Below are 53,981 nucleotides of genomic sequence, written 5' to 3'. Positions count from 1 at the left end.
GGGAACAGGGGCGGGCATCCGGACGGTGACCTGGTCCTGGACGGGTACCGCGACCCCGGTGGGCGCGTGGGCCGCGGGTCTGGCACGTCCGGGGACGGTGGGCGTCTGCGTGCCCGTCGTCATGGCGTGACCTCCGGGACCGTGAGCCGGGGCGCGGCGTCGTGGGCGGCGAGGAAGGCGCTCACGGCGGTCGGCCAGCCGTATCGCTCGGCCTGGGCGCGGGCGATGGCCCGGCGCATGGGCTCCGGGCGGGCCAGCAGGTGGCCGACGGCGTCGGCGAAGGCCGGGCCGTCGTCGGTGGCGGCGGCACCGGCCGGGCCGAGGATGTCGGGCAGCGCGGACAGCGCGCTGGCGACGACCGGGGTGCCGCAGGCGAGGGCCTCCAGGGCGGACAGGCCGAACGTCTCCACCGGGCCCGGGGCCATGACCACGTCGGCGGTGGCCTGGAGGGCGGACAGGGCGCGACGGACGGGGACGTGCCCGACGAAGGTGACCGGCAGCCGGGCCTCCCGGGCCCGGGCCTCCAGGCGGGCGCGCATCGGCCCGTCCCCCGCCACGACGAGGACGGCGTCCACGCCCTGGCGACGCATGTGGGCGAGGGCCTCCAGGGCGCGTCCCGGCCGCTTCTCGGGCGACAGGCGGGAGCACATCACCAGCAGCACCTCGGCGTTGCCGGCGTACCGGGCGCGCAACTCCGGGTCGTGGTGCGCCGGGTGGCATGCCTCCAGGTCGACGCCGAGCGGCGCCCGTACGACGTTGCGGGCCCCGATCCGCTCGAACTCCGCGGCCGCCCAGGCCGTCGTGCAGACGATGCGCGAGTACACGTGCGCGCTGCGGCGGTTGAGCCGGTCGGCGGCGCCCTGGGCGAGGCCGCTGGGCACACCCCAGGTGCGCAGCACCCCGTCGACGCTCTCGTGGGACACCATGACGGACGGCACCCGGCGGCGGCGCGCCCACTCCCCGGTCCAGCGCAGCGTCGTGCGGTCGGAGACCTCCAGCCGGTCGGCGCGGAGGCCGTCCAGCACCGCCTCCAGCCGGGCCCGGCCGGTCAGGACGCGGTAGCCGCCGGTACCGGCGACCAGGGGGCCGGGGAGGGTGATGACGCGGCCCTGGGAGGTCATCTCGTCCTTGGCGGCGGGGCCGGGGACGACCAGGACCGGGTCGTGGCCGGCCGCGAGGTAGCCCTCGCCGAGGTGGCGCAGCGCGGTGCGCAGGCCGCCGGAGGTGGGCGTGACGAAGTTCGCCAGCCTGACGATGCGCAGCGGGCCGGTCATGCCGCCACCGCCGTGCGGGCGTCGAGCACCTGCGCGTAGTGCTCCAGGAGCAGGTCGCCGACGGCCTCCCAGGTGCGCGCGGCCACGTCGGCGCGCCCCTCGGCGCCGAATTGGTCGCGCATGGCCGGGGCGCTGGCCAGCAGCCGTACGGCGCCGGTGACGGCGTCCACGTCGCCGGGCGGCACGAGCAGCCCGGTGCGGCCGTGGTCGACGAGGTCGAGCGGACCGCCGGCGGCGGGGGCGACCACGGGCAGCCCGCTGGCCATCGCCTCCTGGACGGTCTGGCAGAACGTCTCGAACGGCCCGGTGTGGACGAAGACGTCGAGGGAGGCGTAGATCCGCGCCAGGTCGTGGCCGGTGCGGCGGCCGAGGAACACCGCGTCCGGCAGCGCCTCGCGCAGCCCGGGGGCGCTCGGGCCGTCCCCGACGACGACCACCTTCACCCCGGACAGCCGGCCCGCGCCGGCCAGCAGCTCCACGTGCTTCTCCGGTGCGAGGCGGCCGATGTAGCCCACCAGGACCTCACCGTTCGGGGCGAGTTCACGGCGCAGCGCCTCGTCGCGGTGGGCCGCGTCGAAGCGCACGGAGTCCACGCCGCGCGGCCACAGGTGCACGCGCGGGACGCCGTGCGCCTCCAGGTCGCGCTGGGAGGCGCTGGACGGGGCGAGCGTGCGGTCGGCGGCCGTGTGCACGGCGCGGATGCGGCGCCACGCGGTGCTCTCACCGCGGCTCAGGTAGGTGCGGGCGTACCCTGCGAGGTCGGTCTGGTACACGGCGACCGCGGGGATGTGCTGCCGGGTGGCCGCGGCCATGCCGCGCACCCCGAGGATGAACGGGCTGGCCAGGTGGACGAGTTCGGCGCGGTGCGCGGCGATCGTCGCCGCGGTCCTGCGGCCGGGGAGCGCCACCCTGACCTGCGGGTAGCCGGGCAGCGGCAGCGACGGCACCCGCACGACGGGGCACGGTTCGTCCCCCGGCACGGACTCCTGCGGGCCGGCCGGCGCGATCACCAGCGGCTCGTGGCCCCTGCGGACCAGATGTTCGGCCGTGCGCAGCGCGCAGTGGGCCACTCCGTTGACGTCGGGTGGGAAGGACTCTGTGACGATGGCTACTCGCATACGGACGTTGTCGGCTCCCCGGGCGTTGTCCGGGTCACGTGGATCTTTCACCTTGGGGAACGTGCCGTGAGCGTTGGGTCCGGATCGGGCCTTCCGGCCGCGCCGGCGCCCCTCGGTGCCCCCCGGACGCCGCGCCGGGCGGCGTCAGGCGCCGCTCGCCGGTCCGGGCAGGAGTTCGGCGACGGGCACGGGGCCGGCGGTCGGGTCGGCGTGCGGGAGGCCGACGCCTGGTCCTTCGGCGAGGCGGTGGCACAGGCCGCGCGGACCCAGCGGGCCGTGGTCCGGGGGTGAACCGCCGGGAATCACCAGCCGCTCGTCCTCGACGCAACTCCGACATCCGCTCCAGGACTTCCCGCGGCGGGATGCCGCGGGCGAAGGCCGGACCCAGCAGCGGCAGGTCACAGCCGTCCATCCGGTCCGGCCCCACCCGCGACCGGGGGGCCGGGGCCTACCGCGCGGGGTCGCCGGAGCTGAGGCGGCCGCGGACCGCGGTCTGGACCTCGGCCTCCTCCGCGGGATCGGCGGCGAGGCTGCGCAGGCGGGCCAGGACCCGGACGTCCGAGGTCGTGGCCGTGCGGGCGGCGAGTTCGCGGGTGGTCTCCTCGCAGTCCCACAGGCACTCGACGGCGAGGCCGGCGCCGAAGCAGGGGTCGGTGCGGGCGAGGGCGTGGGCGGCGACGCCGCGCAGCTGTGAGGAGCTCGTCTCGCGGTAGACGTGGCGCAGGACGGGGGCGGCGCACTCGATGGAGAGCCGGCCGGCCCCTTCCACGAGTACGGCGAGGCCCTCGGCGTCGGCGCCCTCGCGCTGGACGAGTCGGCGCAGGGCGCCGAGGACGCGGTCGGCGTCCTGTTCGCCGCCGCGGCAGGCGAGCATGCGGGCGGCGGTCGCGCCGAGCACGTCCTCACGGCGTGACCAGGCGCGGGCCCGGGTGAGGGCGGCGATGCTGCGCATCCGCTCGAAGGACTCGACGGCGGCGCGGGCGACGAGCTCGGACTCGCTGAGGGCGGCGGCCTCGATGAGGTCGAGGGCCTCGCGGTCCTGGCGGTCGGAGAGGTGGCGGAGTGCGGCCGCGCGGGCCGCCTCGGGACCGCTGCGGGCCGCCCGGACGAGCTCCTCGCGGTCCTCGGGGCCGGCGACGGCGGCGAGGCAGCGGGCGGCGGGGGCGTCGCGGTGCTGCGGTGGGTGGGCGGCCAGGCCTTCCTGGGCCCATTCGAGGACGGCGCCCACGCTCCAGCCCGGGGTCGGCCCGGCGGGCCGCATCTGGCGCTGCCAGCGGTCGAAGGCGGTCTGTTCCGATGCCTTGCGCACCCGTTCGGAGACGGCGGGGTCCGGATCCTCGGCCCACAACCGCCAGGGCCGTGGCTCGTACGCCTCGCGGAGCGCGGCGGCGAGCTGGGCGTCACCCTCCGTGGTGAGCGGGAAGCGGGCGAGCACGGCCGGGCCGAGTGCACGCAGCGCGTCGTCCTCGTCACGTACGGCGAGCTCGTCCAGGGCCCACTCCCAGTTGCCACCGGTGGCGGCGTAGCGGCGCAGCAGCAGGGCGGCGTCCCGGCGGCCGTAACCGGCGAGGTGACCGAGGACGGACAGCGCCAGGCCGCAGCGGTGCTCGTCGGGGCTGATGACGTCGTCGGGGTGGAAGAGGTGCTGTTCGATCCCGTCGAGCGAGCCCTCGAGCTCCGAGTAGAGGCGCGCGTAATAGAGGGAGCGGGACTCCACGCGCCAGTCGTGACGGGGGTCGCGCAGGACGCACTGCTCCAGCGCGGCGAGCGCGTCGGCTCGCTGCGCTGCGAGGGCGTGCAGGGTCCCGTCTCCGCGTCCTCTCTGGAGGAGGCCGAGAAGGGTACCGCTGGGCGCTATGTCGGGGTCGAACATGAGGTCAGCATCCGGTGCGGGGAGTTGGTTGGCAACGGGATTTCCCGTTACCGGCTGCGAGGTATCTTCGCAGATCGTCCCGGGTTCAAACCCTTTGCGCGGCACCCGGGCGGCTCGCGGGCACGCTCGTGGCCGGAGTCCCGCAGCTTACCCGGACCGAGGCATTCCGCCGAGTTCCCCGAGCGTGGCGGCACTCCAGGCTCCTGACATATGCCGGTAGCACCACCGGATCGGGTATTGCAGAAACCCTTACGGGCCATCACTCCTTGTGCAAGAGTCGTGACTGGCCCATCCGTACGGCCCCGTTGAGGCCGGCGCCCGGTTCGGAGACATGTTCGGAGAGCGTCATGCCGCCCCATTTGCATGAGGACCGCGCCACCGCGAAGCCTGAGCCCGGCACCGTGGACGCGCTCATCTCCCAGACCCGCCAGCTGCGCGGCAAGGTCGACGCCGTTCGCCGTGACGCCGCCGCCGAGGACGAGGAGGACCCGCAGCTGCGCTGGCAGCGCGCGCTGTGCGACCTCGCCGTCCACCAGCTCGACGACCTGGGTGCGCACCTCGGGCAACTGCGGGACGGCATCCCCGCCCTCGGCGACCGGGAGACGGGCACCGAGCCCGGCGGCGCCGCCTACGCGGGCCGGTCCGCCCGGGAGGTCCCCGTCCCCGCGCCGGTCGCCGGCGCCGTGCAGGCCCTGGGGCGGGCCGGCAGCGCGGAGTGGGACCTGGTCACGGACGGTGTCCAGTGGTCGGAGGAGCTCTACCGCATCTTCGGGCGCACCCGCGAGGACGGGCCGCTCACCCTGGACGAGCTGCCCTCCTGGCTGTTCGCCGAGGACCAGCAGACCCTGACCGCGGCCGTGACCGGCTGCCTGGTGGACGCCCGGCCGATCGACTGCGAGTTCCGCATCGTCCGCCCGGACGGTGCCGTGCGTACGGTGCACATGGTGGGCGAGCCGGTGCTCGACGCCGCCGGCGCCACCGCCTCCATGTGGGCGGTGCTCCGCGACGTCAGCGAACTGCGCCGCAGCCAGCGGACGCTGCGCGAGACCCGTGACTCGTTGCACCGCGAGCGGCAGATCGCGCAGACCGAGCGCCGGCTGGCGGTCGAGCTGCAGGAGGCCGTACTGCCGCCGTGGCGCGGCTCCCTGCGGTTCCCGCAGGACGGCGGCCCCACCACGGTCGACCTCGCCGCCCACTACCTCCCGTCCTCCTCCGGCGCGCTCGTCGGCGGCGACTGGTACGACGCGCTGCACCTGCCCGACGGCTCCGCGCTGCTCACCGTGGGCGACCTCACCGGGCACGGGGTCTCCGCCACCTCCGGCATGGCCATGCTGCTCGGCGCGCTGCGCGGCATGGCGATGACGGGGCTGGACCCGGCCCCGCTGCTGGGCGGGCTCAACCAGTTGCTGGACAGCTCCGCGCAGCCCGCCCTGGGCAGCGCCCTGTGCTGCCGCTACCGCCCCGAGGACCGCTCTTTGGTGTGGGCGCAGGCCGGACACCCCGCCCCGCTGCTGTTCCGCGACGGGACGGGGCGACCGCTCGACGCACCCGAGGGCGTGCTGCTGGGCGCCACCTCGGGCGCCCAGTACGGCCAGGCCACCGAGCGGTTGCTCCCCGGCGACCTGCTGGTGCTGCACACCGACGGCCTGCTGCCGCGCCGCTCCGGTTCCCTGGCGGCCTCGGACTCGGCCGCCGCCGTGCGACGCCTGCTGGAACTCGGCCCGAGGTTCGCCCAGGCCCGTACCCCGCAGGAGTGCGTGCGCATCGTGGTGGAGGAACTCGGCGCCCCCGAGCGCGAGGACGACGCCTGCGTGCTCATCGCCAAGTTCCACTGAGGTCCACGGGCACACTGGTCCACGGGCGCACCGGTCCGCGGGCCCGCCGGTCCACATTCGACGTGTTCCCATGTCGACGTGTCGACATGAGGACGACATCCGGGAGAGCCGGCTCATTCGGCGTCGAGTCGGCTGGTCCCGCCCATCGATGTCCACGTCCTCCGCGTGGGTCTCCGTTCAGATCGCGGGGCCCCTGCGCTTGGGGCCGCTCGGCAGCGCGATCTCGATCTCCTCACGCAGGTCCTGGATCCTGGTGAAGTCGGAGTAGCGGGCCGTCAGCCGGTACATCTCCCGCAGCCGGTCCCAGGTCCGCAGCGACGAGTTCTGCCTTATGGTCAGCAGCGCCAGTCGTGCGTAGCGGTCCGCCTGCTCGGGGTCGTCGGCGATGAAGCAGGCCGAGGCCAGCGAGATGTAGTCGAAGATGTTGGACCGGTCGCGGCCCTTGCCGCGCAGCTCCAGCGCGTGCTTGGCGTGCTGCTGCGCCGTCCGCGCCGCCAGCGGCTCGTACTCGGCGAGGGTGCGGTACGCCAGCGCCTGCATGCCGTGCAGATCGGCCTCGTCGAACATCTGCATCCAGCTCGGCGGCGGGACGTCGCCGCGGTCGGTGGCGAAGAGGTCCTCGGCCTTGCCCAGGGTGCGGCGCATCGCCTGGCCGTGGCCCATGGAGGCCTGTGCCCAGGCCTCGATGGTGCAGAGCATGGCGCGGGTGCGCGGCAGGGTCTCCTGCCCGGAGCCGGACTGCGCCAGCTTCATCAGGTCCAGCGCGTCGTCCGGCCGTCCCAGGTGGACCATCTGCCGGGCGGCGCGGGAGAGCGCCTCTCCGGCCCTGGGCCGGTCCCCGCCCTCACGCGCGGCGTGCGCCGCGATGACGAAGTACTTCTGGGCGGTGGGCTCCAGGCCCACGTCGTGGGACATCCAGCCCGCCAGGACGGCGAGGTTGGCGGCCACGCCCCAGAGCCTGCGCTTGAGGTGGTCGGGGTGGTGGTAGGCGAGCATGCCGCCCACCTCGTTGAGCTGTCCGACGACCGCCTTGCGCTGCAGTCCGCCGCCGCGGGAGGCGTCCCAGGCGCGGAACACCTCGACCGAGCGCTCCAGCGCCTCGATCTCATGGGAGCCGACCGGGGCCGCCTCGTAGCGGTCGTAGGAGACGGCGTCGGCGTCGAAGGGGTCGTTGGTGGTGGGGGCGTCGGCCGCGAGCGCCGGATCGGTGCGCAGCCAGTCGTACATGGCGCTGCTGAGTGCGGAACCCGCGGCAAGCGCGGCTCCCGCGCCCACCAGACCGCGTCGGTTGAGCATGAGGTCCATTCCCGTGAATTCGGTGAGGACCGCGGCTGTTCGCTCCGGTGGCCAGGGCAGTCCGTCGGCGCTGACGGACTGCTTCCTTCCCGTACGCCGATGCCGGCCGAACCCGAGATCCTCGATGGTTACGACACGGCCGAGACGCTCGGTGAACAGGGCGGCCAGCACGGTGGGGACGGGTTCGCGGGGGGATTCCCCGGTCTCGACCCAGCGGCGCACGCGCGAGGTGTCCGTCGCCAGCTGCGGGTGGCCCATGGCCGCCGCCTGCCGGTTGACGAGTCTCGCGAGTTCTCCCTTGGACCATCCGGTGAGTGCGAACAGGTCCGCTAGCCGTGTGTTGGCTTCCTTGTCCATCCAAGCCCCCAGGTTCCTCGGCACTGTTGACACTAACGGCCGGTCAGCGCCGCCGCGAGCATTCGCCATGGTTCGCCAGGGTGCGCCAGATGGTCTGCCACCCGCATGCGGTGGTCAGGTAGGAACGCGCCACCCGGCCCGGCAACCGCCGGCTCGCGAACGGTCGCATATGAACAACTTTCGAAAAACGCCGATCAGCGTTGAACAACTCGAGAGGCATGTGCGTACTGGTACGCGAGGGGCGTACGGCGCGTGGACAGTTCGGACCGCCGGCCCGGACCCGCATTCCCCAGGGTGCGGGACCGGACGCCGACTCCGGCTCCGGATCCGTCCACGCGCCGGCCCCGCCACCTCGTCAAGAGCTCGTTGGCACACGAAGGGATCTGTCTCCCCATATGTATTCAGCATCGTCCTCCGTGTCCGCACCGCCCCGGCCGACCCAGCTCCCGGGGTTCACCGGGACAGGGACCGCCATACGTCCTCGTCCGGTGCTGCCCGCTCCGCGCAGGGGCGCGCCGGGGACCTCCCACCCGCTCGGCGGGAGGCTCGACTTGACCGGTCCCCAAGGCGCGCAGTTGCGCTCGGCCATCGCCTCGGTGCAGCGCATCTGTCCCGAGTTCACGCCCGTCCAGATGCTGCGGCGCAGCGGCCGCTCGGTGCTGCTGGTCGGCACCTCCGGCCGTGCCCCCGCGGTCGCCAAGTGCCTGCTGGACCACTCCCCCGCCTGGGTGGAGCGGTACCGGCACGAGATCGGCGCGTACCGGGCCTTCGTACGGCACCGGCCTCCGGTCAGGGCGCCGCGGCTGATCGCCGCCGACCCCGAGAGCTGCACGCTCGTGCTGGAGCGCATGCCCGGACGGGTCGCGGCCCTGCAGCGGCACCCCTCGGAGGCCCCGCCGCGGGCCGACGTGCGGATGGCGCTCAGCGCGATCTCCCGGGTCAACATGTGGCGTCCGCCGGCCGGGATCTTCGACGCCCCCGTCGACTACGCGGCGCGGCTGTCCCGTTACCACGAGCTGGGACTGCTCACCGACCGGGACATGGGCGACCTGCAGAAACTGCTGCACGGACTGGCGCACGCACAGGGCCAGTTCAACCACGGCGACGCCCTGCTCTCCAACATCCTGCTCTCCCCGGCCGGCCCGGTGCTGGTCGACTGGGAGCACGCCGGCTGGTACCTGCCCGGCTACGACCTGGCGGTGCTCTGGATGATCCTGGGCGACGACCCGGTCGCCCGGCGGCAGATCAGCCAGATGGCGCAGGCCGCGGGACCGATCGCGCGTGACGCCTTCCTGGTCAACCTGATGCTGGTGGTCACCCGCGAGATCCGCACCTACGAGACGGCCGTCCAGCGCACGATGCGCAGCACCGTCCCGGTGGGTCCGGGCGCCGCCGAGGCCGGCGAGGAGCAGCGCCTGCTGCTGCGCCGTCTGCACGACGACGCGGGCCTCGCCCGGCGGGCCGTCAGGGCCGCCGTCGGCACGAGGTGACCTTCCGGCCGGTTCCCGGACGGAAGAGGAGGAACCGGTCCGTGGTGGACGGCGGAGCACCGCGGTCGCGGACCCGGGGACCAGGGGAGGGTCCTCCGGTGCCGTCGCGGTGCCGTCCGGGCGGCCTCAGGGCCGGGACGGCACCGCCGGTGGTCCAGTCCACTGACGCACCGCAGGCCATGGCGCCCGTGCGGGGAAAGCTCCCGGCACGGGCGCTGACATGCGTAAACCGCTTTCACAGTGCCTAGTTGACGGATCGTCGACCAATGGATACCTCTGTGGTGCCGAACGGCCCCGTGCGTCACCACAGGAGGCTGCAGTGCGAGGAACCCCCCACAACGCGAGACGCCCGCGCAAGGTCGTCACCGCCGCAACGGTCACCGTGGCCGTCGGCGCCCTGCTCTCCGCCCTGTCGCCGCTGCCCGCGGCCGGCGTGACCCCGCAGGAGCGGGACGCACCGCTCCGGCAGGCCTTCCGGGACGCCGCGGAACGTCATCACGTCCCGGAGAGCGTGCTGATGGGCGTGGCCTACCTGGAGTCGCGCTGGGACACCCACCGCGGACTGCCCAGCGTCACCGCCGGATACGGCCCCATGCACCTCACGGACGCCCGGACGGCGCTCACCGGCTTCCCCCGAAGGGGCGATGGCGGTGACGACCCGCGCGGCGACGTGGGCCGTCCCCTCGCCGACGTGGGGCTGCCCGCCACGGACACCCGCGCGCTGCCCTCCGCGCTCACCACGCTGGACCGCGCCGCCGGGCTGACCGGGCTGAGCGCCGAGGAGCTGCGCGAGGACCCGTCGGCCAACGTCGAGGGCGGCGCGGCGCTGCTGGCCCGGGCCCAGAAGTCGCTGGGCGCACCACTGAGTTCGGACCCGGCCCGCTGGTACGGCGCGGTGGCGCGGTACTCGGGCGCCGACGACACCGCCACGGCGTCGGTCTTCGCCGACGACGTCTTCCAGGTCATCCGCGAGGGAGTCACGCGCACCACGGACGACGGGGAGAGCCTCACCCTCGCCGCGCACCCCGGGCTCGCGCCGCAGACCGCCCAGCTCCGCTCCCTGGGTCTGCGCACGGTCGCCGCGGACGGGACGGAGTGCCCGCGCACGATAGCGTGCGAATGGCTCCCGGCCCCGTACGAGGAGTACGGCACGGGCGACTACGGCAACCACGACCTCGCGGACCGCCCGCACGACCAGAAGATCGACTACATCGTCGTCCACGACACCGAGGCCACCTGGGACACCACCCTCCAGCTGGTGCAGAAGCCGGACTACCTGGCGTGGCACTACTCGATCCGCTCCGCGGACGGCCACGTCGACCAGCACGTGCGGACCAAGGACGTCGGCTGGCACGCCGGCAACTGGTACGTCAACGCCAAGTCCGTCGGCATCGAGCACGAGGGCTTCCTCACCGATCCCGGCGCCTGGTACACCGAGGCCATGTACCGGGCGTCGGCCCGGCTGGTCCGCTACCTGGCCGGGCGTTACGGCATCCCGCTGGACCGGCAGCACATCCTGGGCCACGACAACGTCCCGGGACCGACCCCCGCGAACATCCCGGGGATGCACACCGACCCCGGCCCGTACTGGGACTGGGCGCACTACTTCCAGCTCCTGGGAGCGCCCTTCCGGCAGACCGCCGGGCCGGGCAGCGCCCTGGTGACGATCGACCCGGACTACGGCTCCAACCGGCCCGTCTACACGGGGTGCGCGAGCGCCGGTGACACCTGCCCGTCCCGCGGTTCCACGGCCGTCCGGCTGTACACCGAGCCACGCGAGGACGCCCCGCTCGTCAAGGACGCCGGTCTGCACGGGGAGGCCCCCTCCACGACCGGGGTGAACGACACCGGCGCCCGTGCCTCGACCGGCCAGCAGTTCGCGGTGGCCGGACGGCGCGGGGACTGGACGGCGATCTGGTACCTCGGCCAGAAGGCCTGGTTCCACGACCCCAGGGGGCACCGGACCGCCCTGCCGGCCACGGGCCGGCTGGTCACGCCCAAGGAGGGCCGCGACGAGGTCCCGGTGTACGGGCGCGCCTACCCGGAGGCGTCCGCCTACCCCGCGGGCGTCCCGGTGCAGCCGGACTCCCCGCTGCCGTACAAGCTGCTCGCGGGCCAGAGCTACGCGGTGGGCCGGGCGACGCACGGCGAGTACTACCGGGCGGTCACCTTCGACGCCTCCCAGCACGTGGTGGTGCGGGGGGAGCAGCTCTACTACGAGATCCAGTTCGGCCACCGGGTGGCCTGGGTCAAGGCCGAGGACGTCACCCTGCGGCCCTCCTGGGTCCCGCTCAGCCCTGCTGGAACATCTCCGCGGGGAGGGGCTTGAGCAACTGGTAGAGGTCGTCGGTGATCGGGCGGTCCCAGGTCGCGATGGTGACCAGGACGCCGTCGCTGCGGTCGAACTGCGTGCAGGCGATGCGCCCCTCGGAGAGCTTCACCTTGCGCACGATCAGCAGGTTGTCACCGTGCATGACCGGGGTGTCCTCGGTGCCGACGACCTCGACCGGCTCGTCGTTGCCGAGGGCCAGCAGCAGCTGGGCGACCTCGAAGGGGATCTGGCCCTCTTCGAGGTCGCGGGCGGGCGAGCCCTCGGGGAGGTTGCCGATCAGCATGGCGGGACCGCGCCCGCCGAAGAGGTCGTAGCGCAGGAAGATGCCCTGGCAACTGCCGTCCTCCCCGGGCAGCAGCCCGGCGCCGAGTTCGCCCGGCCAGTCGCCCGGGTCCATGGCCAGGACGTCGAATTCCGGCCCTGTGGGCGTTGCGGCGCTGCGGCGGCGGAGGAACGACATGCGCCCATCGTACGGTCCCCGGGCCGCCCGTGTGCCCGGGGTCGCGTCGCTACGGGGCGAGCGCCCGGGACAGGCCCGCCCGGTCGGTGCCGATCTTGCGGTAGACGGCGGAGAGCAGACGGGTGACGCCCTCCACGTCGGTGTCCAGACCTGCGGCGATCTGCTCGTCGTCCTCACCCCGGGCGGCCCGCGAGGCGGCCGCCCGTTCCTGTGCGGTGAGGGCGTCGGTCTCCGTCGTACGGAGCCTGCGTGGGCGCAGTCCGGCGGCGGCGAGTTCGTCGCGGGCGCGCTCGGCCAGTTGGTCGGCACCGCAGTGGACGGCGGTCTCCAGGCCCCGGTAGAGCTGCTCGGCCGCCTCGTGGAGCCGGGCCTCGCGGCGCAGCGCGGCACCGTGGTCGACCAGGGCCCGGGCCAGCTCGTAGCCGGCCGGTGAGCGCTCCAGGTGCGTGACCGCCTCCTGCAGCAGCTTGAGCCGGTCGGATTCCGCGGCCACCTCGGCGCAGACCCGCAGCGCCTGGCCGATCGAGGACGCGGTGCCGTACTGGCGGGCGCGCTCGACGGCGTCGGCGGCGGTGGCACGGGCCCGCTCCGGGGTGTCCCGGGCCTCGGCGAGCGCGAGGTGGAGCTTCCAGGGGGACCAGGCGGGATTGCGCATGCCCCGGGGGTCGAGCCGGCGGCCGCACGCCTCGAGCTGGGCGATGGCCTCGTTGACCATGCCCCTGGCGAGCAGCAGTTCGCCGTAGACGGTCTGGGCGTCGGGGAAGGTGACGGCCGCAGGGAAGGGCTCGCAGAAGTCGTACTCCTCGGCGAGGGCAGCGGCCTCGCGGAGCCGGCCCCGGGCGAGCAGGATCTCGACGAGGATCGCCACGGTGTACCAGACGACGGGGGTGCCGCGGCCGACGCGGTCGGCGAGCCGCAGGCCGTCGCGGGCGAAGTCCTCGGCCTCGGCGAGGCGCCCGCGGCGGTAACGCACGTACCCGAGCAGGGAGTAGCCGAAGGCGAGGTGGGCGCCGCGCCATCCCTGGCGCTCGTAGTCGCCGATGCCGGCGGCGAAGAGCTCCTCGGCGCGGCCGGGCCGGTCGGCGTACATGTACGTCATCGCGACGAGGACCGGGACCTCGAAGCCGAAGTCCTCGCTGGCCCAGGGCAGTCCGCCGTCCAGGGCACGGTCGGAGTGCCGCAGCGCGGTCTCGGCGGGCTCGCCGCGCAGGGTGGCGTCCCAGGCGCGCAGGCCGATGATGTAGCGCTCGGTCAGGTCGCGTCCGGTCAGCCGGTCGGCCAGGCGGGCCAGCCGGCGGGAACGGGCCGGGGAGTCGGGTTCGTCGGAGCGGAAGGCGTCCCACATGAACTGCTCTTCCTGCATCCGCAGCCGGGCCCGCGCATTGGTGGCGGTCCGTGCGGCCTGTCCGACGGTGTCCGCGGCCTCGCCGAGCCGGTCGGAGTGGGCCAGCGCCTGGGAGAGCCGGTAGGTGATCGCGTCGCGCAGCGCCGGGTCGACGACGGGCTCCTCGAGCGCGGCGCGCAGGTGGTTGACGGTGGTCGCCGGCTCGGTGAGCAGGGAGGAGCAGCCGAGCTCGAACAGCACGGCCGCCCGGTCCTCGAACGGGGGCGGCTCGCGCAGGGCCCGCGCCAGGTAGCGGCGGGCCGCGTCGGGGGCGCCGGCCCGGGCGGTGTCCCGGGCGGCCTGGCGCAGCTGGCCGACGACCCAAGGGTCGCCCTCGGGGTGGGTCTCCAGCAGGTGACGGGCGGCGGCGGAGGGGCCGAGCCCGGCGTCCACGACGGACCAGGCGGCCTGGCCGTGCAGGGCGACCCGGACGGCGTCGGGGATGGCCCGGTACACGGCGGTGGCGATGAGGGGGTGGACGAACTCCAGGACGTCGCTGCCGGTGAGGATGCGGGCCTTGCGGAGCCGGTCCGCGGCGTCGGCGGCCTCCTCGCCGCCCAGGCCCGCCACGCTCGCGGCGATCGCCGGCGAGATGGACGTGCCGAGGACGGCCGCGGCCCACGCCATGCGGACGGTGGAGGTGCCCAGGCGTTCCAGGCGGGCGATGAGTCCGCTGCCCTTGGCGGCGGCGGCGAGGTCGCGCAGGAGGTGCGCGCTGGACTCGTCGGGGCGCAGCGCCCGGTCGAGGACCTTGGCGGTGAGCTCCACGGCCTCGAAGGGGTTGCCGGCGGTGACGGCCCAGGCCTCGCGGCAGAACGCGTCGTCGGCGTGGTCGCCCACGGCGTCGCGGATGAGCCGGCCGATGGCGGCGGCGCTGAGCGGTTCCAGGCCGAGCGGGCGGGTGCCGGAGCGGTCGGGGAGGCCGCGGAACGCCTCGGCGTGGGCGGGGAGTTCGTCGGGGCGGTAGGCCACGACGACGAGCATGGGGAGTTCCTCGGCGCGCGGTGCGAAGGCGGCCAGCCAGCCCAGGGACTCGGGGTCGGCCCAGTGGGCGTCGTCGAGCACGAGGACCACGGGGCCACGCCGGACGGCGATGTGGGTGAGCACCCAGTCGAGTCCGTCCGCGAGGCCCTGCGGGTCCGGGGGCGCGCCCTCGCCGTCGGTGCACAGCCCCAGGGCGGGGCCGACGATGCCGTACCAGCTGCCGAGGGTGGTGCGGAGCACCCCGTCACCGGCTCCGGCGAGCTGGGGCTGCAGCAGCTGGCGTGCGACGTGGAAGGCGACGCCCTGTTCCTGGTCGCCGCCGCGGGCGTACAGGACGGTGCAGCCGAGGGCGGAGGCCCGGCGCCGGGTCTCCGCAAGCAGGGTCGTCTTGCCGAGGCCCGCGGGGGCCGCGAAGGCGAGCACGCCGCCGCGCCGTGTGCCGGCGCGGGGGTGGTCCCCCTCGGCCCGTATGCCCGTGAGTTCGGCCAGCGCCTCGTCGACGGCCACGAGCTCGGCCTCGCGTTCGAGGAGCGGTCGCCGGGACTTCGGTGTGCGCCGCGCCATAGTGCACCCCCTGCCCCTGATCCGGCGCGCGCCGGGGCGCGCCGGTGATGCTCGGACGCCTGTCCGGTGGCACCTCAGCGTACGCCACCAGGGACCCTGCGTGAGTACATAAATGCGAAGTGGTGACGGCTGTTCACAATCGTCCGCGGAGTGATCGACCGTGCTCGATCAGGTGCGCCCACGTGCGGGAACGCGTCACCGTGATGCCCCCGGCACATGCCGGACCGGTAGCGGTACGACGGCCTGTCAGGTGCATTCCCCGGGGACGTACCGCGGGCGCGGGAACCGGGGGCACGAGGCCTCCGGGGCGCGCCCGGCCGGGTGCGCCGGCAGCCCGTCGCCGTGGACGGGGCGGGCTGCCCGGCGCGCGCCTGTGGGCTTCCGTCAGGTGAGGTCGAACTCGCCGTCGCGGGCCCCGAGGACGAAGGCCCGCCATTCCGCCGGGGTGAAGATCAGCGAGGGCCCCTCGGGGCTCCGGCCGTCCCTCATGGCGATGTAGCCCTCGACGAAGGCGATCTGGACGTCTCCTGTGCCCTGGCTGCTCGACTGCCATGTTGCATTGGCCAGATCAAGCTGCGGCTTCTTCCCGTTGGCCAACGGCGATCCGATCGTGCTCTCGGCCACGTCCGCTCTCCTCCCGACTCCGTCGTCCGGGCCAGCCTAGCGACCGTGCCGGGGCCCGGACAGGTCATGGAAGAACCTGCCCGGACCCGGTACCGGTTCATGCCCGCTTCACTCTCCGGGGTGCCCGGATCCGACCACCCACATGGCGAAGAACTGCGAACCCCCGCCGTACGCGTGACCCAGCGCCAGGCGTGCGCCGTCCACCTGGTGGCCGCCCGCCGTGCCGCGCACCTGGAGGGCGGCCTCGGCGAAGCGGATCATCCCCGAGGCGCCGATCGGGTTGGTGGACAGCACACCACCCGAAGGGTTGACGGGCAGGTCGCCGTCGAGCTCCGTCACCCCCGACTCGGTGAGCTTCCAGCCCTCGCCCTCCTGGGCGAAGCCGAGGTTCTCCAGCCACATCGGCTCGTACCAGGAGAAGGGCACGTACATCTCCACGGCGTCGATCTGCCGCCGCGGATCGGTGATGCCCGCCTGCCGGTAGACGTCGGCCGCGCAGTCGCGTCCGGCCCGGGGGCTGACGAAGTCCTTGCCCGCGAACATCGTGGGCTCGCTGCGCATCGCCCCGCCGTGCACCCAGGCCACCGGTCCGGGGGCGCGGCGCCCGCCGGCGCCGTCGGTGAGCACCATCGCGCAGGCGCCGTCGGAGGACGGGCACGTCTCGGAGTAGCGGATCGGGTCCCAGAGCATGGGCGAGGAACGCACCTTCTCCAGGGTGATGTCCTTCTCGTGCAGATGGGCGTACGGGTTCCTCAGCGCGTTGCGCCGGTCCTTGTACGCGACGAGGACGCCGACGGTGTCGGGCGCGCCGGTGCGCCGCATGTAGGCGCGCACGTGCGGCGCGAAGAACCCGCCCGCCCCGGCCAGCAGGGGCTGCTGGAAGGGGACGGGCAGCGACAGCCCCCACATCGCGTTGGACTCGGACTGTTTCTCGAAGGCGAGCGTCAGGACGGTGCGGTGCACCCGCGCGGCGACCAGGCTGGTCGCGACGAGCGCGGTGGAGCCGCCCACGGAGCCCGCGGTGTGCACCCGCATCATGGGCTTGCCGACCGCGCCGAGGGCGTCGGCGAGGTACAGCTCGGGCATCATCACGCCCTCGAAGAAGTCCGGGGCCTTGCCGATGACGACCGCGTCGACGTCCGCCCAGGTCATCGAGGCGTCCACCAGGGCACGCTGCGCCGCCTCGCGGACGAGTCCCGCGATGGACACGTCGTGCCGCGCCGAGGTGTGGTGGGTCTGGCCGACGCCGACGACCGCGACGGGCTCCTTGCCGGTCACCGCGCTCATCGGTCCTCTCCTTCCAGGACGGCGACCAGGTTCTGCTGCAGGCAGGGCCCGGACGTGGCGTGGGCGAGCGCGCGGCGGGACTCGCCGCGGTGGATGCGGGCGGCGGCCTCGCCGAGCCGGATCAGGCCGGCGGCCATCACGGGGTTCGCGGCGAGCGGGCCGCCCGAGGGGTTGACCGTGACGTCGTCCCCCAGGGCGAGTGCCTTGCGGAGCACGACCTCCTGGGAGGTGAAGGGGGCGTGCAGCTCCGCGGTGTCGACGGGTGCGTCGAAGGCCCCGGCGCGCTGCGCGGCCAGCCGGGCGGAGGGTGAGTCGGTGAGGTCGCGGACGCCGAGCGCGTGCGCCTCGATGCGGTGGTCCATGCCGCGGATCCAGGCGGGGCGTTCGCACAGCCGCCGGGCGGTGTCCCCGGCGGCCAGCACGACAGCGGCCGCGCCGTCGCCGACCGGCGGACAGTCGCCGCGGCGCAGCGGCCGCACCACGTACCCGCCCTGCGGCCGGTCGCCGGACTCCTGGGCGTACGGATTGCTCCCGGCGGCGGTCCGGCTGCGGCCGGCGACGGCGGCGAGCGCGCTTTCGTCCGTGTCGCCCGCGTCGATCAGGGCCTGGGCCTGGAGCGCGGCCAGCGCGACGGAGTCGGGCCACAGCGGTGCCAGGTAGTAGGGGTCGAGCTGGCGGGTCAGCACGTCCCGCAGCCGCCCCGGCGAGGACTTGCCGTAGGAGTAGACCAGGGCGGTGTCGGCCTCGCCGGTGAGGAGCTTGACCCAGGCCTCGTACAGCGCCCAGGCCCCGTCGGTCTCCACGTGCGACTCGGAGATCGGCGGCCACGCCCCGACCCCGTCGAGCGCCATGGTGAAGGAGAAGGCCCGCCCCGCCAGGTAGTCGCAGGAGCCCGAGCAGGTGAAGCCGATCTCCCCCGCGGTGAGGCCGACCTGGCCCAGCACCTCGTGCAGCACCGGCATCAGCATCTCGACCTCGGAGAGGGTCGCGCTGTCGCGCACGTGCCGGGTCTGGGCGAAGGCCACGATGGCCACGTCCCGGCGCGCCTGCCCAGTGGTCGCCGTGGTCACAGCAGCTCCTTGTAGGTGTCGTAGTCGGCGTCGGGCTCGCCGGTGGGCCGGTAGTGGTCGGGGTAGCTGCCGTCGCCGGTCCAGACGGGTTCCACGCGAAGGCCCATGCGCACCTGGTCGTACGGGATGCCGCCGATGCGTCCGTGCAGGGCGAGGCCGGCGCCGTCGAGGGCGATGTGGGCGTAGACGTAGGGGACCTCGATGTCGACGCCCTTGGCCTTGATGTTGACGATGCAGAAGGTGGTGACCGTGCCGCGCGGGCCGACCTCGACCTGTTCGTCGGTGGCGACGCCGCAGGTGGGGCACGCGCCCCGGGGCGGGACGTAGACCTTGCGGCAGGAGGGGCACCGCTCGCCGACGGTGCGGTGCCCGGCGAGGGCGGCGAGGTAGCGGCTCTGGGCCCGGCCCGGGGCGTAGGTGTACTCCAGCCGGGCGGGCACGGTGATGCCGGTGACGGGTTCGGCGAACGCGCCGGTGTGCGCGGTCGCCACGGTCGCCCCGGCGGTGTCGTCGTCCGCGGCGGGTTCGAAGCACGCGATGTCGGTGACGGCGCCGGTGCGCCGTCCGGCCCAGCGGACGCGGACGCGCATGCCGGTGCGCACCGCCTCCGGGCCGGGTGCGTCCAGGACGTGCAGCAGAGCGGTGTCGGCGCCGTCGAGGCGGACCAGGACCCAGGCGAAGGGCGTGGCCAGCGGCTGCTGCGACCGCGGCGACGGGTTCCAGGCCCAGGTCGTGACGGTGCCGGTGGTGCCGACCTCGACGAGCTCGCGCAGTTCCTCGGCGGTGACCGGGTCGTACTCGACGGGCGGCACGAGCACCCGCCCGTCCCCGGTGCGCACGCCGAGGACGGTCCGCTCGCGCAACCCGGTGAGGAAGGCGCTCTGCACCGGGCCGAGGGAGCGGGTGAAGGGGAACTCGACGACGAGGGGCGCGGTGAGCGGTTCGGGCATGGCGGTGATGACCTCCCGTGTCAGGCGCGGCGGTAGACGGGCGGGCGCTTCTCGCCGAAGGCCCTGGCGCCCTCCTTGGCGTCGGCGGTGGCGAAGACGGGCCCGCCGCGCTCCAGTTCGGACCTCAGTCCCTCGGCCTCGGTCATCTCCGCGGTCTCGTAGACCGAGGCCTTGACGGCCTCGACGGCCAGCGGACCGTTGGCGTTGACCAGTGCGGCGATCTCCAGCGCCCTGTCCAGCGCGGTGCCGTCGGGGACCACGTGGCCGATCAGCCCGATCCGCTCGGCCTCGGCGGCGGTGTAGGGACGGCCGGTGAGCAGCATCTCCAGGGCGTGCGTACGCGGTATCTGGCGGGCGAGGCGGACGGTGGAGCCGCCGATGGGGAAGAGGCCGCGGCGCACCTCGAACAGGCCGAAGACCGCGCTCTCGCCCGCGACGCGGATGTCGGTGCCCTGGAGGATCTCGGTGCCGCCGGCCACGCAGGGGCCCTCGACGGCGGCGATCACGGGCTTTCGGGGGCGGTGGTGGCGCAGCATCGCCTTCCAGTGCAGGTCGGGGTCGGCGGTGAGCCGCTCGCGGTACTGCTGCCCCGCCATGCCGCCGTTCGCGGCGAGCGCCTTGAGGTCCATGCCGGAGCAGAAGGCTCCGCCGGCGCCGGTGAGGACCACCGAGCGGATCGCGTCGTCCTGGTCGGCCTCCAGCCAGCCGTCGTGGAGGCCCACGAGCATCGGCAGGGAGAGCGCGTTGCGCGCCTCCGGCCGGTTGAGGGTGAGTACGAGTGTCGCGCCGACGCGCTCCACCGTGAGGTGTTCGGTGCCGCCCATCGCCGTCCTCCCGCGTCGCGTACCGGACCTAGAACAGGTTGCAGTAGGCGCAGGTCGAGTTCAATACTTTTCTGACTGTCAGTCAGATTCTTGCCGCGGGACCCCTTCACAGCCCCCCTGCGGGGTGCTCTGATGACCGGCTGGGAGCCGGACGCGCACCCGGTCCCCCGGCCCCGGTGAGGAGGAGCCGTGGAGTACAACCTTGCCGACCTCTTCGAGTCGGTCGCCGACACCGTGCCCGGCCGCGAGGCGCTGGTGCATCTCGACCACCCCGGCACGGGGGCCGAGCGCCGGCTCACGTACGCGCAACTCGACGCGGCGGCCAACCGCCTGGCGCACCACCTGGCGGACCACGGCGTCGCCCCCGGCGAACACGTGGGCCTGCACCTCCTCAACGGCGTCGAGTACCTGCAGACGGCGCTGGCCTGCATGAAGATCCGCGCCGTCCCGGTCAACGTCAACTACCGCTACGTGGCGGACGAGCTCGTCTACCTCTACCGCGACGCCGACCTCACGGCGCTCGTCTTCGACGCCGGGTTCACCGGGCGCGTCGCGGCGGCCCTGCCCCGTACCGAACGGCTGCGCCACCTGGTACGGGTCGGCGACGCACCACCGGACGCGCCCGGACCCGCCGTCGCAGCGGTCGGCTTCGCCGACGCCGAGGCCTCCGGATCGCCCGCCCGCGACTTCCCCGCCCGCTCCGCCGACGACCGCTTCATCATCTACACCGGCGGCACGACCGGCATGCCCAAGGGCGTCATGTGGCGCCACGAGGACCTCTTCTTCTCCGGCATGGGCGGCGGCGCCCCCACCGGCGTCCCCGTCTCCCGCCCCGAGGAACTCGCCGAACGGGTCGCGGCCGGCGGCGAGGGCCTGGTCTTCTTCCCCACCGCGCCGCTGATGCACGGCACCTCCACGCTGACCGCCTTCATCGGCTTCCACTACGGCCAGAAGGTCGTCGTCCACAGCAAGTACGCGCCCGTGGAGGTGCTGCGCACGATCGAGCGCGAGAAGGTCACCAGCGTCTCGCTGGTCGGCGACGCCATGCTGCGCCCCCTCGCCGACGCCCTGGCCGGACCGCTCAAGGACACCGACGTCTCCTCGCTGTTCAGCCTTTCCAGCTCCGGCGCGATCCTCTCCGAGACCGTGCGCGCGCAGTTCCAGGCGCTCGCCCCGAACTGCATGATCCTCAACAACTTCGGCTCGTCCGAGTCCGGCTTCAACGGCACCGCCACGGACGACTCCGGTCCGCGCAGGGGCTTCCGGCTGCGCGTCAGCGCGCACATCGCCGTCGTCGACCCCGCCTCCCTGGGGCCCGTGGCCCCCGGTGAACCGGGGCGCATCGCGCTGCGCGGCCACGTGCCGCTCGGCTACTACAACGACCCCGGCAAGACCGCCCAGACCTTCTTCGAGCGCGACGGCGAGCGCTGGGTGCTGCTCGGCGACATGGCCACCGTCGACGACGAGGGCATCGTCACCGTGCTCGGACGCGGCTCGCAGTGCATCAACACCGGCGGCGAGAAGGTCTACCCGGAGGAGGTCGAGGAGGCGCTGAAGGCCCACCCCGACGTGTACGACGCCCTGGTCGCCGGCGTCCCCGACCCGAAGTGGGGCCACCACGTCTCGGCCGTCGTCCAGCTGCGCGAAGGCGCCCCGGCGCCCTCCCTGGCGCAGATCCAGACGCACTGCCGGGCCCGTCTCGCCGGCTACAAGGTGCCGCGCAGCCTCGTCATCACCCCCCTCATCCAGCGCTCCCCCAGCGGCAAGGCCGACTACCGCTGGGCCCGCGAGACGGCCGCCCAGGGAGCGGCCGGCGGCCGAACACCGAGGTGAGCCGGGCGCGGGGGCACCAGATGGCCGCGAGCCCCTGCGCACGCGCGGCGGGGGTACTTAAGGTGTGCCCATGACGCGTCTCGAGCCCCAACGCACCGCACTTGTCGTGATCGACCTGATGGAACGCATCGTGGAGCTGCCGTTGGCTCCGCGGTCCGGCGAGGAGGTCGTGCTGGCGTCGCTGGGACTCGCGACGGCCTTCCGGGAGGCGGGGGCGCCGGTCGTGCTGGTGCGCGTGGAGCGCCCCGGGGTCGACGAGCAGCCGCCGGGGAGCGAGCTCGTCGAAGGGCTGGAGCGGGAGGGCGACCTGGTGGTCGTCAAGCGGACCGTGGGCGCCTTCCACGGCACCGGCCTGGACGGGGAGTTGCGGGAGCGCGGCGTCGGCACCCTCGTGATCGCCGGCATCGCGACGAACATGGGCGTCGAGTCCACGGCCCGCGCGGCCGCCGACCACGGGTACGCACTCCACTTCGCCGAGGACGCGATGACCGCACTGAGCGCGGCGGAGCACGAGGCCGCCGTGACGCTCGCCCTCCCGCGCTTCGGGACCGTGGCCCCGGCCGCGGAGCTGGCGAAGGCCCTGTGGAGCTGATCGGCGCGGGCCGCGACGCCGACGTCTACGCCCTGGACGGCACGCGGGTCCTGCGCCGCTACCGGCACGGCGGTTCGGCCCACGAGGAGGCCCGCCTCATGGCCCACCTCGCCGGCGAGGGGTTCGCGGTGCCCCGGGTGCACGACGCGGACGGCACCGACCTCGTCATGGACCGCCTGACGGGGCCCACCATGGCGCAGGACCTGGCCCGCAGGCCCTGGCGGGCGTACGCCCACGGACGGTTGCTGGCCGGGCTGCAGGCGTCCCTCCACGCCGTCCCGGCGCCCGGCTGGCTCGACCGCCGCTTCACCACCGGGGATCCCGCCCGGGACCGCGTCCTCCACCTGGACCTGCACCCGGAGAACGTCATCCTCACCCCGGAGGGACCGGTGCTGATCGACTGGAGCAACGCCGCGGCGGGCGACCCCGCCGCCGACACCGCGCTGACCGTCGCCATCCTGCGCGGCGTCGGCCTGGGCCCCGTCCGGAACGTCGGCCTGCGCGTCTTCGTCGCCGGGTTCCTCCACGCCGCCCCCGCCGACCCGGCGCCGAGAATGGCCGAGGCGATCGCCGCGCGCCTCGCCAACCCCAATCTGCTGCCCGCCGAGGAACACCGACTCCGGCGCTTCGCCCGCCGCGCGCCACACGGCAATTGACTCGCGGACCCTCCGGCACCGCCCCTAGCCTGGGCCGATGGCCCACCAGGTGATCGTGCTCAACGGCGGCTCCAGCTCCGGCAAGACGGGCATCGCGCGCTGCCTGCAGGCGGTGCTCCTGCCGGACCCGTGGCTGACCTTCGGCACCGACACGCTCGTCGACGGCCTGCCCGCCGGGCTGCGGGGCTCCGGGGCCGGCGCGGGCATCGGCTTCGGTGCCGACGGGAGCGTGTCGGTCGGCGACGTCTTCCGGGCCCTGGACGAGGCCTGGACGGCCGGCGTCGCGGCCATGGCGCGGGCCGGTGCCCGGATCGTCGTCGACGAGGTGTTCCTCGGCGGCCCCGTCTCGCAGGACCGCTGGCGGCGGGCCCTGGACGGCCTGGAAGTGCTGTGGGTCGGCGTCCGCTGCGCCCCCGAGGTGGCGGCGGGCCGGGAGATCGCCCGGGGCGACCGGGTGCCGGGCATGGCGGCGGCGCAGGCGGAGGCGGTCCACCGGGGAGTCGTCTACGACATCGAAGTGGACACGACACGCATGGAGTCCATGGAGTGCGCGCGGGCCGTCGCGGCCCATGTGTCACCTGTGTGACGTACCCGACTCCGGAGGGGACAGACCGCTGGTCCGTGTGCTTGCATGGGTCCATGCGCACGAACATCTGGAACCTGGGCCCCCTGTGGCCGGGACGCCGTGCGCACCACTTCGACCAGAGCTGTCGCCGGGGCTGACCTCCGTAGCCCCGACCACCCCATGACCTGCCCCCGCCCAGGCGGGGCACGTCGTGTTCCCGCTCTGGAGCCCTTCCCATGGCCCTGCACCACCGGGCGAGCGGTCCCACCCCGCTCGTCCTCCCCCAACTGCGCGCGCTCGTCCGCGGCTACGCCGCCGCCGTCGAGGCCGGTGTGCACCTGCCCGTCCACCTGCCCGACCGCCGCTGGTACACCCGGCTGCACCAGGACCCCTACGTGGACGTCTGGCTGATCACCTGGCCGTGCGACACCTCCACCGAACTACACGACCACGCGGGCTCCCTCGGTGCCCTGACCGTCGTCGGCGGCACGCTCACCGAGCACCGCTGGCTCCACGACGAGCGGGGCCACGGCAGCATCGCGACCCGCGAACTCGCCGCGGGCGGCGGCGCGGCCTTCCCGCTCGGGCACGTCCACGACGTCGTCAACATCTCCGCCGCGCCCGCGGTGAGCGTGCACGCCTACTCGCCGCCCCTGACGGCGATGTCGTACTACGCGGTCGACGCCGCGCGCTCGCTGCGGCGCACGCGTACCGTGCTGACGGACGAGCCGGAGCCCTCCGCGGTGCCCCGCGCCGTCCCCCTGTCACGCGCCCTGGCCGTGACCTCGTCCGCGTCCACGACCGCTCCGGAGGCCGTCCGATGAACCCGTCCGCCACCGTCAGGTCCGGCATCGACCGGATGCTCGACCGCGCCCGGGCCCGGCTGGACCGGGTCGGGCCCGACGACGCGGCGGCCGAGATCGCCGCGGGCCAGGCACTGCTGGTCGACATCCGCCCGGCCGCGCAGCGGGCCCTGGAGGGCGAGTTCCCGGACGCATTGGTGATCGAGCGCAACGTCCTCGAATGGCGGCTTGACCCGCTGAGCGACGCCCGCGTCCCCGAGGCCACCGGCCACGACGTGCGCTGGATCGTGGCCTGCTCCGAGGGCTACACCTCCAGCCTGGCGGCGGCCTCGCTGCAGGACGTCGGCCTGACCCGGGCCACCGACCTGGAGGGCGGTTTCCAGGCGTGGCTGCGGGCCGGGCTGCCGGTCAAGGGCGGGGCGCCGGAAGGAACCCCCTGACCTCGGCGAGGAAGTCCGCCGGGCGCTCCTGGTGGACCAGGTGCCCCGCCTCCACCGTCACCAGCCGCGCCCCCGGCACCCGGGCCGCGACGGCAGCGATGCCGTCCTGGGGGACGTGGCTGGCCGCCCCGCCGGCGAGGACCAGGGTGGGGCAGTCGATCGCCGCCAGCAGGTCCCACCAGCCCGGGTCGGGGGCGTTGCGCCAGCGGTTGACGGCCGCGATGACCCGCCAGTCGCACGTCTCGTCCCCCTCGGGGCCGGACGGCACGGCCCGCGGCGGCACCTCCGGGTCCGGCGGCACGGGCTCCTCCAGGACGAGGGCCGTCAGCCGGGGCGACGACTTCGCCGCCACCAGGTAGGCGACGACCGCGCCCATCGAGTGCCCGGCCAGCACCACCCGCTCCGGGCCGAGGGTGTCCAGGAAGGCCACGACGTCGTCGCGCATGGCCTCGAAGGCGTAGTCGCCCGGCCAGTCGCTGGCGCCGTGGCCGCGCAGGTCGGGTGCGTACACCCGGTGGGCCGAGGCCAGCGCGGGCGCGACCGGCTGCCAGTCGGCGCCGTCCGAGCCGCGTCCGTGGAGCAGGACGAGCGGCGGCGCGTCCGCCTCGCCCCAGGCGCGGTAGGCCATCCGGATGCCGTTCACCTGCACGGTGTGGAGATCGCTCACCCGGGCGACGCTACCCGCCGCCGGGAGACCTCACCCGTCCGGGCGTCACCCGTTCCGGTCCGCCCGCAGCGAACGGCCCCGAACGGTCCGCTCCCGCGGGCGTCAGTGCGGGACGACGGCCACCGGGCAGGCCGCATGGTGCAGCACCGCGGCCGCCACGGGGCCCAGGTGCGGGCCCGCGCCTCCGTGCCGGTTCCGGCACCGTCCGACGACCAGCAGCGAGGCACCGGCCGCCGCGTCCACCAGGGGCTGCGCGGCGTTGCCCGCGGCGACCTCCTGCGTGATCTCCACACCGGGCGCCTTCTCCTGCCACGGCGCGAGGGCGGCCTGCACCGCGTGCCGCTCCGCCGCCGAGATCTCCGCGCCGCACGTGGGGTCCATGGCCGCGGGGACGTACCCGTACGTCGGCGGGTACGACCACGCGTGGACCACCCGCAGCTGCACCCCGCGCCGCCGCGCGTCCTCCACCGCGAAGGCGATCACGTCGTCGGCGCCCTTCCGCAGGCTGAAGCCCAGCACCACCGGCCGCCGGTCGTCCCCGTCCCCCTCGTCCTGGCCGGTGCGGACGACCACGACGGGACCTTCAGCGCGGGCCAGCGTCGCCTGCCCCACGGACCCGAGGAGGAAGCCGCTGAGCCCGCTCAGCCCCTGCGAGCCGAGCGCGAGCAACTCGCTGCGGCCCGCCTCCGCGACCAGCAGCTCCGCCGGCGGGCCGTCGGCCACGTCGGTCGTCACGGGCAGGTCCGGATACCGCTCGGCGAGGTCCTGTGCGGCGTCGCGCACCACCGCGTCGCCGTACGGGTGTCCCCCGGCGTGCACCAGGCGCAGCGGCACCGATCTCCGCAGCGCCTCCCCCGCCGCCCAGTGCATGGCGGCGTGGCTTTCCGGCGAGCCGTCCAGGCCCACGGTGACGGGTCGGGTCATCGGATGTGCCTCCCTCGCCTCCACAGTAGGCGCCGCCGCCCCGCCCGGCGCCCCGGCGGACACGGCCGCCCGGGCCGTACGGGGCCGGGCGGCCCCGCGGTCACAGCGGCCGCGCGCGGCCCTCCCAGTACGGGTCGCGGAGCCGGCGCTTGTAGAGCTTGCCGTTGGGGTCACGCGGCATCTCGGCGACGAAGTCCACCGAACGGGGGCGCTTGTAGCCCGCCAGACGCTCCTCGCAGTGGGCCAGGACGGAGGCGGCCAGCTCCGGCCCGGGCGCGTGGCCGGGGGCGGGTTCGACGACGGCCTTGACCTGCTCGCCCCAGTCGTCGTGGGGGATGCCGAAGGCGGCCGCGTCGGCGACCGCGGGGTGGCTGAGGAGCGCGGCCTCGATCTCGGCGGGGTAGACGTTGACGCCACCGGAGATGATCATGTCGATCTTGCGGTCGCGGAGGTAGAGGTAGCCGTCCTCGTCCAGGTAGCCCAGGTCGCCGACGGTGAAGAAGTCGCCGATGCGGCTCGCCCGGGTCTTGGCCTCGTCCTTGTGGTAGCGGAAGCCGGGGGTGTTCATCTTGATGTAGACGGTGCCGAGTTCACCGGGCGGCAGCCGGTTGCCGTCGTCGTCGTGGACGGCGATCTCGCTGATCGGCCACGCCTTGCCGACCGTGCCGGGCTTCTTCAGCCACTCGGCGGCGGAGGCGAAGGTGCCGCCGCCCTCGCTGGCCGCGTAGTACTCCTCGACGCACGGCCCCCACCACTCCAGCATGGCCCGCTTGATGTGCTCGGGGCAGGGCGCGGCGCCGTGGACGGCGTGCCGCATCGAGGAGACGTCGTGGCGGCTCCTGACCTCCTCCGGGAGGGCCAGCAGCCGGTGGAACTGCGTCGGCACCATGTGGGTGTGCGTGCAGCGGTGGACGTCGATCAGCCGCAGCATCTCCTCGGGCGTCCACTTGTCCATCAGGACGACCGGGTGGCCGATGTGCAGCGCGGCGCCCGCGAACTGCAGCACCGCCGTGTGGTACAGCGGCGAACAGACGAGGTGGACGTTCCCGTCGAAGGGGCGGATGCCGAAGATGCCGAGGAAGCCGCCGAGGTGGGTCTCCTCGGGGGGCCTGCCGGACAGGGCGCGCCGGATGCCGCGGGGGCGGCCGGTGGTGCCGGAGGTGTAGTTCATGACCCAGCCTGTGGTGCGCTCCCCGGGCGGGGTGCCGGGCATGCCGGCCTGCAGGTCCGCGTACGGGCGGAAGCCGTCGATGCCCGTGGCGCCGACGGCGTACCGGCGTGGCCCGGGCAGTCCCGCCTCGTCGGCGGCGGCGCGTGCCTGGTCGCCGAAGCGCTCGTGGGCGACGAGCACCTTCGCGCCGGAGTCGGCGACGATCCAGGCGATCTCGGACCCCACCAGGTGGTGGTTGACCGGGACGAGGTAGAACCCGGCCTGGAAGGCGGCGAGGTACGCCGTGAAGAACTCGGCGCCGTTCGGCAGCACGACCGCGAAGGCGTCGCCGGTCCGCAAGCCTGCGGCGCGCAGCCCGTGGACGAGGCGGTTGGACTCCTCGTGCAGCCGCCGGGCGCTCCACCGGTCGCCGTCGGGAGAGGTGAGCACGACCCGTTCCGGGTCGGCGGCGGCCTGGGCCCAGAACCCGTTGGGGGCGTTCGCCGTGGTCGGTGTCATGGGTGCCGCCTCCTCAGGTGCGTCCGGCGATGCGGTTGATGCGGTCGACGGCCCGCTCGAAACCGCGGGTCAGATCGTCGAAGACCGCCTGGACGCTGCGCACTTCGCGCATCTGGCCCACGATCTGGCCGACCGGCGTGCCCAGCAGCGGCTCCACCTCGTACTTCTGGATCCGGGTGATCGCATCGGCGACCAGCAGGCCCTGCAGGGGCATCGGCAGCGCTCCGGGCCCGGCCGGGCCGTCCCAGGCGTCGGTCCACTCGGTGCGCAACTGGCGGGCCGGTTTGCCGGTCAGGGCGCGCGAGCGGACGGTGTCCCCCGAGCCGGCCGCGAGGAGCTTGCGGACCAGGGCGGAGGAGGGGAGTTCGGCCTCCGTGGTGGTCAGCCACACCGAGCCCAGCCACACGCCCTGGGCGCCCAGCGCCAGTCCCGCGGCGACCTGCTCACCGGTGCCGATGCCCCCGGCGGCGAGCACGGGCAGCGGGTCCACGGCACGGACGACCTCGGGCACCAGCACCATGCCGGCGATCTCACCGGTGTGGCCGCCGGCCTCGTAGCCCTGCGCGACGACGATGTCGATGCCCGCCTCCTGGTGGTGGCGGGCGTGCCGGGCGCTGCCGGCGAGGGCGGCGACGGGGACGCCCCGGTCGTGGGCGCGCCGTACGACGTCCGCGGGCGGGGAGCCCAGCGCGTTGGCGAGCAGGCCGATCGGGAAGTCGAAGGCGACGTCGAGCTGCGAGCGGGCCACCTGTTCCATCCAGCCCGTGATGCGCCAGCCGGTGGGGTCGCCCGGCTCCAGCTCGGGCACGCCGTGCTTGGCCAGCACCTCGCGTACGTACTGGCGGTGCCCCTGCGGGATCATCGCCTCGACGTCCGCCTCGGTGACGCCCTCGACCTTCTTGGCCGGCATGACGACGTCCAGCCCGTACGGCCGGCCGTCGGTGTGCGCCTCCATCCACTCCAGGCCGCGGGCCAGTTCGTCGGGCGCGGTGTAGCGCACCGCCCCGAGGACTCCCATGCCCCCGGCCCTGCTGATCGCGGCCGCGACGGCGGGGAACGGCGTGAAGCCGAAGATGGCGTGCTCGATGCCCAGCCTCTTGCTCAGCTCCGTCTCCATGGGGGCAGGATGCCCGAGCGGACCGGCCGGGGGAAGAGATTTTCTGATGCAGCGTCAGATTTTAGGGAAGCACGCCTCTCCCCATCCGCCGTCGCGGAGGTCCCGGACGACCACCCTGCCGGGCCCCGCGGGCCCCGCACAGGCGGGCTCGCACGGATCGAGCCGTCCGGGCTCCCGGGTGAGGGCGGCGCCCGGCCCGAAGTACCCCTCGTCCAGGGCGAATTCCCACCGGCTCCCGCACCCGGTGGGCACCGCCTGCTCCAGCGGCGCCGAAACGGGCCGCAGCCCTGCCAGCTCCTGGCGGAAGCCTCGGCCGCCGCACCACGTCTCCACCACCGTGCGCGTGGTCAGCGCCGCGGCGGCGGCCGGCAGGAGCCACTCGGGGCCGAGCAGCGAGCCGAAGTACCCGGGGGCGGGCCCCTCCTGCCCTTCCCAGGAGTGCGGCTCGTCGAGGGTCACGGTGAAGGAGAGGTCACCGGTGATCTCGACGAGGCCGTTCAGGGAATGCGACGGGGCGACCGCCGTCGCCGGGTGCAGGACGTGCCCGGCGACGGCGGACAGCACGGCGGTCGCCAGTCGCGGATCGCCCTGCCCGTACCGGAAGTACATCCCCGGCCGGGCCCGCGCCCCCGCGTCGAAGTCCGGGACGGTGATGCGCGAAGCGTCGTACGACTTCCCGGTCATGGCCGCAGGCTACCTGCCGCCCGCCGCTGCGGGTCAGGCGTCGGACCGGCCGAAGTAGTGGCCCTCCGCCAGGTCCTGGAGCAGCGCGGGGTGCTCCGGGCGCCAGCCCAGGAGCTCCCTGGTGCGCGCGTTCGACGTCGGGTTGTCGAGCGTCGCGAAGCCGGACAGGAAGCCGAGGTGCTCCTGCGCCGCCTCGCGCGGCACGCTCTTCACCGGGACGTCCAAGCCGCGGCCGATCGCCTCGGCGATCTCCCGGAACGGGATGCCCTCGTCGCCGACCCCGTGCAGCCGCGAGCCCGCCGGCGCCGCTTCCAGTGCGAGGCGGAACAGGCGCGCCGCGTCCAGGGTGTGGACGGCGGGCCAGCGGGTGGCGCCGTCCTCCACGTACGCCGAGACGCCCTTGTCGCGCGCCATGCCGATCAGCCGCGGGACGAAGCCGTGCCGGTCGGACGGGCCGTGCACGGACGGGGCGAGGCGCACGACCGACGACCGGACCCCGCGCGTGGCGAGCGCGACCGCCGCGTTCTCCGCCTCGCCACGGGGAGATGCCGGGGCCGCCGCCTCGTCCTCCGTCCCGGGGCTGCCCGCGACGGCGGAGGCGAGCATCAGCGTGCCGGAGGTGATCACGAAGGGGCGTCCGGAGCCCCCGAGCGCGTCCCCCATCGCCTCGACGGCCCGCAGGTCGGTGGCGACCGCGCCCGCGTAGTCGGAGAAGTCGTGGTCGAAGGCCAGGTGGATGACGCCGTCGGCCTCCGCGGCGCCGCGGCGCAGGCCGTCGAGCTCCTCCAGGCTGCCGCGGTGGACCCCGGCCCCCGCGGCCGTCAGGGCGGCGGCGGAACGGTCCGAGCGGGCGAGGCCGACGACCTCGTGCCCGGCCGCGAGGAGTTCGGCGACGACGGCGGTCCCGATGTGTCCGGTGGCGCCGGTGACGAATACACGCATGCTGCGATCCTTCGATGAGGTGGTGTGGTGCCGCCCCCTCGCGCGGTGCCGGCGGCGCGGTCGGGGGCGGTCTCCATCGTGCGGGCCGGGAACACCCGCGGTCCAAGGCCCGTTCTGCACGGCGCAATGCGTTCCGGGCATCACCCCAGGTGGAAAGGGTCGGGGCGGACTAGGCTGGGCGTCATGTCCGAGTCCTCCTCCGCGCCGCCGGACCTCGACCTGCGGCTCGTGCGCTACTTCACGGCCGTCGCCGAGCACCGGCACTTCGGCCGGGCCGCCGAGGCGCTCCACGTCACCCAGCCGTCCCTGAGCCGGCAGGTCCGCCGCCTCGAGCAGCAACTGGGCGCGCGCCTGCTGGACCGCACCCCGCGGGGCACCGTCCTCACCGAGGCCGGGGAGATTTTCCTGCCCCGCGCCAGGGCGCTGCTGCGCTCCGCCGCGAGTGCCGCGGCCGAGACCCGCGCCGCCGCCCGGCCCAGCCGGATCACCGTGGGCTACACCGCGGGCCTCATCGTCACCCCCGCGGTGCGGGAGCTGCGCCACCGGCATCCCGACGCCGACGTACGCACCCAGCACGTGCCCTGGAACGAGGCGAGCGCGGCACTGCTGGACCACCGGGTGGACGCGCTGGTCACCCGGCTGCCGTTCCCCACCGGCGGGCTGCACGTGACGGTGCTGTACGACGAACCCCGGGTGCTGGTGGTGCCGCTGGACCACCGCCTGGCGGGCAAGGAGTCCGTCACGCTCGACGACATCGCCGGCGAACCCCTGCCCCGGGTACGGCAGTCCGACCCGTCGTGGAGCGCGTTCTGGCGCATCGACCCCCGGCCCGACGGCAGCCCCGCGCCGGACGGTCCCCTCATCGACGCCGTCGAGGACAAGTTCGAGGTGGTCGCCGCCGGGCAGGCCGTGACCATCTCGGCGGGCGTCCGCGGCGGACTGCGCCCCGACCTCACCGCGATCCCCCTCGAAGGCGTCGAGCCGAGCCACGTCGTCCTGGCGACCCGTGCCGGCGACGGCAACCGCCTCGTGGCGGCCTTCCGCAAGGCGGCGCAGTCCCGCCTGACCGGCCGCCCCTGAACCCGGAACCCCGCGCGCGGACACCCGGGCACGCCAAGAGCGCAGCCCCCTGCGGTCCCGCGGGCACTTCCGCCGAAGTGGTGCGGCGGCCACCGCCGAAGCCGCGGCGCCCGGGACGAACTCCGCCGCGGTGCTCACCGCCGCAGCCTCGTCCCAAGCGCGCTCGCAACCCCGACCAGCGCGGACGAACCGGCGGCCCACCGCTCGGGAAACCCGATGCCACACAGCCGCCTCCACGGCGGCGGTGCGGCCGCCACCGCGGACTCCGCCACGGCGTCCGCCGCGCCGACTTCCCACGGGCCGCCCCTGAACCCGGAACCCGCGGCCGACCGCCGCAACCGGGTACTCGGCGCGCCAAGGCCACGGCGCCGCGAACGCCGCCGACGCAGGCTCGCCGGAGGCAGGCCCGGCCGGCCCCTCCTCCGCGACTCCGGACCCGCAGCCGGACGCCGCGACCGACTGCTCGACACGCCGCTTCCACAGAGGCGGAACAGCAACCACCGCCGAAGCCGCCCTCGACAAGCCCGGCGAGCTCCGCCACGGCGGCTTCCCATCGGCTGCCTCCGAACCCGGAGCGCCCGCCCGGACAGCCGCGACCCGGTACCCGGCGCGCCGGAAGGTCGGCCGGCGGGCCCTGCGTCCCCGGAGTCGCACGGGTCAACCGGTCGTACGGTCAGCCGGGTAGCCCCAGCTGTTCGCGGCAGCGGGCCCGGTCCTCGTGGCTGGCCACCGTGTCGGGGTGCTCCGGGCCGAGGGTCCGTTCGCGGGCCTCCGCCACGGCCTCGTGGAGGGCCAGGGCCTCGCGCCAGTCCCCCAGCCAGCCCAGGGCGACGGCGATCTCGCGGCGGCTGACGAGCGTGTCGGGGTGGTCCGCGCCGAGCATGCGGGTGCGGACCGCCGCGACGTCGCGGGCCTCGGCGAGGGCGTCGCTCCAGCGGCCGAGGCGGCCGAGGTTGACCCCGAGGCCGTGCCGGGCGCGGAGGGTGTCGGGGTGGGCGGGGCCCGACACGCGGGTGCGGAGGGCGACGAGGTCGGTGTAGACCTCGTGGGCCTCGGCGCCCAAGCCCATCCGCCCCAGGCATATGCCCAGTTCGTGGCGGGTGGCCAGGGTGTCGGGGTGGTCGGCCCCCAGCAGTCCCGCCCGGATCGCGGCGACGTGGGCGTAGGTGGCGCGGGCCTCCGGCCAGCGGTCGAGGAGCCCGAGCAGATGGCCGACCTCGCAGCGGGTGGTGAGCGTGTCGGCGTGGGCGGGGCCCAGCACGCGGGTGCGGGTGTCCGCGACCTGCGCCGCCAACGCATACGCCTCCTGCGTGCGGCCGAGCAGCCCGAGCGTGACGGCGAGGTTGTGCCGGCAGTGCAGGGTGTCGGGATGGTCGGTGCCCTGCCGCCGTTCGCGGGCGGCGAGCACCGCGGTGTACCCCTGGCGGGCCTCCTCGTGGCGGCCGAGCCGTCCGAGGGCGTAGGCGGCCTCCTGGCGGGCGGCGAGCGCGGCGGGGTGATCCGCGCCCAGGGCCTGCGCCCGGGCAGCGGCCACCTCCTGGTACGCGCGCAGCGCCTCGGCGTGGCGGCCGCCGCGGCTGAGGCACAGGGCGAGTTCGTAGCGGCTGGTGAGCGTGTCGGGATGGGTGGCGCCGAGCAGCCGCTCGCGCTCCTCGGCGACGGCGCGGTGCGACCGTTCGGCCTCGGACCAGCGGCCCAGCCGGGCGAGTCCGACGGCCGCGGTGTGCCGGCTCGCCAGGGCCGCGGTGCCGTGCATGCCGGGCGCCCCCGACCGCAGTTCCAGACGGCGCGCCCAGGAGGGCAGCCCTGGCTCGGCGCGGGGGTGGCCGTGCCCGCCATGCCCGCCATGCCCGCCATGCCCGCCGTCCCGGAGCGTCTTGAGCCGGCCGGCCACGTCGGCGGCGCTCTGCGGGCGGTCCTCCGGGTTCTTGGCGAGCAGGTCGAGGACGAGCTGCTCCAGTTCCCCGGGCAGGTCGGGCCGGTGCTCGCGCGGCGGCCGGGGCGGGGTGTCGCGGTGGCCGACGAGGACGGCCCAGGTGTCGTCGAGGTCGAAGGGCGGGGCGCCGGTGGCGATCTCGTAGAGGACGCAGCCGAGCGAGTAGAGGTCGCTGCGGTGGTCGATCCCGTCCTCGCCGCCGATCTGCTCCGGCGACATGTAGTGCGGGGTGCCCATGGCGACCCCGGTGCCGGTCAGCCGCGAGGTGAAGCCGATGTCGTGGCCGAGGCGGGCGATGCCGAAGTCGCAGATCTTCACGTCGCCGTCGGCGAGCCGCATGACGTTCGCCGGCTTCAGGTCGCGGTGCACGATGCCCCGGGCGTGGGTGTACGCCAGGGCCGCCGCGATCTGCGCGGCGATGTCGGTGACGTCGGGGAGGGGGAGCGGACGGCCCTCGTTGTCACCGAGCAACTGCCGCAGGTTGCGGCCCTCGAGCAGCTCCATGACGAGGAAGAGCACGCCCTCGCTCTCGCCGAAGTCGTGGACGACGGTGACGCCGCGGTGCTGGAGCGCCGCCGCGACCCGTGCCTCGCGGCGGAAGCGCTCCCGCAGCACCCGGTGCACGGAGGGGTCCAGTGAAGGGCTCGTCGGTTTGAGGCACTTGACCGCGACCTCCCGGCCCAGCGACTCGTCCAGCGCCTTCCAGACCTCGCCCATGCCGCCGCGCCCGATCCGCTCCCGCAGCCGGTAGCGGTCGCGCAGCAGTGTTCCCCCGTCGTACCGACCTGCCGTCATGGTGTGCGCCGCCCCCGGTCGTCCGCCTCTCCCCGCACCCAGTATGGCCGCGGGGGGCACGCTTGGGGACCCGCCGTTACCCCAGGGAACGCGCCTGTTCGCGCAGCCGGTGGGTGGACGGGTGCGTGCCGGGGCCGAGGCGCCCGACCGCCTTGAGGATGTGCCCGGGGGGCAGTTGCCAGCGCACGTAGGAGGGGACCGTGCGCAGCAGCAGGCCCGTGCCGCGCAGCCGCCGCCCGGTGACCGGGACGGCCGGGGCGGGCCGCCCGTACAGCTCGTGGGCGAAGGGCGGCAGCGCGGCGTAGGCCAGTGCGGCGGCCCGGCCCCACACGGCGAACCGCAGGGGCAGCAGCGCCCAGGGCACGGGCGGCCCCTGCAAGAAGGCGAAGACCTCCAGGGCCTCGGGGGTCGCGGCGAGCTCCGGCCGCACCTTCTCGAAGTAGGCGGCGAGCGACTCGGTGTCGCCGGGGACCTCCGCCGGGTCCAGGCCCACCAGCCGGGCGGCCTCGCGCTGTTCGGCGACGTAGGCGTCGGCCTGCGCGTCGGACAGGGGGAAGCCGGAGCGCCGCGCGACCTCCAGGTAGGAGTCGATCTCGGCGCAGTGCACCCACAGCAGCAGTCCTGGATCGTCGACGGGGAAGCGCTCGCCACTGTCCGGGTCCGTCGCGGACAGCCGGCGGTGGATGCCGCGCACCTTGGCCCCGGCCCGCTCGGCCTGCAGCGTGGTCCCGTAGGTGATCGTGCCGACGAAGTCCGCGGTGCGCAGCAGACGGCCCCACGCGTCCCGGCGGAAGTCCGAGTTCTGCGTGACGCCGCGCACCGCGCGCGGGTGCAGCGCCTGCAGGTACAGCGCCCGTACGCCGGCGATCCACATCATGGGGTCGCCGTGCATCTGCCAGGTGACCGATGCGGGCCCGAAGAGCCCGGGGTCGGCATCGCGCATCGCAGCCTCCTGTCGCCGTGCGACCACGGCCGGCCCCACCCGCGACCGGGGCGGCGGCCTCCGGCCTGGTGCCCGCAGCGCCGAGCATAGGGCCGCGCGGGGCGCCGGGTCTGCCCCGCGCGGCCCTCCCTCGGTGGCGTGTCAGCGGGCGGGCGCGGCGTCACCCGGCGGGTGGGAGCGCCGTCGCTCGATCAGGGCCAGGCTCACCGCGCCCAGGACGATCAGGCCCACGCCCGTGACGATCTGGTTGAGGGGCGCGAGACCGGCCCCCGGGTCGTCGAAGTAGCCGAAGACGAAGGGCGAGACGACCAGGCAGGCACCGCACACGATGGTGATGACGTCACTGCCGGGCCCCCGGGTCCGGGCCGCGCGTGCGATCGCGTTGAGCAGGATGATGGTCGAGAAGACCAGGTCGACGATCCGCACGTTGTTGCCGATGGGCGTGTCGGGATACGCCAGCGCCCATCCGGCGGCGAACAGCCACCCGCCGATCAGCAGCAGGGGTGCGGTGAACAGCGAGTCGCGTATGTCGGCCGGTGGGGTCTGGGCGTGGCCCGAAGTCTGGATCCGGGTGGCGGAACGCTGAGCCAGGGACATGGTGCCCTCCCGCGGTGGGAGCAACGTCGCCCGGCACTTGGCGCACGCCTCCCGGCGCCTGTCGGCGGGGAACACACCCGCGTCCGCTCCGGGCGACGGGCCGGAGTGTGGACTCCTCTCATTTTAGGTGGGTCGCCGGGAACGTCCTGTTCTGCGGCCTCGCGGTGCCGGGCGCGGTTCAGGCCCAGATCGCCTGGGCCACGGCAGCCCCGGTGAAGGCCGCGCCGATCCCGGCGACCACGCTGGCGACGACGTTCGCGACGGCGAAGAACCGCGCCCCGGTCTCCGCCAGCCGCAGGGTCTCGTACGAGAAGGTCGAGTAGGTGGTCAGCGCCCCGCAGAAACCCGTGCCGATCAGGAGCTGGACCGAATGGGAGGCCGCCCCGTAGGTGACCGCGCCGGCCACCAGCCCCAGGACGAGGCAGCCGACGACGTTGACCGTGAACGTGCCCCACGGGAACACGGTGTCGTGCCGGGCCTGGACGGCGCGGTCCGTGAGGTACCGCAGCGGTGCCCCGACCACGGCCCCGGCGATGACGAGCACCCAGTTCACCCGTGGTTCCCCCGTCCCACGTAGCGGATGACCTCGACCTCGTCGAGGGTGACCAGCCCTTCGGTGACCAGCTCGTCGAGCTGCGGCAGGAACGCGCGGACGCGCTCCTCGTGGTCGACGATGACGACGGCCACCGGCAGGTTGTCGCTCAGCGAGAGCAGCCTGCTGGTGTGGATCAGCGAGGAGGCGCCGAAGCCCTCCACCCCGTGGAAGACGCTGGCGCCGGCCAGGCCGGCGTCGTGGGCGCGGCGGGTGATCTCGGAGCACAGCGGCTTGTGGTGCCAGGTGTCGTTGTCGCCGATCAGGATCGTCAACCGCATCGCGGTGCCGTGCAGCCGTGTCATGTCTGCCTCCGAACGATCAGGCGACGGGCCGTGTGCGCGGCGCCCCACACCGCGGCCAGGGCGACCAGCGGCGTGGCGGCGAGGTAGGCCAGCCCGGCGCCGGCGTGACCGCCCTCCACCAGGCCGTGGATGTCGACGGCGTACGTGGAGAAGGTGGTGAAGCCCCCGAGCACGCCGGTGCCGAGGAACGGGCGCACGAGCCGGTGCACGGACCACTTCTCGGTGATGACCACCATGAACACGCCGATCACGGCGCAGCCGAGCGCGTTGACACCGAAGGTGGTCCACGGGAAGGCGCCCGGCGCACCGGGCCACAGCAGGCCCGCGCCGTAGCGCGCGCACGCTCCCAGTGCTCCGCCGACCGCGACCACGCCGACGACCGGCGCCTGTTCCCGTATCCGCGCGGATCGCGGCAGGGGCGGCTGCGGCTCGACGTCGGGGGACACGGGCTCGGTCATCGGGGAGAAGGGGGCTGGTGAGGTCATGCGTCTCCTACTCGTGAGGCGCCCTGCTGCGGGCGCGTTCCGTCACAAGTAGGGACCGTTGGCGGCATCCTCACCGCGGTTCGGGTACGGCGGGCCCCACCGCCGCGCGGCGGTCACCAGGGACCACCGCCGCCTCCAGCATACTCCGCAGTGCCCGGCCCCGTGATCCGTTCCGGGGTGGCACCCTGGGGCTTCGAACCGGGCGAGGGGGGATGCGGCGATGATGACCGGGCCGGACGTGGTGGAGATCCTGCACCTGCTGCGGAGGGCCGGCGCGGAGGTCTGGTGGGCGGCGGCTGGGGCGTCGACGCCCTGCTGCGCAGGCAGACCCGCGACCACCGGGACATGGACCTCATGCACCGTCACGAGCAGGAGGACACCGTCGTCGCGGCGCTGGCCGCGGCCGGCTTCACCCAGACCCTCGACCGGCGGCCGGTGCGCTTCGTCGTCACCGACGGCAGGGGTCGTGAGATCGACCTGCACCCCCTGTCCTTCGCCGCCGACGGGAGCGCGCGGCAGGCGTCGCCGGAGCCGGGGCGGCCCTTCGTCTACCCGGCCGCGTGCTTCGTCACCGGCGAGGTCGACCGGACCGTCGTCCCGTGCCTGTCGGCCGAGCAGCAGGTGTACTTCCACCAGGGGTACGAGCCGACCGACCGTGACCGCCACGACATGCTGCGGCTCCGCGAGGCCTTCGGCATCGCCACCCACTTCTGAGGGCATCAGGACAGCGGCGTCAGGAGGATCCAGACGTGGCCGAAGGGGTCCCGGAGCATCGACTGGCGTGCGCCGTAGGGCATGTCGGCCGGGGCCGCGAGCAGTTCGGCTCCGGCGGCCACGGCCCGGTCGGTGAGGGCGTCCACGTCCGGCACGTAGACGTGCAGGACGACGGACGGCCCGGCCGCGGCGGACGGGGGCGACGCCGGGGCCTCGGCGTCGCCGAGCATGAGGGTGGAGCGGTGGATCCTGATCTCGGCGTGCACGATCCGCCCGTCGTCGCCTTCGAGCCGGAAGGACTCCGTCGCTCCGAACGCGGCGGCGTAGAACGTGATCGCCTCGGCGGCCCCGTCGACCAACGCGTGCGGGATGACGGCGTACTTGTACTGCTCGGGGATCTCCATGCACCGCACGTTAGGGCCGCGCAGGGCGGCCGGGCATCGAGCGGAGGTCCCGTCGTGCCTGTGCCGGTGGACGTAGGACCGGCGGCGGCCGGGCCGCGGCCGGGCCGCCTCACCTCCGTACGCGCGGCATGCCCAGCCCGATCCAGGAGATGATCTCGCGCTGGATCTCGTTGTTGCCGCCGCCGAAGGTGAAGATGACGGCGCTGCGGTAGCCGCGTTCCAGCTCGCCGTGGAGGAGGGCGCCCGCGGAGCCCTCCTTCATGGGGCCGAGGGCGGCGGTGACCTCCATCAGCCAGGCGTACGCGTCGCGGCGGGCCTCGGAGCCGTAGACCTTGACGGCGGAGGCGTCGTGCGGGGTGAGGGTGCCGCGCTGGAGGGCGTCGACCATCTGCCAGTTGAGCAGCTTCATGGCGTCCAGGCGGGCGTGGGTGCGGGCGAGGCGGCCGCGGACCCAGGCGAGGTCGATGACGCGGCGGCCGTCGGCCAGTTTGGTGTCGGCGGCCCAGCGGCGTACGTCGTGGAAGGCGCGGATCGCCATCGTGCCGTGGGCGGCGAGGGTGACGCGCTCGTGGTTGAGCTGGGTGGTGATCAGCCGCCAGCCCTGGTTCTCCTCGCCGACGCGGCGGGCCACGGGGACGCGGACGTCCTCGTAGTAGCTGGCGGTGGTGTCGTGGGAGGCGAGGGTGTTGATGATCGTGCAGGAGTAGCCGGGATCCGTGGTCGGCACCAGGAGGATCGAGATGCCCTTGTGGGGCGGGGCGCCGGGGTCGGTGCGCACGGCGAGCCAGACCCAGTCGGCGGTGTCGCCGTTGGTGGTCCAGATCTTCTGGCCGTTGACCGTGTAGTGGCCGGTGGCCCCGTCGCCGTCCCGCACGGCGCGGGTGCGCAGCGCGGCCAGGTCGGTGCCGGCGTCCGGTTCGGAGTAGCCGATGGCGAAGTCGATCTCGCCGGCGAGGATGCGCGGCAGGAAATGGGCCTTCTGCTCCTCGGTGCCGAACTGCATGATCGTGGGGCCGACGGTGTTGAGCGCCATCAGCGGCAGCGGGACGCCCGCCTGGGCCGCCTCGTCGAAGAAGATGAACTGCTCCATGGGGGTCATGCCGCGGCCGCCGTACTCCTCGGGCCAGCCGACGCCGAGCCAGCCGTCGCCGCCGAGCCGGCGGATGGTGTCGCGGTAGAAGCGCTTGGCCGCGGCCCGGTCGAAGTGACGGGCGTAGGCGTTGTCGGGCACCAGTCCGGCGAAGTACGACCTGAGTTCGGCGCGCAGCCGCTGCTGCTCCGGGGTGTGGTCCAGGTGCACGGCCCCTCCAGAGGTCCGGTCGCGTCCCTGAGCGACGACGGCGCAAGAGTAGAACGCGTTGCAGAAATCCGGAAGGGCCGTGACCGGCCTCAGCGTCGGGGCACGAAGCGCACCGGCAGCCCCGCGACGGCCTGCGCGGCCGCGGCCAGGCCGTGCTCGGGGACGACGCCGACGACCGGGTAGCCGCCGGTGGTGGGCGAGTCGGCGAGGAAGACCACCGGCCTGCCGTCGGGCGGCACTTGGACGGCGCCGACGACCATGCCCTCGCTGGGCAGCTCCCGGTGGACGGCGCGCTCCAGCACCGGCCCCGTGGTGCGCAGCCCGATGCGGTTGCTGCGGTCCGACACCCGGAAGCGGCCGGCCGCGAGGGTCCGCACGGCCGCGGCCGTGAACCAGTCGTCGCGCGGCCCGAGCCGCAGCGGCAGCACAAGCTCCCGCGGCGGACCGGCGTGCGGGGCCAGGTCGGCGTGGACGGGCAGCCCGGACCCCGGGCCCAGCGGCAGGACGTCACCGTCCCCGAGCGGAGCGGGGCCGAGCCCGGACAGCAGGTCGGTGGAGCGGCTGCCGAGCACCGCGGGCACGGCCACACCGCCCCCGACCGCGAGGTAGCTGCGCACGCCCCGCGTGGCGGGCCCGACCTCGAGCACCGCCCCGGCCGGCAGCCGCACGGGGGTGCCCCAGGGGGCGGGACGGCCGTCGAGCAGGACCGGGGCCGGGGCTCCGGTGACCGCGACGACGGCAGGGCGGGTGACTCGCACGGTCACCCCGGTCAGCGTGGTCTCCAGGGTCGCGGCGCCGTCGGCGTTGCCCACCAGGCGGTTGGCCAGCCGGTGCGCCGGCCGGTCCAGGGCCCCGGAGCGGGCGACGCCGAGGGCCGCGTGGCCGTACCGTCCGAGGTCCTGGACGGTGGTCAGCGCGCCGGCCCTGACGACCCGCAGCTCGCCCCCGCTCATGCGCCGGCCCCGGCGGGCACGGGGACGAAGCGCACCCGGGTGCCGGGCGCGAGCAGCGCGGCCGGTTCGCGTTCCAGGTCCCACAGGCGCACGGAGGTGGTGCCGATCAGCTGCCAGCCGCCCGGCGAACTCCTCGGGTAGATACCGGTGTAGGGGCCCGCGACGGCCACCGAGCCGGCGGGCACGGAGGTGCGCGGCTCGGCCCGGCGCGGTACGCCGTACCGTGCGCCGAGGCCGGTCATGTAGGCGAAGCCCGGGGCGAACCCGCAGAAGGCGACGCGGTGTTCGGCACCGCTGTGCAGGTCGGCCACGTCCTCCTCCGCGACACCCCACCGCTCGGCCACGACCGACAGGTCGGGCCCGTCGTAGCGCACGGGGATCTCCACGAGCGGTCCGCTCCCGGCGGCCCGGGCCGTGACGGACCAGCCGCGCAGCTCGGCGCGGAGCGCGGCGGTGTCCGGCACCCCGTACAGCAGCACGGTCCGCTCGCCGGGGACGATCTCGCGCACCGGCCCGAGGCTGCCCTCGCCGCGGCGGCGCAGGAGCTCGGCGTGCCAGGACTGCGCCTCCTCGGCGGTGGCGAGGTCGATCAGGAGCGCGTCCTCCCCGACGTCAAGGACCCTCACGCGAACGCCTCCAGCCGCACGCCCGCGTCCTCGAGCGCGGCCCGCACCCGCAGGGCCGTGGCCACCGCGTCCGGGGAGTCGCCGTGCAGGCACAGCGACCGCGCCCGTACGGTCACCCGCTCGCCGGTCAGGGCGGTGGTGACGCCGTCGCGGGCGAGGGCGACCGCCTGCCGGGTGACCTCGTGGGGGTCGGCGAGGAGCGCGCCCGAGGTGCCGCGCGGGACGAGTGTGCCGGCGGCGGTGTAGGCGCGGTCGGCGAAGGCCTCCCCCACCACGTCCAGCCCGGCCTGCCGGGCCGCGCGCTCCATGGCCGAGCCGGGCAGGCAGAGCACCGGCAGGGCCGGGTCGGCACGCCGGGTGCCCGCGGCGACGGCGGCGGCCTGCTCGTCGTCGACGACGACCTTGTTGTAGAGGGCCCCGTGCGGTTTCACGTACGCCACCTGGGCCCCGGCGGCGCGGGCGAAGACCTCCAGCGCGCCGATCTGGTAGGTGATCTCGTCGGCCAGTTCGTCGGCGGGCACCTCCATCGCCCGCCGGCCGAACCCCGCCAGGTCGCGGTAGGAGACCTGGGCGCCGATGCGCACCCCGCGCACGGCCGCGGTGTCGCACACCCGGCGCATGATGCCGGGGTCCCCGGCGTGGAAGCCGCAGGCGACGTTGGCGCTGGTCACGACGGAGAGCAGGGCGTCGTCGTCGGTGAGGACCCACCGCCCGTAACCCTCCCCCAGGTCCGCGTTGAGGTCGATCACGAGGTCTGTCATCGGTACGGCGCGCTCCTCGGGAAGGGTCGCGTCCGGTCGGGCGACGCGAGCTGCGGTGTCCGGCGGCCCGGTGGCGAACGGGTACCCGGCGCTCGATCACCGTAGATTCTTGTTGAACAATCCCACAAGAGTCCTGTTGTCTTGTCCCCCGCTCTCGGATTGACTGGGCCCGCGCCGTGGGCCCGCGGCGGAGCGGAGAGGGGCGGGGACGATGGCAGCCGAGGTGGATCCGGCGGTCCTCGTGGGCGACCGCGCGCTGCTGGCGCGCTCCAGCACCGCCGACCGCGTCGCCGCCGTGCTGCGCACCCGGATCTCCGAGGGCCACCTGCCACCGGGCGCCAAGCTCGCCGAGGACGTCGTCGCCGGGGCGCTGGGCGTCTCCCGCAACACCCTCCGCGAGGCCTTCCGGCTGCTGACGCACGAGAGACTGCTGGTGCACGAGCTCAACCGCGGGGTCTTCGTCCGGGTGCTGACCGTGCGGGACGTCGTCGACATCTACCGGGTGCGGCGCCTGGTCGAGTGCTCCGTGATCCGCGGCCTCGTGGCCCCGCCGTACGACCTGACCGGGGCGGCGGACGCCGTGGCGGAGGGCGAGCGGGCCGCGGACGGGGAGCGGTGGGGCCTGCTCGGCACGGCCGACATCCACTTCCACCAGGCGCTGGTCGACCTCGCGGGCAGCGCCCGGCTGACCGGGCTCATGACGGGCGTGCTCGCCGAACTGCGCCTGGCCTTCCACGCGATGGACGACCCGCGCGAGTTCCACGCGCCCTACCTGGGCGGCAACCGGGAGATCCTCTCCGCCCTGGAGGCGGCCGACCCCGCGAAGGCGGAACTGCTGCTGGCGTCCTACCTCGACGACGCCGAGGCGCAGCTCGTCCGCCGGTACTCCGGACCCGCCGGGGGCGGGGACGGGCGCGGCTAGGCCGTGCCGTCACATGAGCCCCCAGCTACCGCTGGGAGGTGCCCCCAGATGCGGTGCGTCGCAAGGCGGAGAGTCGTCCTCGTAGTGGGCTACTCGGACGATTGGACAACTCCCCCGGGCCGAAGGCCGGGGGAGGGCATGTGACGACGCGGCCCAAGGCCTCGTGCACGGTGCACACGAGACTCGTGCGTCATCAGGACTGCCCACGGCGCGCAGCTGATCCGTAGGCTGATGTCACAGCGCAGCACCGCCAGACCCAGCCTTTGGACGGAGCCGTTCGATGAAGATGCTGATCAATGTCCCGGAGACCGTCGTGGCCGACGCGCTGCGGGGGTTCGCGGCCGCGCATCCCGAGCTGATCGTGGACGTGGAGAACCGGTTGGTCGTGCGCCGGGACGCGCCGGTCGCGGGCAAGGTCGGGCTGGTCTCCGGTGGCGGGTCGGGGCACGAACCGCTGCACGGCGGGTTCGTGGGACTCGGGATGCTCGACGCGGCCTGCCCGGGCGAGGTGTTCACCTCCCCCGTCCCGGACCAGATGGTGCGGGCCGCCGCGGCGGTGGACAGCGGGGCCGGGGTGCTGTTCATCGTGAAGAACTACACCGGTGACGTGCTGAACTTCGACATGGCCGCCGAGCTGGCCGAGGACGAGGGGATCGTGGTCGCCAAGGTCCTGGTCAACGACGACGTCGCGGTGACCGACAGCCTCTACACGGCGGGACGGCGCGGCACCGGCGCCACGCTCTTCGTGGAGAAGATCGCGGGCGCGCTGGCCGAGGAGGGGGCGCCGCTGGAGCGCGTCGAGGCGGTCGCGCGGCGCGTCAACGAGCTCTCGCGGAGCTTCGGCGTGGCGCTGACCGCGGTCAGCACGCCCGCCAAGGGCGCGCCCACCTTCGACCTCCCGGCGGGCGAACTGGAGCTGGGCATCGGCATCCACGGCGAGCCGGGCCGGGAGCGGCGGGCGATGATGACCTCGGGCGAGATCGCCGAGTTCGCCGTCGACGCCGTCCTGGACGACTTCCGCCCGACCGGTCCGGTGCTGCTGCTGGTGAACGGCATGGGCGGGACGCCGCTGCTGGAGCTGTACGGGTTCAACGCCGAGGTGCACCGTGTGCTCGGGGCGCGCGGCGTGACGGTGGCCCGCACACTGGTCGGCAACTACGTGACGTCGCTGGACATGGCGGGCGCGTCGGTGTCGCTGTGCCAGGTGGACGAGGAGCTGCTGCGCCTGTGGGACGCGCCGGTGAGCACGCCGGGTCTGCGCTGGGGCGCCTGAGCGAGCAGAAGGAGAGCGGGAGAGATGAGCGAGGCATCGTCCACCGGAGCGGGCCAGGTGATCGACACGGCTTTCCTCCGCCGTTGGCTCACCGCCGCGGCCTCGGTGATCGAGCGCGAGGCGGACCGGCTGACGGAGCTGGACTCCCCCATCGGCGACGCCGACCACGGCGCGAACATGCGGCGCGGTTTCATCGCGGCGCGCACCGCGGTGGAGAAGGAGCCGCCGGACACCCCGGGCGGCGTGCTGGTGCTGGTCGGGCGGCAGCTGATCAGTACGGTCGGCGGCGCCTCGGGGCCGTTGTACGGGACGCTGCTGCGCAAGGCGGGCAAGGCCCTGGGCGACGCCCACCAGGTGGCGCCGGAGGAGTTCGCACAGGCGCTGCGGGAAGGGGTCGACGGCGTGGCGCAACTGGGCGGCGCGGCGCAGGGGGACAAGACGATGCTGGACGCGCTGGCGCCGGCCGTGGAGGCGCTGTCGTTCGCCCTCGACAAGGGTGCGGGGCTCACGGAGGCGCTGTCGGCGGCCGCGATCGCCGCGGACGAGGGCGCGCTGGCGACCGTGCCGCTGCAGGCCCGCAAGGGGCGGGCGAGCTACCTCGGGGAGCGCAGCATCGGGCACCAGGATCCCGGGGCGACCTCCTCGGCCCTCTTGCTGGGCGCCCTGGCCGGCACCGCGCGGGGCGGTGCGTCATGACGGTCGCAGTGGTGCTGGTGTCGCACAGCGCCGAGGTCGCCGAGTCGGTCGCCCGCATGGCGACGGGCCTCAGCGGCGGCGGGGCCCGGGTGCCGGTGGCCGCCGCCGGCGGCGCGCCGGACGGCGGACTCGGCACGGACGCCGCGAAGATCGCCGCCGCAGCGCACGCGGTCGACCAGGGCGACGGCGTCGCCGTCCTCGCCGACCTGGGGAGCGCGGTCCTGACGGTGAAGACGCTGCTCGCCGACGAGGACGAGCTGCCGCCCGGCACCCGGCTGGTCGACGCGCCGTTCGCCGAGGGCGCGGTGGCCGCGGTGGTCACCGCGTCGGCGGGCGCCGACCTGGACGCCGTGGCAGCGGCGGCCCAGGACGCCTACACGTTCCGCAAGACCTGAGCGGCGCCGCGGCCGTCGGCCGTCGTCAGCTCCGGCGGGCGCCGGCCCCGTACCGGCGCTCGAACCGCTCGACGCGTCCGGCGGTGTCCAGGACGCGGGCGTTGCCGGTGTAGAACGGGTGGCTCGCGGAGGAGATCTCCACGTCGACCACCGGGTAGGTGTTCCCGTCCTCCCAGACGACGGTCTTCTCGCTGGTCATCGTGGAGCGGGTGAGGAAGGCGTGGTCCGCGGCGCGGTCGCGGAAGACGACCGGACGGTAGACGGGGTGGATCGTGTGCTGCACGGTGTGCTCCAGTCTGGGGAAGGGACGGGGGACGGCCGGCCTCGCCGGTGTCAGCGCTCCTCGCGGAACGGCACGTGACGGCCGACGGCCGGGTCGTACTTGCTCAGGACCATGCGGTCCGGGTCGTTGCGCCGGTTCTTGCGGGTCACGTAGGTCGTGCCGGTGCCGGCGGTCGACCGGAGCGTGACCACCGGGCGCTGCTCGCTGCGTGCCATGCGGTGCCCTCTTCTTCCATAATGGTTTTCATTTTCTTCGGACGTTCCCCTCAACACGGGGGCCGTCGCGTCCATTCCCGCCGTTCGCCGCCCGGTGCGGCGAAGATGGAGACAGGGGGTCCCGCACGGCGACAGGAGGGCCGGCACCGATGGCCCGAGGCCCGCACCAGCACACCGCGGCAGCCCCGCTCGCACTGTCCCGCGGGGCGCTCTGCTTCCTGGCCACGGCCTACCTGCTGATCGCCGCGTGCGTGGTCCTGGACCTGACCAGCGGCCCGCAGACCACCCTGGCCCCGGTACTGGCGGCCCTTCCGGTGCTCGCCGGTGCGCACTCCCGCCGCGCCCGTGGGCCGCTGGCGGCCGGGGCGCTCGCGATCGGCCTGGTCTTCGTGCTCGCGGCGGCGAACCACGGGGTCCCGGCGCTGGTCCACGTGGCCTCCGCGATCACCGTGCTCGCGGTGACCTTCACCAGCACCGGCGCCGTCGTCCTGATCACCGGGCGGGAACGGGAGCTGGCCCGGGTCCGCGGGGTCGCCGAGGCGGCACAGAGCGCCCTGCTGCGTCCCGCGCCACCCCGGATCGGCCGGCTGCGCGTCGCGGTGCGGTACGTGGCGGCGGAGGCCGAGGCCCGTATCGGCGGGGACCTGTACGAGGTGGTGCCGACCGACCACGGGGTGCGGGTGCTGCTCGGCGACGTGCGCGGCAAGGGACTGACCGCCGTGGAGACCGCCGCCGACGTCCTCGGCGTCTTCCGTGAGGCCGCCCGCTCCGAACCGGGTCTGGACACGGTGGCCGCCCGGCTGGACGGCGCGCTCTCCCGCAGCGGCGGCAGCGAGGACTTCGTCACCGCCGTGCTGCTGACCGTCCCGGAGGACGGCGACGCCGCCGTGCTCGTCAACTGCGGCCATCCCGCGCCGCTGCTGCGGCGCGCCGGCACGGTGACCGAGCTGACGCCGGAGCCCCCGGCGCCGCCGCTCGGGCTCCTCGCCCTGACCGGCGACCGCTACCAGCCGCAGACGGTCCCCTTCCACCGCGGCGACCTGCTGCTGTTCTTCACCGATGGCGTGGTCGAGGCCCGCGACCCGCAGGGCCGCTTCTACCCGCTCGCCGATCGCGTGCGGAAGATGCCCGAGCAGGACCCGGACGACCTGCTCGACCGGGTGCTGGCCGATCTGCGCTCCTGGAGCGGTGGCGGCCTCGGCGACGACGCGGCACTGCTGGCCGTGCGCCGCACACGGTGACGGACGCGGTGGCGAACACGGTGACGGACGCGTGCGTCTTGACTTCCCCGGGCACCGGCCGCACATTTCTGACGCAATGTCAGATACCAGTGCCGGAGGCCCGCCATGCCCGAGTCCGCCTTGGCCGACGACCGTACGGAGCGGCCCTCCCGCCGCCAGGTGCTGCGCGGCGCGGCCACGGGCACCGGCGCGGGGCTGCTGTTCGCCGCCGGGCTCACCGCGGCGGCACCCGCGCGGGGTGCCGGCCTTCCGGTGGCCGGCGAGTACGACGTCGTGGTCGTGGGATCGGGCGCCGCCGGGATGACGGCGGCGCTGACGGCCGCGGCGCGCGGGCTGAGCTGCGTCGTGGTGGAGAAGGCCGCCACCTTCGGCGGTTCCGCGGCCCGCTCGGGGGCCGGGATCTGGATCCCGTGCAACCCGGTGCTCCTGGCCGCCGGGGTGCCGGACACCCCGGAGAAGGCGGCGGCCTACCTCGCGGCGGTCGTCGGCGGCGACGTACCGGTGGAGCGGCAGCGGGCGTTCCTGACCCACGGGCCGGCCATGATCGCCTTCGTCATGGCCCACAGCCCCCTGCGTTTCCGCTGGATGGAGGGGTACAGCGACTACTACCCGCAGCTGCCGGGCGGGATGCCGAACGGCCGCTCCATCGAACCCGACCAGCTGGACGGGAACGTGCTCGGCCCGGAACTGGACCGCCTCAACCCCCCGTACGTACCGGTCCCCGACGGACTGGTCGTCTTCAGTTCCGACTACAAGTGGCTCAACCTGGCCGCGGTCAGCGCCAAGGGCCTGGCCGTCTCCGTCGCGTGCCTGGCGCGGGGCACCGAGGCCGCCCTCAAGGGGCAGAAGCCGCTCACCATGGGCCAGGCACTGGCCGCCGGGCTCCGCGCCGGACTGCTGCGGGCGGGAGTGCCCGTACGGCTGAACACCCCGCTGGTCGACCTGGACGTCGTGGGCGGCGCGGTCACCGGGGTGGTCGTGGCCCCCGACGGCGGCGCCCCCGCCCTGATCAGGGCGCGGCGCGGTGTGGTGGTCGGCTCCGGCGGCTTCGAGCACGACGCGGCCATGCGCGCGCGGTACCAGCGGCAGCCCATCGGCACCGGGTGGACGGTCGGCGCGAAGGAGAACACCGGCGACGGCATCCGCGCCGGGGAGCGCGCCGGGGCCGCCCTGGACCTGATGGAGGACGCGTGGTGGGGCCCGGCCGTCCCGCTGCCCGGCCAGCCCTACTTCTGCCTCGCCGAACGCACGCTCCCCGGCGGGCTGATCGTCAACCAGGCGGGCGAGCGCTTCGTGAACGAGGCCGCGCCCTACAGCGACGTGGTCCACGTGATGTACGACCGGAACGCCGCCGCCCCCGACATACCGGCATGGCTGATCACCGACCAGAACCACCGCAACCGCTACCTCTTCAAGGACGTCGCCCCGGCACTGCCCTTCCCCGACGACTGGTACGCCTCCGGCGCCGTCCGCAAGGCCTGGACCCTGAGCGCGCTCGCCGGGGAGATCGGGGTGCCGCCGGCGGCCCTGCGCGCCACCGTAGGACGCTTCAACGGGCAGGCGCTCACCGGCCGCGACCCCGACTTCCACCGGGGGGACAGCGCCTATGACCACTACTACACCGACCCCGCGGTGCTGCCGAACTCCTGCCTGGCCCCGCTCTGGCTGCCGCCCTACCACGCCTTCAAGATCGTCCCCGGGGACCTCGGCACCAAGGGCGGCATGCGCACCGACGCCCGCGCCCGTGTGCTGCGCCCCGACGGAACGGCGATCGCGGGCCTGTACGCCGCGGGCAACGCCAGCGCGGCCGTCATGGGGCACAGTTACGCCGGGGCGGGCTCGACCATCGGCCCCGCGATGACCTTCGGCTACGTCGCGGCCAACGACATCGCCGACCACTGAACGCGGCGGCGGATCAGGGCCGCCCCATCCGCTCGACCTCGGCGACCGCCTCGCCGAGCCACCGCGACCAGAAGGTCTCCAGGTCGATGCCCGCACGCAGCACCAGGTGCCGCAGCCGGTCCTCGTCGGCGCCGCGCCCCGGCGGGAAGTCGCGCCGCTCGATCTCGGCGTACTCCGCCAACTGCCGCTCGTGCAGTTCGAGATGGCGCCGCAACTCGGCCGCGAGCCCGTCGGTCCCGACCACCGCCGCGGCGCGCAGCCGCAGCAGCAGCGGGTCGCGGATGGGCTTGGGGTCCTCGGTGGCCGCCACCCAGGCGGTGAGTTCGGCGCGGCCCGCGGGCAGCACCTCGTACTCCTTGCGCTGGCCGCGGGCGGGCTGCGCCGCGGGCAGGGCCCGGATCAGGCCCGCCTCCTCCAGCCGGCCCAGTTCGCGGTAGATCTGCTGGTGCGTCGCGGACCAGAAGTAGCGGATCGAGCGGTCGAAGCGGCGTGCCAGCTCAAGGCCCGAGGACGGCTTCTCCAGCAGGGCGGTGAGGATGGCGTGCGGCAGCGACATGCCCGCATCCTACGGACGGGCCGGGGTCACAGCGCCGCGGCCACTTCGGTGCCCTGGCGGATGGCGCGCTTGGCGTCCAGCTCGGCCGCGACGTCGGCGCCGCCGATGAGGTGCACGGAGTGCCCGGCCGCGCGCAGCGCCTCGTACAGGTCGCGGCGCGGCTCCTGACCGGCGCACAGGACGACGGTGTCGACCGGCACGGTCCGCCGCTCGCCGTCCACGGTGATGTGCAGGCCCTCGTCGTCGATGCGCTCGTAGACGGCGCCCGCGACCATGGTGACGCCGCGGTGCTTGAGCTCGGTGCGGTGGATCCAGCCGGTGGTCTTGCCCAGCCCCGCGCCGACCTTGGTGGTCTTGCGCTGCAGCAGGTGCACGGTGCGCGGTGGCCGCGGCCGCTCGGGCGCCCGCAGCCCGCCGGGCGCGCGGTAGTCGGTGTCGACCCCCCACTGGCGGAAGTACGTCTCCGGGTCCCGGCTCGCGCCCTCGCCGCCGTCGGTGAGAAACTCGGCGACGTCGAAGCCGATGCCGCCCGCGCCGACGACGGCGACCCGCTCGCCGACCGGGGCGCCGTCGCGCAGCACGTCGAGGTAGCTCAGCACGCTCGGGTGGTCGACGCCGGGGATCTGCGGGGTGTGCGGGGTGACGCCGGTGGCCAGGACGATCTCGTCGAAGCCCTGGTCCGCCAGGGACTCCGCCGCGACGTGGGTGCCCAGGCGCAGCTGCACGTCCTCCTCGGCGAGCCGGGTGCGGAAGTACCGCAGCGTCTCGTCGAACTCCTCCTTGCCCGGCACCTTGCGGGCGATGTTCAGCTGTCCGCCGATCCGGTCGGCGGCGTCGAAGAGGGTGACGGCGTGGCCGCGTTCGGCCGCCGCGACGGCGCAGGCGAGCCCGGCGGGCCCGGCGCCGACGACGGCGACGTTCTTGCGCAGGCGGGTGGGGAGGAGGACGAGCTCGGTCTCGTGGCAGGCCCGGGGGTTGACCAGGCAGGAGGTGAGCTTGCCGCTGAAGGTGTGGTCCAGGCAGGCCTGGTTGCAGCCGATGCACGTGTTGATGGCGTCCGCGCGGTCCTCGCGGGCCTTCGCGACGAAGTCCGGGTCGGCGAGCATCGGGCGGGCCATCGACACCATGTCGGCGGCGCCCTCGGCGAGCAACCGCTCCGCCACCTCGGGGGTGTTGATGCGGTTGCTGGTGACCAGCGGCACCGAGACCGCGCCCATCAGCTTCTTCGTCACCCAGGTGTACGCGCCGCGCGGGACGGAGGTGGCGATGGTGGGGATGCGCGCCTCGTGCCAGCCGATGCCCGTGTTGATGATCGTCGCGCCGGCCGCCTCGATCTCCTTGGCGAGGGAGACGACCTCCTCCAGGGTGGACCCGCCGGGCACCAGGTCCAGCATGGACAGCCGGTAGACGATGATGAAGTCGGGTCCGACCCGCTCGCGGGTGCGGCGGACGATCTCCAGCGGGAAGCGGGTCCGGTTCCCGTAGGAGCCGCCCCAGCGGTCGTCGCGGTGGTTGGTGGCGGCGGCGATGAACTCGTTGATCAGGTAGCCCTCGGAGCCCATGATCTCGACGCCGTCGTACCCCGCCCGCTGCGCGAGGGCGGCCGCCCGCACGAAGTCCTCGACGGTCTCCTCGACCTCCTCGTCGGTGAGGGCGTGCGGGACGTAGGGGCTGATCGGTGCCTGCAGCGCGCTCGGGGCGACCAGGTCGGGGTGGTACGCGTACCGGCCGAAGTGCAGGATCTGCATCGCGATGCGGCCGCCCGCGCGGTGCACGGCGTCGGTGACGACGGCGTGCTGCGCGGCCTCGGCCTCGGTGGTCATCCTGGCACCGCCAGGGTAGGGGCGGCCCCGGTCGTTGGGGGCGATGCCACCGGTCACGATGAGGCCGACACCGCCGCGGGCCCGGGCGGCGTAGAACGCGGCCATCCGCTCGAAGCCGCGCTCGGCCTCCTCAAGACCGATGTGCATCGAGCCCATGAGCACCCGGTTCGGCAGGGTGGTGAAGCCGAGGTCGAGCGGGCTCAGCAGGTGCGGGTACGGGCTCATCGCGGGGTCTCCTCGGGCGGCGGCGCGCGGTGTCTTCGCGACTTTTGTAGACCATCCGGAGGCGATTATGCAACCAGTTGCAAAAGTGTTCCGCGCTACTCCGCACGGCGCGGGGCTACACCGCCGGGCGGCTCCAGTGCGGATCGCGGCCCGTCCCGGCCAGCAGCGCCTCGAAGGCGCAGGCCCCGGCGGGCACCGGCGCCGGCTCACCGAAGACCCCCATCTGCCGGGCGGTCGGCCCCATCGCGGCCACCAGTTCCTCCAGCGCCCGCAGCCCCTCCTCGTGCGGTGTGAACGGCAGCCCGGTGGCACGGGCGAGGTCCCAGGGGTGCACCGTCAGGTCGAGCAGGGCCATGGCACCGACGGTGCGCGCCGGCAGGTTCATCGACCCGGCCACGCCCTCGTCGGCGCCCGGCGCCGCCCAGGCCTCGACCAGCAACTCCGTCTCCTTCTCGAAGCGCGCCCGCCAGCCGTCGCCGTACTCGGAGAGACGGTCAGGGGTGAGCGAGAAGTCGGCCTCCCCCCGGGCCGCGAGGGCCTGGAAGCCCACGACCACGTGGAAGAGGTGGTTGAGCAGGCTCCGCACGTCGTACTCGGCGCACGGCGTGGGCGCGTCCAGGGCCTCGTCGGGCAGCGCACGCACCAGGGGCAGGGCCCGGTCGCGGGCCGCGGCGAGCAGTTCACCGGTCTTCGTCGTCATGGGGCCGACGCTAGGGCGGGGCGGGCCCCGGCGGCTTGAAGAAACGCGACAGGGGCGCGCCGTAGGATCGCCGGTATGGCAGGTCCGGACAGCCCGCGCCGCGACACCCGGGGCATCGTCGACGCCCCGGAGCTCTTCGCCCGCGTCCGCTTCCGGCGCCGGGCGCCCGCGCCCGCACTGCGGCCGTACCTGGAGCACTACTGGCTGATCGACTGGGACCTCGCCGAGCCGTACGCCTCGCACGTCGTGCCGCACCCCTCGGTCAACATCGTCTTCCAGCGCCACGGCACCACCCCCGACTTCGGCGAGGTCGCGGGCATCGGGCTCGAGCTGTTCACGCAGAAGCTGGAGGCCGCCGGACGCGTCTGCGGCATCCAGTTCCGGCCCGGCGGCTTCCGGCCGTTCGCGCCCACGGTGCCGGTGTCGCACTGGACGGGCCGGCGCGTCCTCCTGGACGAGGCGCTGCCCGGTCACGAGGCCGTACCGGGCGCGGTGCTCGGCCCGCAGGACGAGGACGCCCGCGTGGCCGCCCTCGACGCCTTCCTGCTGTCCCTCTCCCCCGCCCCCGACCCGCAGGCGGCCCTCGCGACGGCGCTGGCCGACCGCATCCGCCACGACCGGTCCATCCTGCGGGTCGAGGACTTCGCCCGCGCCGAGGGCATGTCGGCCCGCTCGCTGCAGCGGCTGTTCGCGGCGTACGTCGGCGTGAGCCCGAAGTGGGTCATCCTCCGCTACCGCATCCACGAGGCCCTGGAGCGCGCCGAGTCCGAGGCGTCCGTCGACTGGCCCGCCCTGGCCGCGGAGCTCGGCTACAGCGACCAGGCCCATCTGGTGCGGGACTTCACCGCGACCGTGGGAGTGCCGCCGACCGCCTACGCGAGCTGACCGGCGCCCCGCGGGCATCACACGGCCGACCCGGCCCGATTCCACCCGCGGGCCCAGCCGGGCCAGGCGTCCCCCTCCACGAAGGGGCCACCACCGCCGCGCAGCGGCCCCGCAGGCGCGGCACCACCAGCTCAACCCGCCCCGGGGCCCGAGACCAGCCCGACGGCACAGCTCCCCACGGGACCACAGCGCAGCTGTCCGGCGCCCGCCGCCACCAGTGCCCGGCGCCCCGCGGGCGTCGCACGAGCGGCCCGGCCCCACCCCGGGGCTCCTGGCACACCGGACGGCGCAACGGCCACCGGACCAGGCCGGCGCTCCGGCGGGCACCCGCGCAGCGGCCTCGCGACGGGCCCGCCCGGTCAGTCCCCGGGTCCGGGGCGCGCTTCCAGAACGGCCCGCAGCTCGGCGAAGCGCCGGACCTGCGACGTGCCCGCAGCCAGCTCGCTGAGCGCGTACGCCGTGCTCTTGAAGCCGTCCCCGTGATGGAACTCCGCACCCCAGGCACCGAGCCGCACCGAAGCCACCTCGTCCAGCCCCAGGCGATGGGTGCCCCACGGATTGACCGCCACGATCCCGGCCGGGCCGACCTCGAGCCGGACCCTGTGGACGAACCACCAGAAGAACAACGCCGCGCCGACGGCGAATCCCGACGACAGCCCGGCCGACCGGGCCGTCGCCGCTGCCGGGGAGGAGATCCAGCCGGCCCAGCCGCCGAGCGCCTTCACGCCCAGGACCGCCGGGAGCAGGAAGCCCGCCGCAC

At 74.6% G+C, this 53,981-nt stretch carries 52 protein-coding genes and 1 pseudogene; 18 read left to right on the top strand and 35 right to left on the bottom strand.

Translation table 11 applies throughout. The features are described from left to right. Positions 1–119 precede the first annotated feature (119 nt). From PV350_RS10485 to PV350_RS10470, 4 genes are all read right to left on the bottom strand, one after another. A complete protein-coding gene (locus tag PV350_RS10485) occupies positions 120–1,274 on the bottom strand; it encodes a glycosyltransferase (protein ID WP_500333449.1) in 1,155 nt (384 codons plus the stop codon). Beyond that, on the bottom strand, positions 1,271–2,392 hold the full coding sequence (locus PV350_RS10480; protein ID WP_499510597.1) for a glycosyltransferase family 4 protein: 1,122 nt from the start codon (positions 2,390–2,392) through the stop codon (positions 1,271–1,273). Before PV350_RS10480 ends, PV350_RS10485 begins: the two co-directional genes overlap by 4 nt. Positions 2,393–2,536: 144 nt before the next feature. Continuing rightward, entirely contained in the window at positions 2,537–2,698 is a 162-nt protein-coding gene (locus PV350_RS10475; RefSeq protein WP_500333448.1) for a hypothetical protein, read from the bottom strand. Between the two features lie 142 nt (positions 2,699–2,840). Continuing rightward, a complete protein-coding gene (locus PV350_RS10470) occupies positions 2,841–4,265 on the bottom strand; it encodes a HEAT repeat domain-containing protein (protein ID WP_499510599.1) in 1,425 nt (474 codons plus the stop codon). A 347-nt stretch (positions 4,266–4,612) separates the two neighbouring features. Here PV350_RS10470 and PV350_RS10465 point away from each other — a divergent pair, with 347 nt between their 5' ends. Next, entirely contained in the window at positions 4,613–6,100 is a 1,488-nt protein-coding gene (locus PV350_RS10465) for a PP2C family protein-serine/threonine phosphatase (RefSeq protein WP_500333447.1), read from the top strand. Between the two features lie 177 nt (positions 6,101–6,277). Here PV350_RS10465 and PV350_RS10460 read toward each other — a convergent pair whose 3' ends face one another. Then, on the bottom strand, positions 6,278–7,753 hold the full coding sequence (locus tag PV350_RS10460) for a DNA-binding protein NsdB (protein WP_500333446.1): 1,476 nt from the start codon (positions 7,751–7,753) through the stop codon (positions 6,278–6,280). A 395-nt stretch (positions 7,754–8,148) separates the two neighbouring features. On the opposite strand from PV350_RS10460, the gene PV350_RS10455 reads away from it, so the two are divergent. Then, positions 8,149–9,243 (top strand): aminoglycoside phosphotransferase family protein, encoded by a 1,095-nt coding sequence (locus tag PV350_RS10455; RefSeq protein WP_499510602.1) that lies wholly within the window; start codon positions 8,149–8,151, stop codon positions 9,241–9,243. Positions 9,244–9,562: 319 nt separating this feature from the next. Next, entirely contained in the window at positions 9,563–11,572 is a 2,010-nt protein-coding gene (locus PV350_RS10450; RefSeq protein ID WP_500333445.1) for an N-acetylmuramoyl-L-alanine amidase, read from the top strand. Here the strand turns inward: PV350_RS10450 and PV350_RS10445 are convergent. The 7 genes from PV350_RS10445 to PV350_RS10415 form a co-directional block, all read right to left on the bottom strand. After that, a complete protein-coding gene (locus PV350_RS10445; protein WP_361791587.1) occupies positions 11,535–12,035 on the bottom strand; it encodes a hypothetical protein in 501 nt (166 codons plus the stop codon). The two genes, PV350_RS10450 and PV350_RS10445, sit on opposite strands and share 38 nt — an antisense overlap. 49 nt (positions 12,036–12,084) lie before the next feature. After that, entirely contained in the window at positions 12,085–14,967 is a 2,883-nt protein-coding gene (locus PV350_RS10440) for an ATP-binding protein (protein ID WP_500333444.1), read from the bottom strand. A gap of 384 nt (positions 14,968–15,351) precedes the next feature. Beyond that, positions 15,352–15,591 (bottom strand): DUF397 domain-containing protein, encoded by a 240-nt coding sequence (locus tag PV350_RS10435; protein ID WP_018561140.1) that lies wholly within the window; start codon positions 15,589–15,591, stop codon positions 15,352–15,354. Positions 15,592–15,699: 108 nt separating this feature from the next. Continuing rightward, a complete protein-coding gene (locus PV350_RS10430; RefSeq protein WP_499510604.1) occupies positions 15,700–16,878 on the bottom strand; it encodes a thiolase family protein in 1,179 nt (392 codons plus the stop codon). Then, positions 16,875–17,948, bottom strand: coding sequence for a thiolase family protein (locus PV350_RS10425; RefSeq protein WP_500333443.1), 1,074 nt, complete (start codon positions 17,946–17,948; stop codon positions 16,875–16,877). The genes PV350_RS10430 and PV350_RS10425 overlap by 4 nt, the downstream gene beginning before the upstream one ends. Continuing rightward, positions 17,945–18,898: an OB-fold nucleic acid binding domain-containing protein gene (locus PV350_RS10420; RefSeq protein WP_499510606.1), complete on the bottom strand. Its 954-nt coding sequence runs from the start codon at positions 18,896–18,898 to the stop codon at positions 17,945–17,947. Before PV350_RS10420 ends, PV350_RS10425 begins: the two co-directional genes overlap by 4 nt. Positions 18,899–18,918: 20 nt before the next feature. Then, on the bottom strand, positions 18,919–19,722 hold the full coding sequence (locus PV350_RS10415; protein ID WP_499510607.1) for a crotonase/enoyl-CoA hydratase family protein: 804 nt from the start codon (positions 19,720–19,722) through the stop codon (positions 18,919–18,921). Positions 19,723–19,911: 189 nt separating this feature from the next. Between PV350_RS10415 and PV350_RS10410 the strand changes: the two genes are divergently transcribed. From PV350_RS10410 to PV350_RS10385, 6 genes are all read left to right on the top strand, one after another. Next, complete coding sequence (locus PV350_RS10410; RefSeq protein WP_499510608.1) at positions 19,912–21,555, top strand: acyl-CoA synthetase; 1,644 nt, start codon at positions 19,912–19,914, stop codon at positions 21,553–21,555. Between the two features lie 70 nt (positions 21,556–21,625). Continuing rightward, positions 21,626–22,147: an isochorismatase family protein gene (locus PV350_RS10405; protein ID WP_499510609.1), complete on the top strand. Its 522-nt coding sequence runs from the start codon at positions 21,626–21,628 to the stop codon at positions 22,145–22,147. Next, positions 22,138–22,803 carry a phosphotransferase gene (locus tag PV350_RS10400; RefSeq protein WP_499510610.1) on the top strand — a complete coding sequence of 222 codons (666 nt, stop codon included), beginning with the start codon at positions 22,138–22,140 and terminating at the stop codon, positions 22,801–22,803. Before PV350_RS10405 ends, PV350_RS10400 begins: the two co-directional genes overlap by 10 nt. Positions 22,804–22,840: 37 nt before the next feature. Beyond that, on the top strand, positions 22,841–23,389 hold the full coding sequence (gene cpt / locus PV350_RS10395) for a chloramphenicol phosphotransferase CPT (protein ID WP_499510611.1): 549 nt from the start codon (positions 22,841–22,843) through the stop codon (positions 23,387–23,389). 215 nt (positions 23,390–23,604) lie between these two features. Next, complete coding sequence (locus PV350_RS10390) at positions 23,605–24,192, top strand: cysteine dioxygenase (protein ID WP_500333442.1); 588 nt, start codon at positions 23,605–23,607, stop codon at positions 24,190–24,192. Next, the gene (locus PV350_RS10385) at positions 24,189–24,611 is read left to right on the top strand and encodes a rhodanese-like domain-containing protein (protein WP_500333441.1); all 423 of its coding nucleotides are present in this window, start codon (positions 24,189–24,191) and stop codon (positions 24,609–24,611) included. The genes PV350_RS10390 and PV350_RS10385 overlap by 4 nt, the downstream gene beginning before the upstream one ends. Here PV350_RS10385 and PV350_RS10380 read toward each other — a convergent pair. The 6 genes from PV350_RS10380 to PV350_RS10355 form a co-directional block, all read right to left on the bottom strand. Then, complete coding sequence (locus tag PV350_RS10380) at positions 24,580–25,278, bottom strand: alpha/beta fold hydrolase (RefSeq protein ID WP_500333440.1); 699 nt, start codon at positions 25,276–25,278, stop codon at positions 24,580–24,582. The genes PV350_RS10385 and PV350_RS10380 overlap by 32 nt on opposite strands. 102 nt (positions 25,279–25,380) lie before the next feature. Further along, positions 25,381–26,202, bottom strand: a complete 822-nt coding sequence (locus tag PV350_RS10375; RefSeq protein WP_499510615.1) for a universal stress protein — start codon at positions 26,200–26,202, stop codon at positions 25,381–25,383. A gap of 100 nt (positions 26,203–26,302) precedes the next feature. Next, positions 26,303–27,871, bottom strand: a complete 1,569-nt coding sequence (locus tag PV350_RS10370) for an acyl-CoA synthetase (protein ID WP_499510616.1) — start codon at positions 27,869–27,871, stop codon at positions 26,303–26,305. A gap of 13 nt (positions 27,872–27,884) precedes the next feature. Beyond that, the gene (locus PV350_RS10365; protein ID WP_499510617.1) at positions 27,885–28,988 is read right to left on the bottom strand and encodes an NAD(P)H-dependent flavin oxidoreductase; all 1,104 of its coding nucleotides are present in this window, start codon (positions 28,986–28,988) and stop codon (positions 27,885–27,887) included. A 54-nt stretch (positions 28,989–29,042) separates the two neighbouring features. Further along, positions 29,043–29,672, bottom strand: coding sequence for a hypothetical protein (locus tag PV350_RS10360; protein ID WP_500333439.1), 630 nt, complete (start codon positions 29,670–29,672; stop codon positions 29,043–29,045). A gap of 33 nt (positions 29,673–29,705) precedes the next feature. Next, complete coding sequence (locus PV350_RS10355; protein ID WP_500333438.1) at positions 29,706–30,614, bottom strand: SDR family oxidoreductase; 909 nt, start codon at positions 30,612–30,614, stop codon at positions 29,706–29,708. A gap of 183 nt (positions 30,615–30,797) precedes the next feature. Between PV350_RS10355 and PV350_RS10350 the strand changes: the two genes are divergently transcribed. Then, complete coding sequence (locus PV350_RS10350; RefSeq protein ID WP_500333437.1) at positions 30,798–31,694, top strand: LysR family transcriptional regulator; 897 nt, start codon at positions 30,798–30,800, stop codon at positions 31,692–31,694. 673 nt (positions 31,695–32,367) lie between these two features. Here PV350_RS10350 and PV350_RS10345 read toward each other — a convergent pair. The 6 genes from PV350_RS10345 to PV350_RS10320 form a co-directional block, all read right to left on the bottom strand. Next, complete coding sequence (locus PV350_RS10345) at positions 32,368–34,425, bottom strand: serine/threonine-protein kinase (RefSeq protein WP_500333436.1); 2,058 nt, start codon at positions 34,423–34,425, stop codon at positions 32,368–32,370. Between the two features lie 76 nt (positions 34,426–34,501). Continuing rightward, positions 34,502–35,368, bottom strand: a complete 867-nt coding sequence (locus PV350_RS10340) for an oxygenase MpaB family protein (RefSeq protein WP_500333435.1) — start codon at positions 35,366–35,368, stop codon at positions 34,502–34,504. Positions 35,369–35,509: 141 nt separating this feature from the next. Beyond that, positions 35,510–35,965, bottom strand: coding sequence for an SPW repeat domain-containing protein (locus PV350_RS10335; RefSeq protein ID WP_500333434.1), 456 nt, complete (start codon positions 35,963–35,965; stop codon positions 35,510–35,512). Positions 35,966–36,143: 178 nt separating this feature from the next. After that, entirely contained in the window at positions 36,144–36,518 is a 375-nt protein-coding gene (gene crcB, locus PV350_RS10330) for a fluoride efflux transporter CrcB (protein ID WP_499510624.1), read from the bottom strand. Beyond that, the gene (locus PV350_RS10325) at positions 36,515–36,862 is read right to left on the bottom strand and encodes a DUF190 domain-containing protein (RefSeq protein WP_499510625.1); all 348 of its coding nucleotides are present in this window, start codon (positions 36,860–36,862) and stop codon (positions 36,515–36,517) included. Before PV350_RS10325 ends, crcB begins: the two co-directional genes overlap by 4 nt. Then, positions 36,859–37,347 carry a fluoride efflux transporter FluC gene (locus tag PV350_RS10320; RefSeq protein WP_499510626.1) on the bottom strand — a complete coding sequence of 163 codons (489 nt, stop codon included), beginning with the start codon at positions 37,345–37,347 and terminating at the stop codon, positions 36,859–36,861. The genes PV350_RS10325 and PV350_RS10320 overlap by 4 nt, the downstream gene beginning before the upstream one ends. Before the next feature lie 223 nt (positions 37,348–37,570). Here PV350_RS10320 and PV350_RS10315 point away from each other — a divergent pair. Beyond that, positions 37,571–38,061 (top strand): annotated as a pseudogene (locus PV350_RS10315) (nucleotidyltransferase domain-containing protein). A gap of 5 nt (positions 38,062–38,066) precedes the next feature. Here PV350_RS10315 and PV350_RS10310 read toward each other — a convergent pair. The 5 genes from PV350_RS10310 to PV350_RS10290 form a co-directional block, all read right to left on the bottom strand. Next, positions 38,067–38,465, bottom strand: coding sequence for a VOC family protein (locus tag PV350_RS10310; protein WP_500333433.1), 399 nt, complete (start codon positions 38,463–38,465; stop codon positions 38,067–38,069). Positions 38,466–38,574: 109 nt separating this feature from the next. Then, positions 38,575–39,765 carry an acyl-CoA dehydrogenase family protein gene (locus PV350_RS10305; RefSeq protein ID WP_500333432.1) on the bottom strand — a complete coding sequence of 397 codons (1,191 nt, stop codon included), beginning with the start codon at positions 39,763–39,765 and terminating at the stop codon, positions 38,575–38,577. 89 nt (positions 39,766–39,854) lie between these two features. Beyond that, the gene (locus PV350_RS10300) at positions 39,855–40,718 is read right to left on the bottom strand and encodes a 5-oxoprolinase subunit C family protein (RefSeq protein WP_500333431.1); all 864 of its coding nucleotides are present in this window, start codon (positions 40,716–40,718) and stop codon (positions 39,855–39,857) included. Further along, a complete protein-coding gene (locus PV350_RS10295) occupies positions 40,715–41,344 on the bottom strand; it encodes a 5-oxoprolinase subunit B family protein (protein ID WP_500333430.1) in 630 nt (209 codons plus the stop codon). The genes PV350_RS10300 and PV350_RS10295 overlap by 4 nt, the downstream gene beginning before the upstream one ends. Then, positions 41,341–42,105: a LamB/YcsF family protein gene (locus PV350_RS10290; protein ID WP_499510631.1), complete on the bottom strand. Its 765-nt coding sequence runs from the start codon at positions 42,103–42,105 to the stop codon at positions 41,341–41,343. The genes PV350_RS10295 and PV350_RS10290 overlap by 4 nt, the downstream gene beginning before the upstream one ends. Positions 42,106–42,316: 211 nt before the next feature. Between PV350_RS10290 and PV350_RS10285 the strand changes: the two genes are divergently transcribed. The 4 genes from PV350_RS10285 (at position 42,317) to PV350_RS10270 (ending at position 45,391) form a co-directional block, all read left to right on the top strand. Beyond that, on the top strand, positions 42,317–43,027 hold the full coding sequence (locus tag PV350_RS10285; protein WP_499510632.1) for a GntR family transcriptional regulator: 711 nt from the start codon (positions 42,317–42,319) through the stop codon (positions 43,025–43,027). Between the two features lie 280 nt (positions 43,028–43,307). Further along, a complete protein-coding gene (dhaK, locus tag PV350_RS10280) occupies positions 43,308–44,300 on the top strand; it encodes a dihydroxyacetone kinase subunit DhaK (RefSeq protein WP_499510633.1) in 993 nt (330 codons plus the stop codon). A 24-nt stretch (positions 44,301–44,324) separates the two neighbouring features. Continuing rightward, positions 44,325–44,996: a dihydroxyacetone kinase subunit DhaL gene (gene dhaL, locus PV350_RS10275; protein WP_499510634.1), complete on the top strand. Its 672-nt coding sequence runs from the start codon at positions 44,325–44,327 to the stop codon at positions 44,994–44,996. Next, positions 44,993–45,391, top strand: coding sequence for a PTS sugar transporter subunit IIA domain-containing protein (locus PV350_RS10270; RefSeq protein WP_500324292.1), 399 nt, complete (start codon positions 44,993–44,995; stop codon positions 45,389–45,391). The genes dhaL and PV350_RS10270 overlap by 4 nt, the downstream gene beginning before the upstream one ends. Before the next feature lie 25 nt (positions 45,392–45,416). Here the strand turns inward: PV350_RS10270 and PV350_RS10265 are convergent, their stop codons facing one another. Beyond that, positions 45,417–45,674 carry a 50S ribosomal protein L31 gene (locus tag PV350_RS10265; RefSeq protein ID WP_499510636.1) on the bottom strand — a complete coding sequence of 86 codons (258 nt, stop codon included), beginning with the start codon at positions 45,672–45,674 and terminating at the stop codon, positions 45,417–45,419. A gap of 50 nt (positions 45,675–45,724) precedes the next feature. After that, the gene (gene rpmG / locus PV350_RS10260) at positions 45,725–45,889 is read right to left on the bottom strand and encodes a 50S ribosomal protein L33 (RefSeq protein ID WP_499510637.1); all 165 of its coding nucleotides are present in this window, start codon (positions 45,887–45,889) and stop codon (positions 45,725–45,727) included. A 149-nt stretch (positions 45,890–46,038) separates the two neighbouring features. Here rpmG and PV350_RS10255 point away from each other — a divergent pair, with 149 nt between their 5' ends. Together PV350_RS10255 and kstD are read left to right on the top strand one after the other, a co-directional pair. Further along, entirely contained in the window at positions 46,039–47,130 is a 1,092-nt protein-coding gene (locus PV350_RS10255) for a PP2C family protein-serine/threonine phosphatase (RefSeq protein ID WP_499510638.1), read from the top strand. 105 nt (positions 47,131–47,235) lie between these two features. Further along, positions 47,236–49,032: a 3-oxosteroid 1-dehydrogenase gene (gene kstD / locus PV350_RS10250; protein WP_500333429.1), complete on the top strand. Its 1,797-nt coding sequence runs from the start codon at positions 47,236–47,238 to the stop codon at positions 49,030–49,032. 13 nt (positions 49,033–49,045) lie between these two features. Here kstD and PV350_RS10245 read toward each other — a convergent pair whose 3' ends face one another. From PV350_RS10245 to PV350_RS10235, 3 genes are all read right to left on the bottom strand, one after another. Continuing rightward, entirely contained in the window at positions 49,046–49,588 is a 543-nt protein-coding gene (locus tag PV350_RS10245; protein WP_499510640.1) for a PadR family transcriptional regulator, read from the bottom strand. 26 nt (positions 49,589–49,614) lie between these two features. Continuing rightward, positions 49,615–51,636: an FAD-dependent oxidoreductase gene (locus tag PV350_RS10240; RefSeq protein ID WP_500333428.1), complete on the bottom strand. Its 2,022-nt coding sequence runs from the start codon at positions 51,634–51,636 to the stop codon at positions 49,615–49,617. A gap of 115 nt (positions 51,637–51,751) precedes the next feature. After that, the gene (locus tag PV350_RS10235; RefSeq protein WP_499510642.1) at positions 51,752–52,336 is read right to left on the bottom strand and encodes a TIGR03086 family metal-binding protein; all 585 of its coding nucleotides are present in this window, start codon (positions 52,334–52,336) and stop codon (positions 51,752–51,754) included. A 75-nt stretch (positions 52,337–52,411) separates the two neighbouring features. Here PV350_RS10235 and PV350_RS10230 point away from each other — a divergent pair, with 75 nt between their 5' ends. After that, positions 52,412–53,221 (top strand): DUF6597 domain-containing transcriptional factor, encoded by an 810-nt coding sequence (locus tag PV350_RS10230; RefSeq protein ID WP_500333427.1) that lies wholly within the window; start codon positions 52,412–52,414, stop codon positions 53,219–53,221. 359 nt (positions 53,222–53,580) lie between these two features. On the opposite strand, the gene PV350_RS10225 is transcribed toward PV350_RS10230, so the two are convergent. Beyond that, a partial coding sequence (locus PV350_RS10225; RefSeq protein WP_500333426.1) for a PH domain-containing protein occupies positions 53,581–53,981 on the bottom strand: 401 nt, incomplete at its 5' end.

Source organism: Streptomyces sp. PA03-6a (assembly GCF_033792765.1).
In the GTDB taxonomy this organism is placed as follows: domain Bacteria; phylum Actinomycetota; class Actinomycetes; order Streptomycetales; family Streptomycetaceae; genus Actinacidiphila.
The sequence above is the reverse complement of the archived record's forward strand: the minus strand, read 5'-3'. Positions and strand labels throughout refer to the sequence as shown.

Coding starts and splice junctions, on each gene's coding strand:
- PV350_RS10485 (WP_500333449.1), bottom strand. CDS start 1,274: ATGACCGGCCCGCTGCGCATCGTCAGGCTGGCGAACTTCGTCACGCCC.
- PV350_RS10480 (WP_499510597.1), bottom strand. CDS start 2,392: ATGCGAGTAGCCATCGTCACAGAGTCCTTCCCACCCGACGTCAACGGA.
- PV350_RS10470 (WP_499510599.1), bottom strand. CDS start 4,265: ATGTTCGACCCCGACATAGCGCCCAGCGGTACCCTTCTCGGCCTCCTC.
- PV350_RS10465 (WP_500333447.1), top strand. CDS start 4,613: ATGCCGCCCCATTTGCATGAGGACCGCGCCACCGCGAAGCCTGAGCCC.
- PV350_RS10460 (WP_500333446.1), bottom strand. CDS start 7,753: ATGGACAAGGAAGCCAACACACGGCTAGCGGACCTGTTCGCACTCACC.
- PV350_RS10455 (WP_499510602.1), top strand. CDS start 8,149: ATGTATTCAGCATCGTCCTCCGTGTCCGCACCGCCCCGGCCGACCCAG.
- PV350_RS10445 (WP_361791587.1), bottom strand. CDS start 12,035: ATGTCGTTCCTCCGCCGCCGCAGCGCCGCAACGCCCACAGGGCCGGAA.
- PV350_RS10440 (WP_500333444.1), bottom strand. CDS start 14,967: ATGGCGCGGCGCACACCGAAGTCCCGGCGACCGCTCCTCGAACGCGAG.
- PV350_RS10430 (WP_499510604.1), bottom strand. CDS start 16,878: ATGAGCGCGGTGACCGGCAAGGAGCCCGTCGCGGTCGTCGGCGTCGGC.
- PV350_RS10420 (WP_499510606.1), bottom strand. CDS start 18,898: ATGCCCGAACCGCTCACCGCGCCCCTCGTCGTCGAGTTCCCCTTCACC.
- PV350_RS10415 (WP_499510607.1), bottom strand. CDS start 19,722: ATGGGCGGCACCGAACACCTCACGGTGGAGCGCGTCGGCGCGACACTC.
- PV350_RS10405 (WP_499510609.1), top strand. CDS start 21,626: ATGACGCGTCTCGAGCCCCAACGCACCGCACTTGTCGTGATCGACCTG.
- cpt (WP_499510611.1), top strand. CDS start 22,841: ATGGCCCACCAGGTGATCGTGCTCAACGGCGGCTCCAGCTCCGGCAAG.
- PV350_RS10390 (WP_500333442.1), top strand. CDS start 23,605: ATGGCCCTGCACCACCGGGCGAGCGGTCCCACCCCGCTCGTCCTCCCC.
- PV350_RS10385 (WP_500333441.1), top strand. CDS start 24,189: ATGAACCCGTCCGCCACCGTCAGGTCCGGCATCGACCGGATGCTCGAC.
- PV350_RS10375 (WP_499510615.1), bottom strand. CDS start 26,202: ATGACCCGACCCGTCACCGTGGGCCTGGACGGCTCGCCGGAAAGCCAC.
- PV350_RS10370 (WP_499510616.1), bottom strand. CDS start 27,871: ATGACACCGACCACGGCGAACGCCCCCAACGGGTTCTGGGCCCAGGCC.
- PV350_RS10365 (WP_499510617.1), bottom strand. CDS start 28,988: ATGGAGACGGAGCTGAGCAAGAGGCTGGGCATCGAGCACGCCATCTTC.
- PV350_RS10360 (WP_500333439.1), bottom strand. CDS start 29,672: ATGACCGGGAAGTCGTACGACGCTTCGCGCATCACCGTCCCGGACTTC.
- PV350_RS10355 (WP_500333438.1), bottom strand. CDS start 30,614: ATGCGTGTATTCGTCACCGGCGCCACCGGACACATCGGGACCGCCGTC.
- PV350_RS10350 (WP_500333437.1), top strand. CDS start 30,798: ATGTCCGAGTCCTCCTCCGCGCCGCCGGACCTCGACCTGCGGCTCGTG.
- PV350_RS10345 (WP_500333436.1), bottom strand. CDS start 34,425: ATGACGGCAGGTCGGTACGACGGGGGAACACTGCTGCGCGACCGCTAC.
- PV350_RS10340 (WP_500333435.1), bottom strand. CDS start 35,368: ATGCGCGATGCCGACCCCGGGCTCTTCGGGCCCGCATCGGTCACCTGG.
- PV350_RS10335 (WP_500333434.1), bottom strand. CDS start 35,965: ATGTCCCTGGCTCAGCGTTCCGCCACCCGGATCCAGACTTCGGGCCAC.
- PV350_RS10325 (WP_499510625.1), bottom strand. CDS start 36,862: ATGACACGGCTGCACGGCACCGCGATGCGGTTGACGATCCTGATCGGC.
- PV350_RS10320 (WP_499510626.1), bottom strand. CDS start 37,347: ATGACCTCACCAGCCCCCTTCTCCCCGATGACCGAGCCCGTGTCCCCC.
- PV350_RS10310 (WP_500333433.1), bottom strand. CDS start 38,465: ATGGAGATCCCCGAGCAGTACAAGTACGCCGTCATCCCGCACGCGTTG.
- PV350_RS10300 (WP_500333431.1), bottom strand. CDS start 40,718: ATGAGCGGGGGCGAGCTGCGGGTCGTCAGGGCCGGCGCGCTGACCACC.
- PV350_RS10290 (WP_499510631.1), bottom strand. CDS start 42,105: ATGACAGACCTCGTGATCGACCTCAACGCGGACCTGGGGGAGGGTTAC.
- PV350_RS10285 (WP_499510632.1), top strand. CDS start 42,317: ATGGCAGCCGAGGTGGATCCGGCGGTCCTCGTGGGCGACCGCGCGCTG.
- dhaK (WP_499510633.1), top strand. CDS start 43,308: ATGAAGATGCTGATCAATGTCCCGGAGACCGTCGTGGCCGACGCGCTG.
- dhaL (WP_499510634.1), top strand. CDS start 44,325: ATGAGCGAGGCATCGTCCACCGGAGCGGGCCAGGTGATCGACACGGCT.
- PV350_RS10270 (WP_500324292.1), top strand. CDS start 44,993: ATGACGGTCGCAGTGGTGCTGGTGTCGCACAGCGCCGAGGTCGCCGAG.
- rpmG (WP_499510637.1), bottom strand. CDS start 45,889: ATGGCACGCAGCGAGCAGCGCCCGGTGGTCACGCTCCGGTCGACCGCC.
- PV350_RS10255 (WP_499510638.1), top strand. CDS start 46,039: ATGGCCCGAGGCCCGCACCAGCACACCGCGGCAGCCCCGCTCGCACTG.
- kstD (WP_500333429.1), top strand. CDS start 47,236: ATGCCCGAGTCCGCCTTGGCCGACGACCGTACGGAGCGGCCCTCCCGC.
- PV350_RS10245 (WP_499510640.1), bottom strand. CDS start 49,588: ATGTCGCTGCCGCACGCCATCCTCACCGCCCTGCTGGAGAAGCCGTCC.
- PV350_RS10240 (WP_500333428.1), bottom strand. CDS start 51,636: ATGAGCCCGTACCCGCACCTGCTGAGCCCGCTCGACCTCGGCTTCACC.
- PV350_RS10235 (WP_499510642.1), bottom strand. CDS start 52,336: ATGACGACGAAGACCGGTGAACTGCTCGCCGCGGCCCGCGACCGGGCC.
- PV350_RS10230 (WP_500333427.1), top strand. CDS start 52,412: ATGGCAGGTCCGGACAGCCCGCGCCGCGACACCCGGGGCATCGTCGAC.